At 45.8% G+C, this 57,671-nt stretch carries 54 protein-coding genes and 1 pseudogene (2 of these 55 running past the window's edge); 37 read left to right on the top strand and 18 right to left on the bottom strand.

Features of this window, described 5'->3' with window-relative positions; all coding sequences use genetic code 11:
- Positions 1-595, bottom strand: the 5' portion of a protein-coding gene (locus AB6D06_RS02705) for a UTRA domain-containing protein (RefSeq protein WP_004732583.1). The gene continues 134 nt to the left of window position 1, outside the view; only the first 595 of its 729 coding nucleotides appear in the window; its start codon is at positions 593-595; the stop codon falls past the left edge of the window.
- 211 nt (positions 596-806) lie between these two features.
- Here AB6D06_RS02705 and AB6D06_RS02700 point away from each other — a divergent pair, with 211 nt between their 5' ends.
- From AB6D06_RS02700 to AB6D06_RS02675, 6 genes are all read left to right on the top strand, one after another.
- Entirely contained in the window at positions 807-1,910 is a 1,104-nt protein-coding gene (locus AB6D06_RS02700; RefSeq protein ID WP_371690469.1) for an ABC transporter substrate-binding protein, read from the top strand.
- A 61-nt stretch (positions 1,911-1,971) separates the two neighbouring features.
- The gene (locus tag AB6D06_RS02695; RefSeq protein ID WP_372109912.1) at positions 1,972-2,892 is read left to right on the top strand and encodes an alkaline phosphatase family protein; all 921 of its coding nucleotides are present in this window, start codon (positions 1,972-1,974) and stop codon (positions 2,890-2,892) included.
- On the top strand, positions 2,889-3,782 hold the full coding sequence (locus AB6D06_RS02690) for an ABC transporter permease subunit (RefSeq protein WP_017061233.1): 894 nt from the start codon (positions 2,889-2,891) through the stop codon (positions 3,780-3,782). Before AB6D06_RS02695 ends, AB6D06_RS02690 begins: the two co-directional genes overlap by 4 nt.
- Positions 3,782-4,567, top strand: coding sequence for an ABC transporter permease (locus tag AB6D06_RS02685; protein WP_004732591.1), 786 nt, complete (start codon positions 3,782-3,784; stop codon positions 4,565-4,567). Before AB6D06_RS02690 ends, AB6D06_RS02685 begins: the two co-directional genes overlap by 1 nt.
- Positions 4,567-5,586, top strand: a complete 1,020-nt coding sequence (locus AB6D06_RS02680) for an ABC transporter ATP-binding protein (RefSeq protein ID WP_372109911.1) — start codon at positions 4,567-4,569, stop codon at positions 5,584-5,586. Before AB6D06_RS02685 ends, AB6D06_RS02680 begins: the two co-directional genes overlap by 1 nt.
- 1 nt (position 5,587) lies before the next feature.
- Entirely contained in the window at positions 5,588-6,247 is a 660-nt protein-coding gene (locus tag AB6D06_RS02675; RefSeq protein ID WP_372099557.1) for an HAD family hydrolase, read from the top strand.
- 75 nt (positions 6,248-6,322) lie between these two features.
- Here the strand turns inward: AB6D06_RS02675 and AB6D06_RS02670 are convergent, their stop codons facing one another.
- The 3 genes from AB6D06_RS02670 to AB6D06_RS02660 form a co-directional block, all read right to left on the bottom strand.
- On the bottom strand, positions 6,323-6,988 hold the full coding sequence (locus AB6D06_RS02670) for a response regulator (protein WP_136974564.1): 666 nt from the start codon (positions 6,986-6,988) through the stop codon (positions 6,323-6,325).
- Positions 6,985-8,355 (bottom strand): ATP-binding protein, encoded by a 1,371-nt coding sequence (locus AB6D06_RS02665; RefSeq protein ID WP_372109921.1) that lies wholly within the window; start codon positions 8,353-8,355, stop codon positions 6,985-6,987. The genes AB6D06_RS02670 and AB6D06_RS02665 overlap by 4 nt, the downstream gene beginning before the upstream one ends.
- 288 nt (positions 8,356-8,643) lie before the next feature.
- Positions 8,644-8,889, bottom strand: a complete 246-nt coding sequence (locus AB6D06_RS02660; protein WP_010432281.1) for a hypothetical protein — start codon at positions 8,887-8,889, stop codon at positions 8,644-8,646.
- 309 nt (positions 8,890-9,198) lie between these two features.
- Here AB6D06_RS02660 and AB6D06_RS02655 point away from each other — a divergent pair, with 309 nt between their 5' ends.
- From AB6D06_RS02655 to maiA, 5 genes are all read left to right on the top strand, one after another.
- A complete protein-coding gene (locus AB6D06_RS02655; protein ID WP_065584491.1) occupies positions 9,199-11,247 on the top strand; it encodes a DUF3466 family protein in 2,049 nt (682 codons plus the stop codon).
- A gap of 437 nt (positions 11,248-11,684) precedes the next feature.
- On the top strand, positions 11,685-12,758 hold the full coding sequence (gene hppD, locus AB6D06_RS02650) for a 4-hydroxyphenylpyruvate dioxygenase (protein WP_372099560.1): 1,074 nt from the start codon (positions 11,685-11,687) through the stop codon (positions 12,756-12,758).
- Positions 12,751-13,926: a homogentisate 1,2-dioxygenase gene (locus tag AB6D06_RS02645; RefSeq protein ID WP_108099852.1), complete on the top strand. Its 1,176-nt coding sequence runs from the start codon at positions 12,751-12,753 to the stop codon at positions 13,924-13,926. Before hppD ends, AB6D06_RS02645 begins: the two co-directional genes overlap by 8 nt.
- Positions 13,927-13,935: 9 nt before the next feature.
- Entirely contained in the window at positions 13,936-14,973 is a 1,038-nt protein-coding gene (locus AB6D06_RS02640) for a fumarylacetoacetate hydrolase family protein (RefSeq protein ID WP_017072323.1), read from the top strand.
- Positions 14,974-15,011: 38 nt separating this feature from the next.
- On the top strand, positions 15,012-15,701 hold the full coding sequence (gene maiA, locus AB6D06_RS02635; RefSeq protein WP_372109910.1) for a maleylacetoacetate isomerase: 690 nt from the start codon (positions 15,012-15,014) through the stop codon (positions 15,699-15,701).
- A gap of 253 nt (positions 15,702-15,954) precedes the next feature.
- Here the strand turns inward: maiA and AB6D06_RS02630 are convergent, their stop codons facing one another.
- From AB6D06_RS02630 to murQ, 4 genes are read right to left on the bottom strand one after another with little or no spacing between them, the layout of a single operon-like run.
- Positions 15,955-16,947, bottom strand: coding sequence for an OmpG family monomeric porin (locus AB6D06_RS02630; protein ID WP_017065119.1), 993 nt, complete (start codon positions 16,945-16,947; stop codon positions 15,955-15,957).
- A gap of 21 nt (positions 16,948-16,968) precedes the next feature.
- Positions 16,969-18,864: a glycoside hydrolase family 3 protein gene (locus AB6D06_RS02625; RefSeq protein WP_372109920.1), complete on the bottom strand. Its 1,896-nt coding sequence runs from the start codon at positions 18,862-18,864 to the stop codon at positions 16,969-16,971.
- Between the two features lie 12 nt (positions 18,865-18,876).
- Positions 18,877-20,328, bottom strand: a complete 1,452-nt coding sequence (gene murP / locus AB6D06_RS02620; RefSeq protein WP_017065117.1) for a PTS N-acetylmuramic acid transporter subunit IIBC — start codon at positions 20,326-20,328, stop codon at positions 18,877-18,879.
- 28 nt (positions 20,329-20,356) lie between these two features.
- Complete coding sequence (murQ, locus tag AB6D06_RS02615) at positions 20,357-21,259, bottom strand: N-acetylmuramic acid 6-phosphate etherase (protein ID WP_372109909.1); 903 nt, start codon at positions 21,257-21,259, stop codon at positions 20,357-20,359.
- A gap of 227 nt (positions 21,260-21,486) precedes the next feature.
- Between murQ and AB6D06_RS02610 the strand changes: the two genes are divergently transcribed.
- Positions 21,487-22,341: an SIS domain-containing protein gene (locus tag AB6D06_RS02610; RefSeq protein WP_017065115.1), complete on the top strand. Its 855-nt coding sequence runs from the start codon at positions 21,487-21,489 to the stop codon at positions 22,339-22,341.
- A 47-nt stretch (positions 22,342-22,388) separates the two neighbouring features.
- Here the strand turns inward: AB6D06_RS02610 and AB6D06_RS02605 are convergent, their stop codons facing one another.
- The gene (locus tag AB6D06_RS02605; protein WP_372109908.1) at positions 22,389-24,428 is read right to left on the bottom strand and encodes an acetoacetate--CoA ligase; all 2,040 of its coding nucleotides are present in this window, start codon (positions 24,426-24,428) and stop codon (positions 22,389-22,391) included.
- A gap of 199 nt (positions 24,429-24,627) precedes the next feature.
- On the opposite strand from AB6D06_RS02605, the gene phhA reads away from it, so the two are divergent.
- The 21 genes and pseudogenes from phhA (at position 24,628) to rlmJ (ending at position 48,156) form a co-directional block, all read left to right on the top strand.
- Positions 24,628-25,422 (top strand): phenylalanine 4-monooxygenase, encoded by a 795-nt coding sequence (gene phhA / locus AB6D06_RS02600; RefSeq protein WP_372109907.1) that lies wholly within the window; start codon positions 24,628-24,630, stop codon positions 25,420-25,422.
- Positions 25,412-25,750, top strand: coding sequence for a 4a-hydroxytetrahydrobiopterin dehydratase (locus AB6D06_RS02595; protein ID WP_017065112.1), 339 nt, complete (start codon positions 25,412-25,414; stop codon positions 25,748-25,750). Before phhA ends, AB6D06_RS02595 begins: the two co-directional genes overlap by 11 nt.
- A 141-nt stretch (positions 25,751-25,891) precedes the next feature.
- Positions 25,892-26,992 (top strand): Fic family protein, encoded by a 1,101-nt coding sequence (locus AB6D06_RS02590; protein ID WP_372109906.1) that lies wholly within the window; start codon positions 25,892-25,894, stop codon positions 26,990-26,992.
- 135 nt (positions 26,993-27,127) lie between these two features.
- Positions 27,128-27,634 carry a hypothetical protein gene (locus AB6D06_RS02585; protein WP_017066729.1) on the top strand — a complete coding sequence of 169 codons (507 nt, stop codon included), beginning with the start codon at positions 27,128-27,130 and terminating at the stop codon, positions 27,632-27,634.
- Positions 27,635-27,851: 217 nt separating this feature from the next.
- Positions 27,852-28,061 carry a DUF3283 family protein gene (locus AB6D06_RS02580; RefSeq protein ID WP_004732615.1) on the top strand — a complete coding sequence of 70 codons (210 nt, stop codon included), beginning with the start codon at positions 27,852-27,854 and terminating at the stop codon, positions 28,059-28,061.
- A 96-nt stretch (positions 28,062-28,157) separates the two neighbouring features.
- Positions 28,158-28,874 (top strand): YebC/PmpR family DNA-binding transcriptional regulator, encoded by a 717-nt coding sequence (locus tag AB6D06_RS02575; protein WP_010432326.1) that lies wholly within the window; start codon positions 28,158-28,160, stop codon positions 28,872-28,874.
- A gap of 161 nt (positions 28,875-29,035) precedes the next feature.
- Positions 29,036-29,200 (top strand): annotated as a pseudogene (locus AB6D06_RS02570) (LysR family transcriptional regulator); the annotation flags it as partial.
- A 12-nt stretch (positions 29,201-29,212) separates the two neighbouring features.
- Positions 29,213-30,088: an NAD(P)-dependent oxidoreductase gene (locus AB6D06_RS02565; RefSeq protein WP_102428112.1), complete on the top strand. Its 876-nt coding sequence runs from the start codon at positions 29,213-29,215 to the stop codon at positions 30,086-30,088.
- Between the two features lie 460 nt (positions 30,089-30,548).
- Positions 30,549-31,229: a hypothetical protein gene (locus AB6D06_RS02560; RefSeq protein ID WP_017065104.1), complete on the top strand. Its 681-nt coding sequence runs from the start codon at positions 30,549-30,551 to the stop codon at positions 31,227-31,229.
- A gap of 46 nt (positions 31,230-31,275) precedes the next feature.
- Positions 31,276-31,974 carry an ABC transporter ATP-binding protein gene (locus tag AB6D06_RS02555; RefSeq protein WP_372109905.1) on the top strand — a complete coding sequence of 233 codons (699 nt, stop codon included), beginning with the start codon at positions 31,276-31,278 and terminating at the stop codon, positions 31,972-31,974.
- Complete coding sequence (locus AB6D06_RS02550; protein WP_372109904.1) at positions 31,962-33,260, top strand: ABC transporter permease; 1,299 nt, start codon at positions 31,962-31,964, stop codon at positions 33,258-33,260. Before AB6D06_RS02555 ends, AB6D06_RS02550 begins: the two co-directional genes overlap by 13 nt.
- The gene (locus tag AB6D06_RS02545) at positions 33,253-34,029 is read left to right on the top strand and encodes an outer membrane lipoprotein-sorting protein (protein ID WP_372057698.1); all 777 of its coding nucleotides are present in this window, start codon (positions 33,253-33,255) and stop codon (positions 34,027-34,029) included. Before AB6D06_RS02550 ends, AB6D06_RS02545 begins: the two co-directional genes overlap by 8 nt.
- A 9-nt stretch (positions 34,030-34,038) precedes the next feature.
- A complete protein-coding gene (locus tag AB6D06_RS02540) occupies positions 34,039-35,331 on the top strand; it encodes a hypothetical protein (RefSeq protein WP_372109903.1) in 1,293 nt (430 codons plus the stop codon).
- Positions 35,331-36,365 (top strand): sensor histidine kinase, encoded by a 1,035-nt coding sequence (locus tag AB6D06_RS02535; RefSeq protein ID WP_372109902.1) that lies wholly within the window; start codon positions 35,331-35,333, stop codon positions 36,363-36,365. The genes AB6D06_RS02540 and AB6D06_RS02535 overlap by 1 nt, the downstream gene beginning before the upstream one ends.
- 72 nt (positions 36,366-36,437) lie before the next feature.
- Complete coding sequence (locus tag AB6D06_RS02530; protein WP_372109901.1) at positions 36,438-37,286, top strand: LytR/AlgR family response regulator transcription factor; 849 nt, start codon at positions 36,438-36,440, stop codon at positions 37,284-37,286.
- 175 nt (positions 37,287-37,461) lie between these two features.
- A complete protein-coding gene (locus tag AB6D06_RS02525) occupies positions 37,462-40,224 on the top strand; it encodes a M16 family metallopeptidase (RefSeq protein ID WP_372057702.1) in 2,763 nt (920 codons plus the stop codon).
- A gap of 297 nt (positions 40,225-40,521) precedes the next feature.
- Positions 40,522-43,290, top strand: a complete 2,769-nt coding sequence (locus tag AB6D06_RS02520; RefSeq protein ID WP_372109900.1) for a M16 family metallopeptidase — start codon at positions 40,522-40,524, stop codon at positions 43,288-43,290.
- A 285-nt stretch (positions 43,291-43,575) separates the two neighbouring features.
- Positions 43,576-44,040, top strand: coding sequence for a hypothetical protein (locus AB6D06_RS02515; protein WP_017072340.1), 465 nt, complete (start codon positions 43,576-43,578; stop codon positions 44,038-44,040).
- A gap of 272 nt (positions 44,041-44,312) precedes the next feature.
- Positions 44,313-46,112, top strand: a complete 1,800-nt coding sequence (gene secD / locus AB6D06_RS02510; protein WP_372109899.1) for a protein translocase subunit SecD — start codon at positions 44,313-44,315, stop codon at positions 46,110-46,112.
- Between the two features lie 2 nt (positions 46,113-46,114).
- Complete coding sequence (gene secF / locus AB6D06_RS02505; RefSeq protein ID WP_004732672.1) at positions 46,115-47,053, top strand: protein translocase subunit SecF; 939 nt, start codon at positions 46,115-46,117, stop codon at positions 47,051-47,053.
- 236 nt (positions 47,054-47,289) lie between these two features.
- Entirely contained in the window at positions 47,290-48,156 is an 867-nt protein-coding gene (gene rlmJ / locus AB6D06_RS02500) for a 23S rRNA (adenine(2030)-N(6))-methyltransferase RlmJ (protein ID WP_372099590.1), read from the top strand.
- Between the two features lie 307 nt (positions 48,157-48,463).
- Here rlmJ and AB6D06_RS02495 read toward each other — a convergent pair whose 3' ends face one another.
- From AB6D06_RS02495 to AB6D06_RS02485, 3 genes are all read right to left on the bottom strand, one after another.
- Positions 48,464-49,552, bottom strand: a complete 1,089-nt coding sequence (locus tag AB6D06_RS02495) for an alkene reductase (protein ID WP_372099592.1) — start codon at positions 49,550-49,552, stop codon at positions 48,464-48,466.
- Between the two features lie 84 nt (positions 49,553-49,636).
- A complete protein-coding gene (locus AB6D06_RS02490) occupies positions 49,637-50,845 on the bottom strand; it encodes an MFS transporter (protein ID WP_372099594.1) in 1,209 nt (402 codons plus the stop codon).
- 98 nt (positions 50,846-50,943) lie between these two features.
- Positions 50,944-51,627 carry an SDR family oxidoreductase gene (locus tag AB6D06_RS02485; RefSeq protein WP_102332307.1) on the bottom strand — a complete coding sequence of 228 codons (684 nt, stop codon included), beginning with the start codon at positions 51,625-51,627 and terminating at the stop codon, positions 50,944-50,946.
- Positions 51,628-51,800: 173 nt separating this feature from the next.
- On the opposite strand from AB6D06_RS02485, the gene AB6D06_RS02480 reads away from it, so the two are divergent.
- The 4 genes from AB6D06_RS02480 to AB6D06_RS02465 all read left to right on the top strand — a co-directional run bounded on the left by AB6D06_RS02480 (position 51,801) and on the right by AB6D06_RS02465 (position 54,246).
- Entirely contained in the window at positions 51,801-52,730 is a 930-nt protein-coding gene (locus AB6D06_RS02480; RefSeq protein WP_102332306.1) for a LysR family transcriptional regulator, read from the top strand.
- Positions 52,731-52,843: 113 nt separating this feature from the next.
- Positions 52,844-53,236 carry a GFA family protein gene (locus tag AB6D06_RS02475; RefSeq protein ID WP_017061270.1) on the top strand — a complete coding sequence of 131 codons (393 nt, stop codon included), beginning with the start codon at positions 52,844-52,846 and terminating at the stop codon, positions 53,234-53,236.
- 28 nt (positions 53,237-53,264) lie between these two features.
- Positions 53,265-53,732 (top strand): OsmC family protein, encoded by a 468-nt coding sequence (locus AB6D06_RS02470; RefSeq protein WP_017065091.1) that lies wholly within the window; start codon positions 53,265-53,267, stop codon positions 53,730-53,732.
- Positions 53,733-53,901: 169 nt separating this feature from the next.
- Positions 53,902-54,246, top strand: a complete 345-nt coding sequence (locus AB6D06_RS02465; RefSeq protein ID WP_017061272.1) for a ribosome recycling factor family protein — start codon at positions 53,902-53,904, stop codon at positions 54,244-54,246.
- A gap of 144 nt (positions 54,247-54,390) precedes the next feature.
- Here the strand turns inward: AB6D06_RS02465 and AB6D06_RS02460 are convergent, their stop codons facing one another.
- From AB6D06_RS02460 to AB6D06_RS02435, 6 genes are all read right to left on the bottom strand, one after another.
- Positions 54,391-54,630, bottom strand: a complete 240-nt coding sequence (locus AB6D06_RS02460; RefSeq protein WP_102332305.1) for an RNA-binding protein — start codon at positions 54,628-54,630, stop codon at positions 54,391-54,393.
- A 131-nt stretch (positions 54,631-54,761) separates the two neighbouring features.
- Positions 54,762-55,430 (bottom strand): SDR family NAD(P)-dependent oxidoreductase, encoded by a 669-nt coding sequence (locus tag AB6D06_RS02455; RefSeq protein WP_017065090.1) that lies wholly within the window; start codon positions 55,428-55,430, stop codon positions 54,762-54,764.
- Positions 55,431-55,725: 295 nt separating this feature from the next.
- Complete coding sequence (locus tag AB6D06_RS02450; protein WP_017061275.1) at positions 55,726-55,989, bottom strand: hypothetical protein; 264 nt, start codon at positions 55,987-55,989, stop codon at positions 55,726-55,728.
- Between the two features lie 246 nt (positions 55,990-56,235).
- Positions 56,236-56,778: a DUF3833 domain-containing protein gene (locus AB6D06_RS02445; RefSeq protein ID WP_017061276.1), complete on the bottom strand. Its 543-nt coding sequence runs from the start codon at positions 56,776-56,778 to the stop codon at positions 56,236-56,238.
- Positions 56,775-57,350, bottom strand: a complete 576-nt coding sequence (locus AB6D06_RS02440) for a chalcone isomerase family protein (protein ID WP_017061277.1) — start codon at positions 57,348-57,350, stop codon at positions 56,775-56,777. Before AB6D06_RS02440 ends, AB6D06_RS02445 begins: the two co-directional genes overlap by 4 nt.
- A 3-nt stretch (positions 57,351-57,353) precedes the next feature.
- Positions 57,354-57,671: the 3' portion of a DUF2878 domain-containing protein gene (locus AB6D06_RS02435; RefSeq protein WP_017061278.1), read on the bottom strand. The gene runs 204 nt beyond the window's last position; only the last 318 of its 522 coding nucleotides appear in the window; its start codon lies beyond the right edge, outside the window; the stop codon is at positions 57,354-57,356.

The raw sequence follows: 57,671 nt of genomic DNA, 5'->3' as shown, positions 1-57,671 counted from the left end.
GCGCCTTGGCGACATGAGCAGGGGCAGAAGTTGGAATTACATCAAAACGCGAGCGTTGGGTCTCGTAGCCGTATTTTTCTCGGTAGATGCCTGTCAGCGACATGGTGAGGTTTTCTGACAACACCTTCTCAAACAACGGCGCTTTTAAGACGTTTTCAACAAACAGCACCGCTCGGCCATCAATAAAGCGTAGTCGCTCAATCACGTGTATCGGCGTTATCTGTTCTATCTCTAATGCTTTGGCGTAATCGCCCGCGGCCATCTCTGTGCGGGTGCTCAGCAGCCTTGTTTCTGCAATACGATGTTGTTCGCGAATCATTTGATGAAAGTGAGAGCGAGACAGCGGGTTGTAGCGAATTCGTTCGGGTGACACATACCAGCCTCGACGCTCTTCTCTGTATATCAGACCTTCGGTTTCTAATGACACCAATGCATCTTTGAGCGTGATTCGTGTGGTGGAAAACAGCTCACTAAGGTTTCTTTCGGATGGCAGTTTTTGCCCTTCAATGAAGATACCTGATTGAAGCTGCTCTCGAATACTCGCCTTAATTCTTCCTAACTGTGTCCCTGATTGCCCGGTGCCCAATGTTCTCATTACTGATCTAGTCCATAAGTTCGTGTGCTTAATAAGGTAAACCATGGAGTTAACAGGAATGTGACAGTAAACAATGGCTTATTGTCATATGAGTGAAATATAACTGCCACGTAAATGCACTCGAACTGTCAAATAACTTACGGCAAACCGTCACATTCCGGCTATAGCATACAAAACGAACTTACTGACCTAGTCCAGAAGGATAGAGACAATGAAAACTTTGCTTAGCCGTTCAACTGTATCGCCAGCTAAATTAATCGGTTCACCTGCAAAATTAATCGGCGCAACGCTAATAACGGCAACACTTTCAATGCCAGCGATGGCGAAGGATGCTGATCTTGAGTCACTGATTGAAGCCGCTCAAAAAGAGGGTGCAGTTTACAGTGTGGGTATGCCAGACAGTTGGGCAAACTGGAAAGGCACATGGACTGACCTGAAAGCAAACTACGGTTTGAAGCATCAGGATACCGATATGAGCTCGGCTCAGGAGATCTCGAAATTTGAAGCAGAGAAGAAAAACGCAACCGCTGATATTGGTGATGTGGGTTTCGCATTTGCACGTGTGGCAGTGAAGAAAAACGTCACTCAGCCATACAAACCAACCACTTGGAATGACATTCCAGACTGGGCAAAAGACAAAGATGGTCACTGGGCTCTGGCTTACACTGGCACCATCTCTTTCATTTCCAACAACAACCTTGTTGAAGATGCGCCGAAAACTTGGAGTGACTTACTAGAAGGTGACTACAAAGTCACAGTCGGTGACGTAGGCGTAGCAGCGCAAGCAAACAACGCGATTTTAGCGGCTGCATTTGCTAATGGCGGTGACGAGTCGAACCTAAAACCAGCGATTAAATTCTTTGGTGAATTAGCGAAGCAAGGCCGTCTGTCTTACACCGACCCAAGCATCGCGAATCTTGAAAAAGGCGAAGTGGAAGTGGCAATCATGTGGGACTTCAACGCACTGAACTACCGCGACAAGATCGACCGTGAGCGCTTTACCGTCAGCATTCCACAAGATGGCTCAGTGATTTCTGGTTACACCACCATCATTAATAAATACGCACAAAACCCGAACGCGGCGAAGTTGGCTCGTGAATACATCTTCAGCGACCAAGGCCAAATCAACCTAGCAGAAGGTTACGCACGTCCAATCCGTAGCAACATTACGCTACCTCAATCAGTTCAAGACAAGCTGATCTCAAACGAGCAATACAGCAATGTTCACCCAGTGACTGACTTCTCAGCATGGGAAAAATCAGCACGTCGCCTGCCACGTCAATGGCAAGAAAGCGTATTGATTCACCAGCAATAACCCCGCTTAACACGCCACCTTCAGTAGGTGGCTTTTAGAAACAAGCAATAGAGAATAGACCATGAGCAATAAGGTTATCCTTGTTGTTCTAGATGGACTGAACTATCAGGTAGCCCGTGATTGCATGGGCTACCTGAACGGTCTTCTAGAGCAAAGTGATATGTATGAGAAACAGGGCGATTTGCAGACAAAACAGGGCGATTCGTACAATAACCAAGGCGATTTGCGTAATAAACAGAGCACTTCGCAGAGCACGCAAAAAAACAAGCTGCGCGCCACGCTTTACCCTGTGCAGTGTGAGCTGCCATCTATGTCACGTCCACTGTATGAGTGCATCCTGACCGGTGTTCGCCCTGTTGAGAGTGGCATCGTCAACAACCAAATCGTGCGTTTGTCGAATCACGAGTCGGTATTTAGCTTGGCGAAGTCGCAGAACAAAGTGACGGCAGCTGCGGCATATCATTGGGTGAGTGAGCTGTATAACCGAGCGCCGTTTGACGCTGTGCGTGACCGTTTTACCAACGATGAAAGCATGAACATTCAACACGGCTGTTTCTACCATTGGGACCACTACCCAGATGAAGCCTTGTTCTTGGATGCAGAGCACTTGCGCGTGACTCATCAGCCTGATTTTTTACTGATTCACCCAATGAACATTGACGACATGGGACACAAGAATGGGCTGGATTCTCGCCAGTACCGTAATAGTGCTCGTGGCGCGGATATTTACCTATCAAACTATCTTGAGAAATGGGTAGACGATGGTTATCAAGTGATCATCACCAGTGACCACGGCATGAACAATGACTTGTCTCACGGTGGCATTCTGCCTGAAGAGCGTGAAGTGCCATTCTTTGTGATTGGCGATAAGTTCACACACCAAGCCTGTTCAGTGAAACAGACCGATATCTGCGGCAGCGTCTGTCAGTTACTCAACCTTGAACACGATAAATCTTACACTCAGGAATTGTTGGCCTTATGAGCAGTTCTGTAATTACGCAGAGCGATGGCTCTGCGCTTCAACCCAAAACCAAATCTTTGTTTCAACGCTTCAAGCCCGCTTTGTGGCTTGCGCCTTTCGCGCTGTTTTTCTATCTGTTCCAACTGGCACCTATGGTTTGGGTGCTGATCAACAGCTTCTTCTACGACGATGAGCTCTCTCTCGAAAACTATTCTGAAATATTCGATTCTGCCTTCATGATGCAGGCCTTCGGTAACAGTTTATGGCTGTCGATTTGGTCGAGCATTGTTGGTTTAGCGATCGCGACTCTGCTCGTCTCATCATTGCGCCGCGTTGATTCTAAAATCCGCGATGCGGTGATTGCCTTCACCAATATGAGCAGCAACTTCTCAGGCGTGCCTCTGTCGTTCGCATTCATCATCATCTTGGGCACCAACGGTGCGATCACCTTATTGCTCAAGCAGTATGGATTACTGGGCGATTTTGACTTGTACGGCAAGTGGGGTTTGCTGGCGATTTACATCTACTTCCAGATCCCATTGGCGGTGTTGTTGCTCTATCCAGCGTTTGATGCTCTGAGTGACGACTGGCAAGCCGCTTCGGCACTGCTTGGCGCGAAAACTTGGCAGTACTGGACCAAAATAGCACTGCCTGTGTTGTCGCCTGCCTTGTTCGGCACCTTCATCATCTTGATTGCTAATGCGATTGGCGCCTATGCGAGTGTGTATGCGTTGACCTCGGGCAACTACAACGTGATTACGATTCGTATCGCGAGCTTGGTATCGGGCGACTTGTTCTTAGAACCAAACCTAGCTGCGGCAATTTCAGTGATTCTGATGGCGATGCTGGCCTTCATCACCGTGATTAACCAATGGCTGATCAGCAAAAGCTACGCAGGGAAGAGAAAGTAATGAACACCGTAAATACTCGCTTTCATAAAACGGTTGTCTATTCGATTGTCGGCATCATGATGATCCCGATCTTAGCGACCTTTATCTACTCGATCTCTTCTCGATGGGGCGCAACGATCCTGCCGGATGGCTTCACGTTAGATTGGTACATCAACTTGCTAACAGATCCTCGCTTCTTACAAGCCTTTGGTCGTTCACTGTTTATCTGTGTCGCGGCGCTGTCATTGAGTGTGGTGCTGGTTCTGCCTGCGATTTTCGTGGTGTTTTACTATTTCCCGAAACTCGACAAGGTGATGAATATCCTGATCTTATTGCCGTTCGCGGTGCCGCCTGTGGTGTCATCGGTTGGCTTGCTTCAACTGTATGCTGATAGTGAAATTTCCTTGATAGGCACACCGTGGATCTTGATTGGTACTTACTTCACCATCGCACTGCCATTCATGTACCGCGCGATTGCCAACAGCTTTGAAGCGATTAACTTGCATGACTTGATGGACGCGGCACACCTGCTCGGCGCAAGCACCACCAAGGCGTTCTTGTTGATTATTCTGCCAAACCTTAAGAAAGGCTTAATGGCGTCATTGTTCTTGTCGTTCTCGTTCCTATTGGGCGAGTTCGTGTTCGCCAACATCTTGGTGGGTACACGTTACGAGACGCTGCAAATCTACCTATACAACATGCGTCAAACCAGCGGCCACTTCACGTCAGCCCTAGTGATGACGTACTTCCTGTTTATTTTCTTACTGACTTGGTTGGCAAGTCGTTTCAGCCAGGGAACAAAATAATGAGCTATGTAAATGCGAAAAACCTCACCAAGAGCTTTGGTGACAATACAGTGTTTGAAGACATTGAATTTTCCATCGAGAAGGGTGAATTCATTACTCTGCTTGGCCCGAGCGGCTGTGGTAAATCGACTCTACTGCGCAGCTTGGCAGGCCTGAATCCTGTTGATGGTGGCGAGATCTGGGTCAACGGTGAAGAGATTACTCACCAAGTGCCACAACAGCGTGGCATCGGCATGGTGTTTCAATCTTATGCCCTGTTCCCGAACATGACGGTTGAAGGAAATATTGCGTTTGGCCTGAAAATGAAAAAGCTTGCTGCTGACGAGGTTAAGCGTGAAGTCGCGAAAGTGATTGGGCTGGTGGACTTAACGGGCAAAGAGAAGTTCTACCCGCATCAGTTATCGGGCGGTCAACGCCAGCGTGTGGCCTTGGCAAGAGCTTTGGTGGTCAAGCCGCGTATTTTGTTATTAGATGAGCCGCTTTCGGCGTTGGATGCGAAGATCCGAAAGCACCTACGCCAACAGATCCGAGATATTCAAAAAGAGATGAACCTGACCACGATCTTCGTGACCCACGATCAAGAAGAAGCGATGATCATGTCTGACCGTATTTTCTTGATGAACAAAGGCGAGATCGTACAAGCAGGTACACCCGAAGAGATCTACACTCAACCAGCCAATGAATTTGTGGCTGGGTTCATGGGGCACTACAATTTGGTGCAAGCGAACAAGGCTAAGCAGTTGTTCGATATTGAAACCGAGTGGAAGGTGGCGATTCGACCTGAATCTATCTACGTTAAAGAGCAAGGCCGACAGTATGGCGAACACATCTCTGCGCCGAAAACGGGCACGATTCGCAACCATCAGCTCTTGGGCAACGTGATTCGCTACCAAGTCGACGTTGATGAGTGTGAACTGACGGTCGACTTGCTTAACCGCTCCTCTGAGCGACTGTTGGCAAACGGCAGCCAACTTGAACTCCTGTTTAACCTTAACGAAATTCAACCTGTGAGAGCCTAAGATGTTCAAACCTTTGTATGTATTTGATATGGACGAAACGCTGATCAATGCCGATGCAGCGATGCTTTGGAATGAGTTCTTGGTTGAAAAGGGCATTGCTACTGCGCCTAACTTTATCGAAGAAGATAAGCGCTTAATGGGCCTGTATTCGGAAGGCAAACTGAACATGGAAGATTACCTAGCATTCTCCATGCTGCCTTTAGCCGACATGCCAACAGAGCAAGTGACTGCGTTGGTGGAAGAGTGTGTTGAACAGCATATTTTGCCTAAACAGTTCAAGCAGTCGAAACCTTTGATTGAGCAGCTTGAGAATGATGATATTGATATGCTGATCATCTCTGCCAGCGTGACTTTCTTAGTGGAAGCTGTGGGCCGTAAGATTGGTATTGAGAACGCACTCGGTATTGATTTGATTGAAAGCCAAGGCCGCTTCACGTCTCAGATCTCAGGTGTACCAAGCTACCGTGAAGGTAAAGTAACGCGTTTAAAAGAGTGGTTAGACAATCAAGAAACCAACTACTCAGATATCCACTTTTATACGGATTCAATCAACGACTTACCTTTGTGTGAACACGCTGATTTTGCTTATTTGGTGAACCCGTGTCCGCGTTTGAAAGCGTTAGCAGATCAACCGAATTGGTCGATTCTCAACTGGGATTAACGCTGATCCCATCTTTGAATTATGTTCGCTTTAGAACGAAAAAAGCCGCTGATGAAAGCGGCTTTTTGATTCGTATTATTCTATTTCTAGTTTGTAACCTATCCCGTAAATGGATTTGATGTAGTCACATTTTTCATTTATCGAGACCATTTTTTTGCGTAAGTTTTTGATATGGCTATCGATAGTGCGATCACTGACCACTCTTCTATCGTCGTAGATTTTATCAATCAATTGATCGCGACTATAAATGCGGCCAACATTTTGATAGAGAAGGTGCAAAAGCCGAAACTCAGCTGGCGTTAAACTTAGCTTAATACCACATAGGACAGCGGTCATACTCAATTCATCAATATCAATGGCGTTCGTTGGTGACGTGGCTTGGGGCTTGTTGGAACGGCGCAAAATATTTTTCACCCTCACAACCACTTCTCTCGGGCTGTACGGCTTACATATATAATCATCTGCACCCAGTTCAAGCCCAACGAGTCGATCAATCTCTTCGACCTTGGCTGTCGCCATAACCACTGGGATGTCACTGAACGTTCTCAGCTCTCGATAAATATCCAACCCGTCTCGATTGGGTAGCATGAGGTCGAGAATAATGAGTTTAGGCGATGCTTGCTTTACCCAGTCAATGACAAGGTTACCATCGATAATATGATGACTTTCAAGGCCAGAGTGCTCTAAGTACTCACACAGTACACTTGCTAATGCAGGCTCATCTTCGACGACTAAAATCACGATTTTATTTCCTTTGGTAACGCTATGATGATTCGTAGTCCACCCAATTCTGAGTGGTCGGCAGTAATGTGTCCTTGGTGCGCTTCAACGATATTTTTACAGATAGATAAGCCAAGCCCAGAACCGCCACTTGATCGACTGCGCGATTTATCAACGCGGTAAAGCCTCTCAAATAAACGTGGAAGTGATGCATCAGGTACACCTGGATCACTGTCTTCAACGTTGATAAGAATACTATCACTAATGTCGGTAACATCTATCGATACATACCCATTATCGCCAGTGTATCGCGCGCTATTTTCTAACAGATTCACAAACAGTTGTGTCAGTAATCTCTCATCACACGAGGTAAACAGTGGCGCCGAATGGTCATAGTGCTTTGTTAATGTGATGTTTTTTTGTTCTAAACGGATCGAGTTTTGAACGATCACAGAATCAATCAGTTTATGTATATCAACGTTGTTTTTAACATTGAGGTTAAATCCGATGTCATACAGGGAGAGTTGGTGAAGATCCTCAACGAGTTGACCTAGTGTGATGATTTGTTGATGTAACGAGTCGATGTATTTTGGTTCAGGAGATCGGATACCGTCTTGTAGCGCTTCTAGTTCACTTCTAAGCACGGTGATAGGCGTTCTAAGTTCATGTGAAATATCTGATAACCACTGTTCTCTAAGTGTTTTCTGTTTTCTTAGTGTCTCGACAACACCGTTGAATATTCCGATGAGATCGGACAATTCATCATTGCCGCTTTTTTTAATGTAGAAATCGAGATCGCCATTTTCGATAGATTTGGCACCTTTCGACAAAGCACGCAATGGTTTCAAAAATCGCCTAACAAGAAACAAAGAGATAAGGAATGAAAGCAACACGGTAATCGATGCGATAGTGCTTACATGCGTCGTTTGTTGTTTGAAAAAGCTTTCTGCTAAAGGCCCTGATATTTCATCCATCTGGACGATGGAGATATACCCAATAACTTGATCATCCAGTGTTATTTCGACTAGTGCTTGATGCTGACCATCTTCAAGGTGATGTAGGTTTTCAGGCGGTCCAATTATGGCTCGCCCGTCTTGATCTAAAATGTTGAGTCGTTGCCAAATAGGTTGAAGGCCTGGCGCTTCCGGCTCTCTTAATGGTGGTGGCGATGGGTGTCTGTCACGAGGATGTGGTCGTGAGGGGCCGCTAATGCTACTGGCGATTAAATGTGGTTCACGCTCTAGCCGCCTCCACTTTTCGGAAGGTGAGTAATATTGCTTTAAGTTATTGGCGAGTTCTTGAGCTAGGGCAATCTCATTATTATTTGTGAAATCTTGGAGCCCTCTTTGAAAACTGGAGTTAATAAAATAGGTCAGTACAAAGAGCATGGTCACGCACACCATTAGTATTGAAACAAACAGTTTGGTGAAAATTGATATGCGCACGTTCTCTCCAGAAATTAAAGTGAATTAAGACGATAGAGTGAGTTAAGACAATAAAATGAGATAAACCAATATTAGCCCTCGATCGTGTGGGAAATATGGACATTGATTTCTTTATTCATCTTAGGCCATGTATAAGCACTCTTTTGTTAGAAATGAATAGCGAGCTGACAGGGTGCTATACCCCATCAGCTCGCATTGAATTATCACTATTTTAGGATAACCCTCTAACCATTATTGACGTCTTGGTGGTGGTGGCGGAACTTCCTCTTCCGATAGACCACCGCTTCCATCTGCGTCTAGTTTATCAAAGTCATCGGCGAGTGGACCTCTGAGCTCTTCTAATTGTAACTCGCCATCACCGTTTGCATCCATTTCTTCAAAACTTGGCATTTCTCTTGGACCTTCACGGCTTTCAGCACACGCTTGAAGCGCGAATGTCGATGTCAGTAAAAGTAATGCTGTCGTGATTTTTTTCATAATTTAATTCCTATTCGTAACCAAATATAAGTGTATTTCTTTGACGCAAATAGGTTAGCGATCAAATTAGCAGAGAAAATGGATAAATCTAGGAGATGAAAGTTAGCGTTTAACTTTAATAGGGCATCAGTTCATCAGTTCATCAGCCCATCAAGTCAGGTTGTTTAAACCTCCATTGTTTCTACATAGTTTCCACATTTTCTATTTTTATCCTAGTCCATTATTGAACTCATGAATTTAATGCCTTTAGCAATAAAGGCAGAAAGCTATCGTTGGTATTGAAATGGATTATTTTTTAGGAGCCGTAGAATGAAGGCAATGGTAAAAAAATCAGTCGTTGTCTCTTCTACGTTGTTGGTTGCTTCTTATAGTAACGCTGCGCTTTATAGGGTGGTTTTGGAGGAATCACCAGTAGAAACTGAATCGGTGTATGGGGTCGCAGTTGAACCAGAGCTTGGTACAACGGATTGCTTTAGTACCAGTTGTGGTGACACCGACTACGCATTCGCAGGGGAAGCTCAAAATGCAGAACCAGGTTTTTCCTTTAAAGAGGAGGTCCCCTTTGGTATCGATAACACGTTCTACTATTTGGATTATGACGATATCTATAGCTACTGCACGAGCGAACTTGGCTACGCGACTTGTGAAGCTTGGAGTTCTTTATTGTGGTATGGCGATGATGATGCGGGCATTGGAGGCTTGAAAAATGAGCGTGATGCGTATTACGGGCTGAGCTATCAGACCAATTCCACGGCTTTTTATGATTCTTCTTCGCTAAGCGAGATCCCAGATGTTGGCAGCAACCCACCTGATGTGAGCAGTTATAGTTATTCCTTTGTTGATGGAACAGAGGAGAAGGTCATCACTAAAGTTGACGAGAATGGTTTTGTTCTTGGTAACACCAGCAGTGGTTACTACAGTTATAACAACCAATATATTCAGTTGTATAGGCAGCGTGGTTACTACGATACAGGCACTGAATTTACGGTTCTCCAACCTGAAGCCGATACCAGCATTACGATCAGCGATGCTGACGGCGAAGCGAATATAATCTCCCAAATGGGAAGAACGATGGCTTTTGACTCTTTCAGTTATGGAGGGGAAAGCTATGTGGTCGGAAGCGCGTCCGTTGCGACTTTTTATTACAGTGATGGATACAAAGATTATGACTCTCCGTACACATCCGACAGTGATGCTGAGGATCTAGATAATTGTATCGATGAAGATATTGAGCCTGCTTTATATCCAGAGTGTCAGAACTTTGCTTTTGCTAATCGAGCTTTTGTCTGGAATATAACCGATGCGAATGGTCCCAATGATGATGGAAACCGTTTTGCAGTATCCGATTGGGAAACCAGTTCGACCTATTACTCTTACAACGATGATGAAGCTTCAGCACAAGCGAGTGTGAGGGCTGCAACGATTTCGTCTAGAGGGACATATAGCTCTTATCCTGTTTTAGTTGGTTACAATACGGAACTAGATGATTCAGATAACTTTCTTATGCAGGCTGCTGTGTTTAGGCCAAGCAGTACGTCAAATTTCAGCGTTTCGGAAAATGCTTGGACGACTACATTTATCGCTAATGCGACGGTAGAAGTGAGTGATTCATACATTCACAGTAATTCTGTCGCAACAGACATTAATGAAAACATGATGGTTATTGGTTATGCAAAAAGAGATGGTGATTATCCGTCGGATCGTGTGTCTGATAATCGTATGTTCGTCGCTGATGCGAATGACACAACGCCAACAGCCACATTCTTCGCAAGTTTAGGTGAAGACATTTTCTTTGACAGTGCAGAGGGAAAAGCAAGTGAGATCAACAGCTACAATGAAATCGTTGGCTATGTTGACGCCGAAACTCACGCTGAAGTAGACGGACATGAAAGAAGGCATCGCGGCTTCATTTTCCCTTATAACGACACTGGTACCGATGCTGATAGACGTGCAAGATATAATGATCAAGCTTGGTGGTTAGACGACCTAACTAACGGTGGTGACGACAGTGATGCCAACAACCACTTTAGAATATTGGACGCAACCGACATTAATGACGCGGGTGTTATCTCAGGGACGGCAATACAATGTTTTGCGAGTGAAAGTAGCTCCTCTTCTATGGCTTATGATTCAACCGCGCACTTTGCATATTGTAATGATGGAGTAGGTGACGAGAGGGTGGTGGCTGTGAAACTTATCCCGATATCTGGAGCAACAAGTGAAGACATTGCTGAAAGAAGTGATGATAGCGCTGAAGATGTTGAACGTAGTGGTGCCGGTACCGGGTTATTGGTGCTTATCAGTTTGATGTCCGTGCTTTCAGTTCGCTTGAAAAAATCTCGTTCTGTGATTGCCTAAATTGATGACGTGCTCACGAGAGAAACAACCTCTATTTGACCGTCAACCATTAAAGTAATGGGTTAGGTTTGATACTTCGTTCCATAAGAATACCGCTGGGATATGAAGCTTTTTAAAAGAGCATCACCTGTTTTGTGATGCTCTTTTTACGTTCAACATACACTTATCTCTTTCTGCTTTAGCCAAAAAAATCACTTGTAACAATTAAGTAACATCTCTTGCTTTGCTGTAAATCAAACCACCACTCTTCAATCCCTTGATAGCACTCACTTTCCTGTTGTGAGGGTTTGTGTGTAATAATTATTTTACAATTTGACGGGTTTTTAGCGTTATTGCCCATTTCCTTCGATGCATTCCAATCTTTCCGCTTGTGGGCCAAATTTAATTAAGGACAAAAAACACGTAATACAAAACCAATAGGTACAAGGAGAAAGTTCATGGTGGAGTCATACAACCCGCTTGGCACGGATGGATTCGAGTTTGTTGAATACACGGCCGTTGACCACAAGGGAATTGAGCAACTTAAAGCACTGTTTGTGTCACTTGGTTTTGCTGAGGTCGCCAAGCATCGCTCAAAAGAGGCTTGGCTGTATCGACAAGGTGACATCAACTTCATCGTTAATGAACAACCGCACAGCCAAGCGGAAGCGTTCGCTAAAGTGCATGGGCCATCGGTCTGTGGCATGGCTTTTCGTGTCAACGAAGCGACAGCTGCAATGGAACAAGCGTTTAAGGGCGGCGGTGAAGAGTACAAAACAGAAATAGGGCCGATGGAGCTGAGTATTCCTGCCATTTACGGCATCGGTGAAAGCCTGCTCTATTTTGTGGATCGTTATGGCAAGCAGAGCATCTATGACGTCGATTTCCGATTCTATGACGATGCGGAACAGCGCATGGCCGAAGCCAATGTTGGCTTGTATGAAATCGACCATCTCACGCACAACGTGAAACAAGGCAATATGGATGTATGGTCTGGGTTTTATGAGCGCATCGGTAACTTCCGCGAGATTCGCTACTTCGACATTGAAGGCAAGCTGACAGGCCTTGTGAGCAGAGCCATGACCTCGCCATGTGGCAAAATCCGTATCCCTATCAATGAGTCTTCCGACGACAAATCACAAATTGAAGAGTTCATTCGTGAATACAACGGCGAAGGTATCCAACACATCGCACTCGCCACCGATGATATCTACAAAACCGTGAAGACTCTGCGTGATCGCGGCATGGACTTTATGCCAACACCAGACACCTACTACGAGAAAGTTGATGATCGTGTGAAAGGCCACGGTGAAGATACCGATCTGCTGCGCGACCTACGCGTTCTGATTGATGGCGCGCCGACCAAAGACGGCATCTTGCTGCAAATTTTCACGCAGACAGTAATCGGGCCTGTGTTCTTTGAAATCATTCAGCGTAAAGGCAACGAAGGCTTTGGCGAAGGCAACTTCAAGGCGCTGTTTGAATCGATTGAAGAGGACCAGATTCGTCGAGGAGTATTAGACGATGCATAAATGGATCTCGTTTCCTCATCGGGAGGGGGTGTGCTCTAAACAAGCGCATGCCGACTTCCCCGAAGAGGCAATTTATGAGCGAGAGGCGGGCCGAAGTGGATTCTTCGGCCCTGCCGCTCATTTTCATCACCAACATGCCCCAACAGGTTGGTCGGAGTGGGAGGGCGATCTGCGCCCTCGCGCTTTTGATTTTACGCTGGTGGAAAAAGCCAGCCAGATAACCCCTTGGGCGGTGCCACATCTTTTGCACAATGCGGACTGCAAAATCCGCGTGTGGCGCATGGATGAGAAGATGGATTTCTTAGTGCGTAACTCCGACGGTGATGAGCTGCTGTTCATTCACCAAGGCAGCGCCGATCTCTATTGTGACTATGGTCATCTAGCGGTGAGTGAAGGGGATTACGTGATGATCCCGCGCTCGACCAACTGGCGTTTAGAGCCAAGCGAGCCGATGTTCATCTTGATGATTGAGAACACAGACGCGGCTTACTCCCTGCCAGAGAAAGGCATGGTCGGTAATCACGCGGTGTTTGATCCGGCGGTGCTCGACATACCTTCTATCAATGAGCAATTCCGCGCTCAGTATTCAGAAAATCAAACTCAGGTTCAGGTGAAACGCCACGACAAAGTCAGTGTGATCACCTATCCGTTCAATCCATTGGATGCAATTGGTTGGCATGGCGACTTAGCGGTGGTGAAAGTGAATTGGCGCGATATCAGACCGCTGATGTCACATCGTTACCACTTGCCACCGTCTGCGCATACGACCTTTGTTGGCGCAGGCTTTGTAGTGTGTACCTTTGTGCCACGCCCGATTGAGAGCGATCCAGGTGCGTTGAAAGTGCCGTTCTATCACAACAATGACGACTACGATGAAGTGCTGTTCTATCACGCTGGTGACTTCTTCAGCCGCGATAACATTGAAGCGGGCATGGTGACCTTCCACCCTGCAGGCTTCACGCATGGGCCTCACCCAAAAGCCTTTAAGGCAGGGCAAGCGTATAAGAAAAAGTTCACTGATGAAGTCGCGGTGATGATCGATACTCGCCATGCACTGCAGTTCTCTGATGAACTCGATAGCGTTGAGAACAAAGAATATGTCTACAGTTGGCAAGACACTGGTTTGCAAGAGACAGGTTCTCAAACCATGGCTGACGATAAGAAGTAAGGGACAAGGATGAAATTAGCAACCAAGAAAAATGGCACTCGCGACGGTCTATTGATGGTCGTAAGTAAAGATCTTAAACAATGTGTAGCTGCCACCGAAATTTTCCATGCGATGCATCTAGCGCCAACCATGCAGGTAGCATTGGATAACTGGGACAGCGTGGCTTCTCAGTTACAAGAGTTATACACCTCGTTAAATAACGGGCATGTGACTGGCAGTGAAGTGTTTGCATCTCAGTATTGTGAATCACCTCTGCCACGCGCATATCAATGGGCGGATGGCAGTGCTTATGTAAACCATGTTGAACTGGTGCGTAAGGCGCGTGGTGCTGAAATGCCAGAAAGCTTCTGGGTTGATCCATTAATGTATCAAGGCGGCTCAGATGCGTTTATCGGCCCTTGTGACAATATCGAATTTGCCAGCGACGGGTGGGGCATCGATTTCGAAGGTGAGGTTGCGATTGTGACCGGTGATGTACCGATGGGCGCTAGCGCTAAACAAGCGCACGACTCGATTCGCTTGCTGATGTTGGTGAACGATGTGTCGCTGCGCGGTTTGATTCCGGCGGAGCTTGCTAAGGGTTTTGGCTTCTTCCAGTCTAAACCGTCTTCTGCGTTCTCTCCGGTTGCGGTAACACCTGATGAGCTTGGCGAGCAATGGAAAGGCAGTAAGGTACATTTACCGTTGATATCGACCTACAACGACCAGCCTTTTGGTTGTCCGAATGCCGGTGTAGATATGACCTTCAATTTTGCAGAGTTGGTTGTGCATGCAGCTAAAACTCGACCATTATCGGCAGGCGCGATCATAGGTTCAGGCACGGTATCGAATAAGCAAGGCACTGACCACGGCACCTCAATTGCCGAGGGCGGCGTGGGCTATTCATGCATTGCCGAGGTGCGCATGATTGAGACGATTCGCGATGGCAAACCTTCGACTCAATTCATGTCGTTTGGCGACTCGATTCGCCTAGAGATGTTTGATACGGCGGGTGATTCCATTTTTGGTGCGATTGACCAAAAAGTTAGCCAATATCGAGCGTTATAGCCCATATTATAAAGATTCAGCTCGAGCGAGATCATTGTATGAATCAGAACATGACACTTTACGGTTATTGGCGCTCTTCGGCCGCCTATCGGGTGCGTATTGGATTGAACCTAAAGCAACTCGACTATGAGTCTAAATCGGTGCATTTGGTGCGTAATGGCGGCGAGCAGCATGATCCACAATATCGTGAGCTCAACGCCAGTGAGTTAGTGCCTGTGCTGGTGGATGGTGAAGTTAAACTCAATCAGTCGCTGACTATTTTGCAATACTTGGATGAAAGATATTTATGTGAGAGCAGCCCAGACTCCTTGTTGATTCCCGAGCAAACACCATTGCGCTATCAAGCGTTGGCAATGGCTCAGGATATTGCGATAGAAATTCACCCTCTGAACAACCTGCGCGTGTTGCAGTATTTGGAGCGGGAATTGTCGTGCGAGCAAGAGGCGAGAATGGACTGGCTTCATCATTGGATGAACCAAGGTTTCCGTGCTCTAGAAGAGAAACTGGCAAAGCACAGAAAAGCACACGGTGATTCGGTGTATAGCCTCACCGATTCACCATGCATTGTCGATATCTGCTTGGTGCCACAGGTGTATAACGCGCTGCGCTTTGGCGTTGATATGTCGCCGTTTCCGCTGATTAACTCAATTGTCGAAGCGTGCAATCAGTTACCTGCTTTTATTGAGGCGATGCCAGAGAATCAAGCGGATGCGAATGATTCCATGTAGATTCACTGATGTAAACGCAAATACTTTTCCCTTACGCTACCAAAACCGTTTTTGGACTATTCTGTTCTAGCCTGATTGCTCATTTAGCAATATACGAATATCTTCACGTATTGGAAAGTCGCTTGATTGAGTGTGCAGTTTTATTGGTGCAGATTAGTATCAATGAAACGGGAGAAGTCATGATCATTAGTATACCAACCGGAGAACGCGCCTCCGGTTGGTATGTTGTTACATCGAAAATATAATCAAGCTGTTACCACTTATACTTCCAACCCGCTTGAGCTAGATAGAATTTCTGGCTGTTGTCTGAACCACTGGTTAGGCCCGCAGACTTAGACTCATCCCACTTGGTTTCTTCGTAAGCCATACCTACCCACAACGTTGATTTAGGGCTCAGTTTATAGTCGATATTCAAACCTAAACGCAGCCCGTCGTCTGTCTCATTGACGACGTTGTAGTTGTTTGACGCATCATAGATTTTCTCGTTGATGAAGTAGCGGAAATAAGGCATCACGCTCCATTTGTCATTAATTTTAGTTGGGAAGTACCCACGAATCTGGTTTTGTTCCCAGTTCTTGTTTTGGTCGTTATCCCAAGTCCAATCGGTGTATAGGTAGACTTTTGCTGTGAAACTATCACTGTGTTTATACGCAAAACCATGCTCCGCTTCCCACTCGTAATCGTTCTCTCCTACGAAGCGATCATAGTAGTAAAACGCATCCCAGTAAGAGAATGAGAGTTTATCGGTGATCTTAAACTCACCACTAGGCATTATCCAGTACAGGTTGTTGCTGCCACGAGCATCTGTTCCCGGTGCAGAGTCGTTAGATTCTTTTCGGTATGTAGCGTTCAGATTAAAGACCACATCATCGTTGCGAACTAAGTTACGAGTCGCACCAATCTGAGTACGGTTTCGTTGAAACGAGTTATCTGTGTTATTTAGATCCTCAGTGATCGAACGGCGCGCCACTTTATGTTCAAGAAAATAGCTCCATTTGGAGTTAGGGCTATTAATGAATAGCTGTGCGACTGGGGTGAGTTTGTCTATCACTGCATTGCCATCAGGGTCTCTGTGCCCTTCAAACTTTTCCATTTCCATGTAAATGTTCGACGCAACGTTCCACTCAGAGGTAAAGTTTTGGGTTAGCTCTTCCGTTTCAACTTTTACGGCGTTGTCTTCAGTCGCAAGCGCGAGACTAGGTAGAAGCAGTGCTAGTAGGGTAGCTCCAGACTTTTTATTTATCATTTTTATTATTCCTAGGACGAATTATTGGTAGTTCACTGAATGGCCGAATGGGTAAATAACGTCACCGTTGTCATTTTTTACATCTACTGGAAGAGTTCCTGTTGGTGCGTTCAGAGGCAGTCCCGTTTGAGGGTTTAAAAACAAGGTGCGAATACCAGAGCTAATGTTTGCTTCAAGTGAATTGCGGTCATTGTTGGTCACGTCGAACCCTGTGATACCGTAAATAGCGATGTTCGCTTGTACACCGTCTACATGGGCAATGTCGTAAGGATTACGCGTTGAAATCATCACCAGTTTTTTGCCTTCAGCGTTCGCGATATCTACGATTTTCTGAGCATTTGCCGCGTGGCCCATTAGGTTGTATGTCGACATGATAATCAGATCGGATTTTACAATGGTGCTACGAAGCTCATTTTCATTTAAGTTATCTTCCATTAATGCCGCTTTCTGCTCGCTAATGAACATTGGGTGATTACCTGTCTCTTGTTTCACAACGTTCAGGTACTTGGTTACAAGTGCATTGCGGCTATCTTCATCAGAAATAACTAGGATATTGCTGGCTTCACTTGGATCGACAGGCAATACATTATTTTGGTTTTCAATAAGCGTGATTGATGCATCAGCGACCTTTTTCTCTTCAAGTTTGTTCGCTTCAGAGCCTACTGAGTCGATGGCAAACTGTTTGTCTGTGGTTTGGTAAACCAGACCCATTTGAAGCTTTTTCTTTATAACGCGAGTTGCGGCTTCTTTCATACGCTCAAGGAACTCTGGATTGGTTTCCATTTTGTCTTCTAGGTAGACAAATAGGCTTTCCAACTGTTTGATTTCATCTCGGTTGGTAATTTGAAGCGGCATCAAAGCAATATCAGCACCGGCGTAAAGTGAAGCGTGAACTGCGTAGTTGCGATCAAAGTTGTCAGCGATGGCCCCCATATCGAGCGCATCGGTCACAATTAGCCCATCAAAGCCAATTTTGTCACGTAAAACCCCAGTCAAAATAGGTTTGGAGAACGTTGCAGGGATTAGCATTTCTTTGTCACTTAAGGTCGCTTGGATCATAGTGTCATCCACGCTTGGTAGCGTCACGTGCGCTGACATTATGGAATCGGTACCGTGCTCAATCGCGTACTTAAATGGAGCGAGGTCGATCGCTTCCCACTCTTCTCGTGAGTAGCTGACTTCTGGTAAATCGTAGTGTGAATCGACGCTCACGTTGCCATGCCCAGGAAAGTGCTTCAGTGCACTGATCACGCCAGCTTCATGAATACCATCCATGTAGGCGGTAGACATTTCATTGATCACATCAACATTGCTGCTGTACGAGCGCACACCAATGATCGGGTTGTTCTGGTTCACATTGACATCAACCACAGGGCCGAAGTTGTAGTTAATGCCTAAAGCGGACAGCTCTGAGCCGTGAATCTTGCCAGCAACGTAAGCATTGTTCGCGTCACCAGAGGCAGCTAGCGCCATGTTTCCTGGCATCTCTGTGCCATTCTGCAATCGAGTGACGTAACCGCCTTCTTGGTCAGTCGCGATGAGAAGAGGTAGGTTACTGCTCGCCTCTTGCAAGGCATCAGTGAACTCGACGATTTGATTCGAATTCACTAGATTTTGGCGAAATAGAATTACACCGCCGATATGGTAGTCGGTGATCATCGAGCTTATGTCATGGTTAATTCGAGTTACAGGGATCTCTTCATCGGTGTATGGTTCTTTGCCCCACGAGCGAAAATCCATCATCAATGTTTGACCGATTAACTCTCTGTTATTCATCGTACTTACGACGCTTTCAGCGTATTTTTCTGGTTGTTGCTGGTACTGCTCTAGGTCTTGATTACTGAATTTATTCATGCCACTCGAACAACCCACAACAGACAATACTGCTGTACTCAAAATGATCTTATTCAATTTCATCACTGCTTTTACCTAAGTTAAATCAACGTTTTTGGAACCAAACATGTACGTAGCAAAGAAACCCACGACATACGAAATAAGAAGACCAATAACAAACACCGCCATCCCTGCAAAAATACCGCTGTTAGAAGTCATTAATGGCACAGCGACGATACCCGATGGGCCAAACACTGTATTTAAACCGACTGGCATCCCTAAGTAAGAGACCAATCCAATAAAGAACCCGCCTGCTGCACCGCCAATACAAGCGGTAACAAACGGTTTTACTCGTGGAAGTGTGACGCCGTAAATCAGCGGTTCACCTATACCCAACAAACCAGGCACAATAGCCCCTTTGACTTGAGTGCGAAGAAGAGAGTCTTTTTGGGCTTTGAAGTACAACGCCATTGACGCGCCGACCTGACCGCCACCCGCCATCGCCAAGATTGGGAACAGAGAGTTAAAGCCTTGCGCTTCCATAAGTGCAAAATAGACAGGAACAAACCCTTGGTGAATACCAAACACGACAGAGATAAGAAATAGGCCAGCCAGTAAAGCGGCACCAAATGGGTTGTCGTTTAAGTTAAGGAATAACCAAGACATGCCTTTGAACAACTCGCCACCAATCGGCATGATCAACAAGTAGGTGACCGCGCCCATAATGAGAAGCGTGACGACAGACGTTAGGATCATATCGAGGTCATCGGGCATGTATTTTCGAACCAGTTTCTCTACGTAAGCACCGGTGATTGCCGCGAGTAATACCCCAATGATGTTGCCACGCGGGTCGATAGAGAATCCGAAAAACTCATTCATCCCTGAGTAGACGCCGGACGTGGCGGTTGGGTCATATCCCAAGACGAACAGTGAAGCCAGAATCGCCCCGTTAACGCCAGAGCCGCCAAAGGCTTGCTGGGCGTTATAGCCAATCAGAATGCTCAAAAAGGCAAAAAGGCCGGTACCAAATACTTTCATGTAGGCAACAAGGTCTAACAGCGACTTGCTTGGTTCTTGATCGATAATGTAGGTCTGCTCAAGTAAGGTTGCAAAACCAAGCAACAGACCCGCCGCGATAAAGCCAGGGATTAAGGGGGTAAAGATGGTAGCGAACTTACTAAGAAATCGCTGTACTCCACTGGTTTGCTTGCTCTTCATTTGCTTTTTTTGTTCAGCCGCAACCGTAGACAAATCTTCCTCTGCATTAGTTTGTTTTACGGTCGCTTCAGGCTGCTCAAGCATCAAGCTGTTCATCAGCTCAGAAGCTTGTTGCGCTTTACCTGGCCCAAGAATGATCTGAAGTTGTTCGTCACTCTCAACCACACCCAGAACGCCTGGGGTTTTCTTGATGGTATCCAGAGACGCTTGATTGATGTCTACGAGGGCTAAACGTAAGCGGGTCATGCAGTTCCCACATTTACGAATGTTGCCACTGCCGCCAACGGCCAACAGTAAAGCTTCAATCATGGTAGGCGTTATTTTTGCCATTTGAATTACCTTTTATAACTGAATTTAATTATTCGTCGGCGAGTGCAGTTCGGATGAAACCACCGCTTTTATTGAGTCGTGCACAGGCTTCTTCGGCGCTGATGCCAGCCAAAATCATGAGAATTGCGGTTTTGCAGTTGTTATTACAAGCGTTAAGCGCATATTCAGCGTGTTTGCTGTCAACTCCGGTTGCTTCAATAACAATGTTGATTTGACGTTGGACGAGTTTGGCGTTGGTCGCCTCTACATCAACCATCAAATTTCCAAACACTTTCCCACTGCGGATCATGGCGCCGCTGGTCAACATATTGAGAACCAATTTCTGAGCGGTACCGGCCTTCATTCTTGATGACCCAGTCACCACTTCAGGGCCGACAACTGGAGTAATCGCAATGTCTTCGGAATTTGCCATTGGAGCTCCGGGGTTACATGAAATTGACACAGTGGTCGCTCCGATGAATCGAGCATAGGTGAGGCCACCCAACACATATGGAGTTCGACCGCTCGCGGCTATTCCGACGACTACGTCTGACTCTGTTAGCGCCAACGATTTTAAATCTGCTTGTGCGAGCGCAGGATCATCTTCCGCGTTCTCTACAGCTTTTAAGATGGCTTGGTGCCCGCCAGCAATAACGCCAATGACTTGTTCAGGGCTCGTGCCATAAGTCGGTGGGCATTCGCTTGCATCTAAAATGCCTAAGCGCCCAGAAGTGCCAGCGCCGATGTAGATTAATCGGCCACCTTTTGCAAAAGCACTTGTGATCGCGTCAACGGCTTTTGCAATGTGAGGAAGGACTTCTTCTACGGCTAACGCAACACGTTGGTCTTCTTTGTTGATGACGGCTAGCATGTCAATTGTTGATAGCTTATCAATGTCTGCGCTTGCAGGATTGCGGCTCTCTGTAACCAAACGGTTCAAATCGATCTTCATTACTTGTTCTCTTACCCAATACAAACTGAGGGCGATACTAAAGAATAAAATATTCCGTTTGAGTGATAAAAATCACAGTTAGAGTTATTCTGAAGTGGTGATTTAGGTGGAATAATTGTGATAAATTTATACTAAATCCCAGGCATTCCGACTTAAGTGGCGGTTTGAACTGAATATTCATTATTATTCATTAGGAATATTTTATTCTAAAATAATCGAGGTGAAATGTGTCAGTCGTGAATAAAATTGTCAGCCGTCGTACTCAGCTCTCTGCCAATGCGAGAAAAATTGCGGATTGGATAACATCAAATGTGGAACAGGCAGCCTCATTGACAAGCCAAGAACTGGCGCAAGCGACCAACGTGAGTCAATCAAGTATCGTGAAATTTACGCAGCGAATTGGTTTTAAAGGCTACAGTGAATTCAAGTTAGCGCTGACGGAGGATATAGGTCGAAAGCACGCCATTCAAACCACCCCACTGCACAGTAATATTCTGGCCGATGACCCATTCAGCGTTATTTCTCAAAAGCTTGTGCAAGAAAAAACCGATGCGATGATCCAGACAACCAATGCGCTGTCACTTGATACCTGCACGGAAGCTATTCGACTGTTAGATGGTGCCAATAGAGTGCAAGTCGTGGGTATTGGAGGCTCAGCACTCACGGCAAAAGAGTTTAGCTTTAAATTGCTGAAATTAGGCATTACCGCTTTAGCAGAACAAGACAGTCACGTTCAGATAGCGATAGCCCGTACGCTTACCCCGCAAGATGTCCAAGTTGTTATTTCGTTTTCAGGGGAAAGAAAAGATGTGTTAATCGCCGCAGAAACAGCAAAGGAGCAAGGTGTTAAGGTCATCGCTCTTACCTCCGCTCGTAAAAGTAAACTTCGAAGCATCGCGGATTTATCCTTTGATACGATTGCTGATGAAAGCCAATACCGAAGTTCATCGATAGCATCCCGAACAGCTCAAAACATTATTACTGATTTGCTGTTCATTGCATTAGTGAAGCAAAGAGATGAATCAGCAAGACAGCTTATTGATGACATCAACTCAGATATTCGTCAGGTTTCGCATAGATAACTGGTTACTTTACTTTCTTCTAGCTTGGATTTTTTGAGATAGGAACACTAAAGCGAAACAACACTCTTTATCTCTTCCAAAACCTCGGCGTTAGCGATAGCCCCGAGGTTTTCTACATTTTTGCCATTGATCACCTGTTTCACAGCCAACTCCACCAGTTTGCCAGAGCGTGTTTTTGGCACGTCGCTGATCGCAAATATCTGGCTTGGCACGTGTCTTGGCGAACAAGAGGATTTGAGTTTGCTTTTGATGGCTGTCAGTAACTTTTCATCTAAACTCACACCTTGCTGCAGCTGAACAAACAGCCATACCTGTTCATTGCGGTCGATGTTTTTACCGACTGCTATCGAATCGATGATGCCGTCAATGGTGTTCACTTGCTGATAGATTTCGGCCGTACCAATTCGCACGCCACCGGGGTTGAGTGTGGTGTCGCCTCGCCCGTAGAACAGGTAGCCGCCATGTTCGCTCTGTGCGACTTCATCACCGTGATGCCACACATTGTCGAACCTATCCCAATAGGTGCTGTGATAGCGCTCTCCGGTGTCATTCCAAAAGCCAGCGGGGAAGTTGGGTAGGGAGTTGGTGCATACTAATTCGCCACGTTCGTGATCGACCTTTTGACCAGACGAATTGAACACCTTGATGTCGACGCCGAGCCCGGCCTGTTGGCACTCACCGCGATACACAGGCGAGATTGGGTTACCCAAAACAAAGCAGCCACAAATATCCGTGCCGCCAGAAATCGACGCTAAATGCAGGTCTTGCTTGATGTGCTTGTAAACGTAATCGAACTGCTCTGGGTAAAGCACAGAACCCGTCGAGCACAGTGTTCTTAATTGAGGCAGAGAGTGGCTGTCGATTGGTGAGAGTTCGGCTTTCTCAATCGCTTCTATGTACTTGGCTGAGGTGCCAAATGTCGATACGTCAGCACGCTGCGCTAAATCCCATAGAACGTTAGGTTGCGGGTAAACCGGGCTACCATCAAAGATAACCAAACAAGCACCGCTGGCGAGCGCAGATACGTGCCAGTTCCACATCATCCAACCACAAGTGGTGTAGTAGAACACGCGATCTCTTGGTTTAATATCGCAATGAAGCTGATGCTCTTTTAGGTGGTTGATGGTAGTGCCACCGACAGAATGCACTATACATTTGGGTTTGCCTGTGGTGCCGGAAGAGTAGAGTACAAACAACGGTTCATTGAAGCCGACACGAGTAAATCGAAGAGGTTTTGTCTGATAGTGATTAATGATGCTGTGCCAGCTTAGAATCGACACATCATGTTCAACTTTTTTCTTCTCTAAATCGCTCTTCTCTAAGTCATTACTCGGTTTCAAATAACCGATCTCACACACCTGTTTTAATTCGTTTAAGTGTTCGATGATTTCACGGTTCTTGCCCGCCATATCGAACGTTTTGCCATTGAAGGTGTAACCGTCACAGGTGAACAGCACCTTAGGTTTCACCTGTCCGAATCGCTCAATCACACTCTCTACTCCAAAATCAGGCGAGGTCGATGTCCAAATCGCGCCTAAGCTGGTGGCGGCTAGCATTGCGACCACGGTTTGTGGCAGATAAGGGGTATAAGCGGCAACTACATCACCTTGCTCCACGCCACAATCCAGGAGCCACTGTTGAACACTAGAGACTTCCTCACACAAGGTTTTCCATGTGTAGCTTTGCTGCTCGCCACGTTCATTTTCAAACCAAATCGCAAGCTCGTTTGGCAACGTTTTTGCTGAATGCAGCAAGTTTTCTGCGTAGTTAACTTGAGCATTCGGAAACCACACCGCATCCCGATTCGATTTAGGCTGCTGCCAGCGGCTCCCACCTTGAGCTTTGATGGTCTCGCTTTCTGCCTTGTTTATAGAGTCTTGTGAGCCGACTACTCCACAAAACTGCCACACGTTTTGCCAAAACGATTCCGGCTGAACTACAGACCATTGGTGGAGTTCGGCATAGTTTTTTACGTCCCTATCTAGGTTTAACCAAGACTGTTCAAGGCTATCGATGAATCGGGTTAAGTTGGCATTGGCGATACGCTGCTCGCTTGGCTGCCAAATGGGCTTATTGCTTTCGTGCATTCCTTTACCTTTAACAAAAAGTTAACGTTTTCAGTCTGGTATTTAGGTTTTACAAAGTCAAAAGTTCAGCAAAATAAGCGCTTGGTGGAATTGTGTAAATAAAATGTTACACGATCGCTTGTTTCGAAAAATCGCGCAAATTGGCGCTTATAAGGAGTGGAGATAGGCTTAAAGTGAGACATTCGAAAGGAGGTGTGTAATGACTCAATATCATTCTAAGCCCGTGAGCCAAGAGGGATGGGTTGAGTGGAGCCTCGAAGAAGATGCCATTTGGCACGACTTGGTGAAAAGGCAACTGGACGTCATTAGTGACCGCGCTTGCGATGCCTATTTGCACGGTCTGACCTTGCTGGATCTACCATTAGACAGAGTTCCCCAGCTGCCAGAGATAAATAAAGTGCTAATGGAAACAACCGGTTGGCAAGTTCAGCCTGTGCCTGCATTGATCGATTTCGACCGATTCTTTGATTTGCTCGCCAATAAGAAATTCCCAGTTGCGACATTTCTGAGAACGCGAGACGAGTTCGATTACTTACAAGAACCTGATTTCTTTCATGAAATTTTCGGCCATTGTGCCATGCTCACTAATGCCGATTTCGCGGCTTTCACTGAGCATTATGGAAAACTAGGCCAAGCCGCCACATCTAAACAGCGCGCTTATCTTGCCCGTTTGTATTGGTTTACGGTTGAGTTCGGTTTAGTAAAAGAAGGCCAACAACTGAAAATCTATGGCGGTGGCATTCTTTCGTCTCCAGCGGAAACTATGTATGCGTTGGGAGGGGATTTGGCCGTTCGCGAGCGGTTCGATCTGCAAACGGTTTTAAGAACGCCTTATCGTATCGACATCATGCAGCCGAAATATTACGTGATCGACGAGCTATCTGAGCTCTTTAAAATCAGTCAGGAAAACCTATTAAAGCAAGCTGATCTCGCCATCGATGCGGGGTTACTACCACCACTTTTTGAACCCAAGGAACCAACACATGTTGAATGAACAAAAATGCGAAGCCTGCAGTATCGACGCGATTGCCCTAAGTGAAGATGAACAACAATCTTTACTGTTGGAGTTGTCAGACTGGCAGATCATCGAAAGAGACGGCATCCCGCAGCTTGAGAAGGTGTTCAAGTTTAAGAACTACAAGCAAGCATGGGCATTCAGCAACATAGTGTCAGAACTGGCAGAAGAAGAGTTCCACCATCCTTCGATCTTATTGGAGTGGGGCAAAGTCACCGTCACTTGGTGGAGCCACTCAATCAAAGGCCTGCACAAAAATGACTTCATCTGCGCCTCACGCTGCGATGTGTTCGCGGTGAGTGAATAGTTTTGTAGGTTAGGAGTTACTCTTGCAACCTCTGTGATGCGATTAACTCATTATTCGGCTCATAATGTGAGTTGAATAATTGCCTTAAACAGCTCATAGTATGAGTTGAATAAGTGATACTTTCGCATCATGGGGTGTAATATGTGGATTTGGCAGCAAGATAATTGGCCAAACTTTGTTTGGGATAATCAGAAAATAGGCGTGAGGTTAAGAGAAGTACGGCTTAATCAGGGCATTCTATTGGGCAAGATTACCTCACAGTCGGCAGATCAATCCCAAACCATGCTCGACACCTTATTAGCGAACATAGTCCATTCCTGTGCGATTGAGGGAGAAAAGCTTAATGCTTTCTCGGTCCGGTCTTCTTTAGCCAATAAACTCGGTGTCAGTGAAGATCGACCTTTTCCAACGACAGAACAAACCGATGGCCTAGCTGAAATTATGTTGGATGCGGTGCAGAACCTAACAGAGCCACTAGCGCTTGATAGGATCTTACATTGGCACGATAGACTGTTTCCTCAAGGCTACACCATGTTTAACCCTGTAGTTGGAGGTCAGCTACGAGGTGACGCTCCGATGCAAGTGGTATCAGGAAGAATTGACCGCCCAACCGTGCACTTTGAAGCGCCTAGCCGAGACATTCTTGATGCTGAGCTAGATACATTTATCAAATGGTTTAATGATTCACTTACCGACGCCACACTCGATCCTCTATTGCGAGCCGCAATCACTCACCTTTGGTTTATCACCTTACACCCGTTAGATGATGGTAATGGTCGTATTACTCGATTGTTGACCGACTTGGCGTTAGCACAGGCCGAGCAGCAGTCGGTACGCTTCTATGCGATGTCGGTGGGAATTCTCGCTAACCGCAAGCATTACTACGAGATATTGGAGCGAACCCAGAAAGGGGGACTCGATATTAGCGAATGGTTGATGTGGTTCTTAGATACGTTAGACGAGACGTTTACAGGGGTTTTCGCTGAGGTCGACCAAACTGTATATAAGACCAACTATTGGCGCAGCATCGACCAAACCAAGCTTACAGCAGAGCAAGTAAAAGTGCTGAATAGGATGCTCGATGGTGATTTTTCAGAAGGTATCAATGCCAGCCAATATCAGAAAGTAGCAAAGGTGAGTAGTGCCACAGCAACACGTCATTTGAACGCTTTGATTGAGCATGGCTGCTTAGTTAAATCTGGTTCTGGTGGTAGAAGCACGCGCTATCTGTTGCCGGAGTAGGGCTCACTTCAATTTATATACTTAAAGGTGCTGAGAATGTTGGCAGTTCTTTAGCCACAGAAGGTTGTTAAACGAGCCAACTTATAGGTTAAATCTCGCTCCTTCTTTTTACTACTATTAAAATGTGCAAATACAATGACAAATGAAGAAATACAATTATATAACGATATAGTTAAGTCTGGGTTTCCTGTATTAGGGACATTATGTGGTGGTTTAGTTGGTGCAGCATCAACTTATCTTTTAACAAAGTTGAATAACGACAATGACGAAAAGAAAGACGCTCAAAAGCTGCGGAATGATCTGTTAATGAAAACTGCAAATGATGTAGCAGAATTTGAGCATTTAATGGCGATTTATACGACTACATTAGCGAATTATCTAAGAGATCAAGTCGATGACGGCTCTTTGAAAACAGCTTACCTAAATTCATTCAATAGTAATCTAACTTTGCGTAAGGCTAGAATGAATCTCCATATTCTCGGAATGGAAGCATCGTTAGAGTTATTAGAAGGGTATGTTGAGGCTACAAGAGAAGTGCTAGCTTATGGAAAGCGGTTAGATATAAAAAGAGCTATTGAACTAAATCAGAAGATATCTAAGGGTCCAATTTTATTCTATCAATCATTATCGATCGATCCTTAACGCCTTTTTGTTGTTTAGTAAGCTAACTTTCAAAACTCTGCTTTTCACTTTTTAGTTGCTCTTCACCAAACGCACTTTCCCAAACTAGCTTGACCTGCATCAGTGACTTGCTTGGTTTCGGGTCTCATAAACCCTTTCTGTTACTCATAGTATTGGTTTTATGAGGCTGCTCTATGATATATTTCTCGGCCAAGTGTATTACAGACGAAGGCTAGCAATGTCTATCAACCTTTCACTCCTTCCACCCAGCGAGAAAAATAAAATCGAACTGGATAAGCAAGCATCGTTTCTTGTATGGAAACTGAAGCAAGCGAAATGTGGCCCTGAAGCCATTGTTGAAGAAGCAATGAAGCTAGGTGACCCAGAAGAAAAGGCTTGGTTTGATCAGTCTGTAGAAAAATACAAACGGGTAATGGGTGTCGCATAAACGCAGACAAACCTTGCCCAGCAGTGCTGTAGAATTGAAATGACACAGTAATTTGCTAGAATTTGCACCGTTAATTGAATCAGAGAGAAGATCCCGATGGGAAGAAGTTTTGAAGTGCGCAAGGCCTCAATGGCGAAAACTGCAGGCGCAAAAATTAAAGTTTATTCTAAATACGGTAAAGAGATTTACGTACTGGCTAAGAACGGCAGCTCTGACCCAGACATGAACCTACCTCTTAAGCACCTGATTGCTAAAGCGAAGAAAGACCAAGTACCAGCACACGTTATCGAAAAAGCGATCGATAAAGCGAACGGCGGCGGCGGTGAAGACTTCCAACCAGCTCGCTACGAAGGTTTTGGCCCAGGTGGCACAAGCGTAATCGTTGACTGTCTAACTGACAACGGCAACCGTACTTTCCAAGACGTTCGCCAATGTTTCGTTAAGACTGGCGCGAAAATCGGTGTTGAAGGTACTGTTTCTCACATGTTCGCTCACCAAGCTGTATTCCAGTTCAAAGGCGAAGATGACGAGATCATCCTAGAAACGCTTATGATGGAAGACGTAGACGTGACTGACGTTGAGCTAGAAGACGGTGTAATCACTGTATTCGCTCCAACGACTGAGTTCTTCAAAACGAAGACTGCACTAAACACAGCGTTCCCAGAGCTAACGCTAGACGTTGAGGAAATCACTTTCGTTCCTCAAACGACTACACCAGTAGCTGAAGAAGATTCTGAGAAGTTCCAGAAGTTCTTAGACATGCTTGACGACTGTGATGACGTTCAGCAGGTTTACCACAACGCTGAGCTGTAATCTTTACAGTAACAACAGTTATTAAAAAACCGAGCCTAGTGCTCGGTTTTTTTATGAACGTTATACCTGATTTTCCTTGATCATCGTTCCATAATGTACGGCTGACAAAGCGTTCTCTGGTCGCGATTTATCGCTGAACTTCATTATATTGTTCGTCTTATCCCGACATGAATTTGATTTAAGTACTCCCTGAGTATCATCGGGGTGATCGCCAAGCGTATTTAGTGTACAAAGAAAGAAAATATCAGCCAAAGGCTTTGACCCTGCTTATTGATGCATTGATTGAGAGTGTTCGATCTTTTCATAGCGATGGTTTGGTCAAATAAAAGGAGAAAGAAATGAAAGTAAGTTTTATCGGGCTAGGCGTTATGGGTTTCCCAATGGCAGGCCATCTAGTCAAAGCCGGTTTTGAAGTAACGGTATTTAACCGCACTCACAGCAAAGCGCTAGGCTGGGCTGATAAACACCAAGGTAAAGCGGCTGAATCTGTGGCTGAGTGTGTAGCGGAAGCTGACGTGGTATTGGTTTGTGTGGGTAACGATGACGACGTACGCAGCATGACAACCAGCGAAACAGGCGCATTGGCAGCGATGAAGCCAAACGCGATTCTTGTCGATCACACTACAACGTCTGCAGTTCTGTCTGAAGAGCTTGAAGTGGCAGCGAAGCAAGCCGGTATTCGCTTTATGGATGCACCTGTATCTGGTGGCCAAGCGGGCGCAGAAAATGGCGTGCTAACCATCATGTGTGGTGGCGAACAAGCGCTTTTCAACGACCTTCAACCTGTGTTCGAAGCTTACGGTAAGTCGTCAGTTCTTATGGGTAAAGTCGGCCAAGGCCAACGCGCGAAAATGGTTAACCAGATCTGCATTGCAGGAGTGTTGAATGGCTTATCTGAAGGCTTAGTGCTTGCTGAAAAATCAGGTTTGGATATCCCAACTCTGGTTGATTGCCTTAAAAACGGCGCTGCTGGCTCATGGCAGATGGAAAACCGTGCTACCACAATGGCACAAGACAAGTTCGATTTTGGCTTTGCAATTGATTGGATGATCAAAGACTTAGGTTTCTGTCTAGATGAAGCTGAGCGCCAAGGCATCCAGCTTCCACTGACTGAAAAGACCAACAACGCCTACAAGGCACTGTCTGCCGAAGGACAAGGCCGCATGGATACATCAGTATTGATGAAAGCCGTGGTTGAAGAGACAAAGAAGTAGAAAGATCGAAGTAATAGGAACTTCGTTTAGATAACTAAAAATAGCCGCTGATTAGCGGCTATTTTTTTGGTTTGAGCTCTGCCGAGTGCGTTAATCCAAAATAAATCCCCTCCTAGCCTCCCCTTGATTCATATGTAGATCCCTTGCTGATCGTGGAGAGGGGAGGAATAGAACATCGATCGTTAAAAGTGTCGATATATGTTCAGTGCTAAAGAAAGTTCTCCCCCTCTGCTAAAGATCTAGAGATATTGATGAACCCAGATTGAGGGGGAGTTAGAGGGGGAGGTAACTATGGCTAATTATGCGAATAGTGTTCGTCTAGTTCCTATAAGGTTGAGACCGCACTCACACCGCCTCTCAACCATTCACTCCTTATAATTACCATTCGTCGCATTGGTAAAACTGCACGACAAATTCTAGTTAACCTTTCAACGTCAACATTTGAAAGGGATTAGAAATCATGACTACTTCACACTCATTTAATTCAGGCTCTACAACTTCTGTGCTTAAGCGTTCATTGCTGATTGCTCTTGTTTCGTTTGCACCGTCGTTAGCTTTAGCGAACCCGAGTTCAGACGTGCTCGATATCTACAACCAAGCGGCGCAAGGCAATGAAGACTTGGTTGAGGTGGCTTATGAACGCCTTAATGACACGCTGCAACAAGACGGCGCTACGCCACTGACTTTAGTTTATTTAGGAAGCACAGAAACCCTGATGGGGCGTGATGCGTTCTTACCTTGGAACAAGATGAAGTATGTGGAGAGAGGCTTATCAACCATTGATAAATCACTGGTGCTGCTGAAAGACGAAGACCAACCAATTCATGAACAACCCCGTGTTCAAGGGCTGCCAGATTCTTACCTAACTCGCGCAATGGCCGCCGTTACTTACACCTCTCTGCCAGACATGTTTAATCATTTCGATCGTGGTTATGACCTGTTCCTCTCGCTATTGGCTGAAGATGCTTTCCAGCAACAGCATTTCGCTGTGACATCGTGGATTTACCGTTATGCGATTGAGGCATCGATTCGTGCTGAAGACCTAACGCAAGCACAAGCGTGGCTAGAGCAAATGGAAACGGCCGATGCCGACAACATCGAAACGATGACTGCGAAGGCCCTAATAGCGAAAGCGAAATAAAGGGCATGGAAGCTAAACAGTTGGTTAGTAATCAGAGGAAAACGGGATGATTGAATTTAAAGATATCGGCAAAGCATATGTCACAGGCGGTCAACGTGTTGATGCATTAAACGGGGTCGATGGCCATATCCAGCGCGGTGAAATGGTGGCGTTGTGTGGCCCGTCGGGTTCTGGAAAAAGCACACTTTTGAATATTCTTGGTTTTTTGGATATGAGCTATCGAGGACAGATCAATATTGATGGCCAACCGTATCCGACAGAGCAAATCGCCGCTGCACGCTTTCGCCGTCAGTCGTTGGGTTTTGTATTTCAGCGCTTCAATCTGGTTCCAGTGATGACGGCACTTGAGAACGTGGCCTACCCATTGATGTTGAACCAATGTTCGAAACAAGAACAGCAGACCAGAGCACAAGAGATGTTGGAGCGTGTTGGGCTAGGCGAATATGTACATCATCGCCCAGACAATCTTTCAGGCGGCCAGCAGCAACGTGTCGCGATAGCCAGAGCGCTAATCCACAACCCAAGCTTAGTCATTGCCGATGAGCCGACCGCTAGCTTAGACAGTCACACCGCCAACCTTGTGATCGACATTATGAAAGAGCTCGGCCATGAAATGGGCACCACCTTTATTGTCGCAACGCATGACCCAAGAATGGCGCAGCGTTGTGACCGAGTCATTGAACTTATCGATGGTCAACTGGCACTACAAGCCACAGCAATGGAGGCAATCTCATGGGCAAGTTAACACAAAGAATGAGCACTTTTTTGCTTCCTACCTCGGTGCGTTTGGCGTGGCTTAATTTATTGAGAAACGGTCGCCGTAGTCTGCTTTCGGTATTGATCATCGCAATTGCCGTATTTGCGCTGACCTCGGCTGGAGGTTTTGGGCTTTATACCTATGAATCTCTGCGTGAATCGACCGCGCGCGATACTGGTCATCTTACTTTGAGTACGCCGGGATATTTTGAGCAAGATGAAGACATGCCGCTGAGCAATGGTCTAGACAATGTTCAAGCCCTAACCAAGAGCATTATTGGCGACAGCAATGTGCGTGGGGTGCAGCCGCGAGTCTATTTTAGTGGTTTGGTGTCTAACGGAAGCAAGTCGAGCATCTTTATGGGAACAGGCGTTAATGAGCGCGAGTTCGACATGAAAGGACCTTTCCTTGACGTGCGCAGCGGTCAAACTCTCTCTGATGTGAAATCTCCCAGATACGACAGCCAAGAGCCACAAGTGATGCTGGGAACCGACCTTGCTCGCAACCTCAAAGTTGCGGTTGATGATTGGGTGACACTGCTCGCCACCACCAGTGACGGCGCATTGAACGCTTTTGATTTTAAGGTGCAGGGTATTTACTCGACAGGAGTGCCTGAGCTGGATAAGCGTCAGTTATACGTACACATCACCACTGCCCAAGAGCTTTTAGCGTCAGACAAAGTCAGTACCTTGTCGGTGTTCTTATTTGAGACAAGCAAGACCTCGACCGTTCAACAGCGTATCCAAACAGCTTTAGATCGAAATAGTGCGAGCCAAAGCGATCAAGGCACAGAGATCGAGATCACCCCGTGGCAAGATCGCGCGTTTTTCTACACCAAGGTTAAAGATCTTTACGACCGGATCTTCGGCATCATGGGCGCAGTTATGGCATTAGTGGTGTTCGTGTCGCTGTTTAATACTATGACCATGTCGGTGACGGAACGCACTCGAGAAATTGGCACCTTGTCAGCACTCGGCAGTTACCCCTCTGAAATCGTGGCAGGCTTCTTAAAAGAGGCGGGATTGTTGGCTGTGATTGGCAGCGCGATTGGCGCTTTAGTGAGTGGCTTAGTGTCGGTGTTATTGCTAGTGGTTGATATCCAAATGCCACCACCTCCCGGCAGAACCGAGGGTTACCCACTCAATATTTACTTCTCATTGGAATTGGTTGGTTACGCCACCTTGGGTGTACTGACGATCTGTTTGCTAGCCGCTTATTTCTCTGCTCGCAAAGGCGTAAATAAGCCAATCACGGAGGCGCTGGTTTATGTATAAATTTACTCGTTCACTCACTATTTTAGGTTCTGCGTTGGCTCTAGCATCGGCACCAAGCTGGGCTATCGATTCACAGCAAGTTACCGAGATGATTGCTAAGGCAGACAGCTACCGTTTGAACAGCGAACAGGCATCAAAAGTGGTTTCTCTGGTCGCGCTATATCAAGACGAGCAACTAGACAAAACCCGCGAATACAACGTCTACACAAGACCAAACCGAGAGTCGCTGGTCGTGTTCAAGTCGGCGGTCGAGGCGGGTCAAAAGATGCTGATGATAGAGGACAACTATTGGTTACTGATGCCGAAATCGCGCCGACCTATCCGAATCACACCAATGCAGAAACTCTTGGGTGAAGCTTCGGTAGGGGACATCTCAACGCTGACGTGGAGCGAAGATTACCAAGGTGAATGGGTTGCCGAGCAACAGGTTGAGATGCCGACTGGCGAGACACTCGATACCCATCACCTAAAGCTCGCGGCGAAAACCAAGGGTGCCAGCTATCAATCGATAGATCTGTGGTTAACGGCAGACCGAGCGTTTCCAATTAAAGCGGATCTGTATCTGCGTTCAGGAAAGCTGGCGAAACAAGCGTGGTTTGCTGAAGGCGTGCGTGATGGACTGCCAACAGTGATGTCGATGACCCTGCTCGATAAGATTCAACCAAGAAAGAAAACCGTGATTGAGTACCGCGAAGTGAGTGAACAAAGCTTGGCGGATAAATATTACAACCCTGCTTACTTATCACGTAATAGCGTGTCTGGTCTGTAGGTGAGCGTCATGAAAGCTTCCAATTGCCGATTCCACATCAAGTCTTCAATCGCTACTTTACTTGCCTTGTCTTGTGTGAGTAACACGATTCAAGCGGATGACCTGAGCTTGGCGTGGGACTGGCAACTGAGTGCAGAAGCCGTTGAATCGAGAGAGTCGCCATTTAGCCCTTTTGCATCTGATAATCGTCAGTCACTCAATGGTTTGTTGGATCTTGAAGTTGGATATGGCAATTGGCTTGGCCTGTTTGCCGTGAAAGCCAATGATATTTTGACTAATACTCCTCAAGACCAAGACGCGAGCTTTGAATCGGAATTCATTGCGCGCGAGCTGTTTTGGCAAGGTGGTGTTGAACTGTCTAATTCAGCGTTCGGTGATCACTACCTTGATGTGACACTCGGTAAGGTTCGCCTAGATTGGGGTGTTGGTTATGGCTACCGACCGTTAGACATTATCAAGCCTTACCGACAAAACCCTGTTGGCATTGTCGCAGAAGAGGGCGCCGGTGTGGCTTCAGCGTCACTGTTCGATATGACGGGCGAATGGACACTGCTTTACAGCGATTCGTCATGGACTTCCCAAGACGTAAATGAATTCGAAAAGCAGAATCAGCAACAAGGCTTTGGGATACGTCGTTACAATCTGGTTGGCGACCACGAATATCAGTGGGTCGCTTATTACGACGATGTACGCCATGGCTTACTTGGGGCGAGTTTAGTGTCGGTGTTGAATCTCGCTTGGGAGTTTCATGGCTCGGTGGTTTATCAGCGACAAAGCCTTGGCTACAGTCAGCCGGATTCAATGCTTAAACCGGTTTATCTTGAAGAGCAGGGCGAGGCTTATCAAGCGTTAGCAGGATTAACATGGGCCAATGACACGGGCCATAATGTGGTGCTGGAATACTGGTTTGATAGCCGTGCTTGGAGTCATTCTGAGTGGCAAAGCGCGATAGAAAGTGCAGAGTCTTTGTCGGTTAATCCGATGACATCTTCGTTGGTAGGTTCTTATGCGCAAGGCTATCAACACGCCAATTTGGTTCAACACAACCTCATGTTTCACTGGTCTTTGGACTCGACACATGGCTGGCTTGAAGATATCACGCCAACATTTGATGTCATGCTGTCTCCACAAGACGGTGGCTTTATTGCTACGCAGTGGCTCAATTATCAGGCTTTCGATAATGGCGATTCATCGTTGGAATTGGAACTTGCTGCACGCTTTCTAGGCGGTAAAAGTGATTCTGCTTACGCCAACTTACCGGATAGTCATATGATTCTTTTAAATATCAAAGGACGATTTTAATGGACACTTCTTCAAACAGTCGCTTTTCATGGATTAAAAGCTTCGCGTTCACTACGCTATTTTGCGTTCTTATTGCAATTACAACCAATACGATTTGGGGAGGCGGGTTTACGCTTAACTTGGCCATCAGCTTCGGCTTTGGCTACAGCGCAGTTGGCTCTTCGTTTGTGTTGGTTGAACTATTCAAAAGGAAATCAAAGGCATTTGATGTAGGGGTATCAATGGTGATTGCAATGACCCTTGGTACCTTGAATGCACACTATTGGTTGAACGGCTTTTTCGGCTCTAACCTTTCCGATCTTAAGTCTGTGATTCTGCTTGGTGTGATCTTTTGTTCCGTTTGTTATTACTATTTCTACACAAGAGAGCAGCAGCTACGTGCCGATAATGAATTAGAGGTGGCGAAGCGTCGCCAATCTGATCAAGAAAAGGTCGTTGTACTTAGCCAGTTAAAACAGCTGCAAAGCCAAATTGAGCCGCACTTCCTGTTCAACACGCTTGCGACCATCAATGTATTGATTGAGAGTGACAGCGCGAAAGCCAAGTTGATGCTCGAAAAACTGACTGACTTATTGCGTGTAACTCTGAAAAACAGCCGCACTGAACAATCGACCATCGCACAAGAGGTCGACTTGTTAGACGCTTATCTTAATATCCAAAAGATACGCTTGGGTGAGCGCTTAACGTTCTCGATTGAAACACACGAGATTAGCGATTTGCAGGTGATTCCACCGTTCTTGATTCAACCTTTGGTCGAGAATGCACTCACGCACGGCATCGAGCCCAAAGCCGCTGGTGGCCAAGTGAATATTCGTATTACTCAACAAGCACAGCAGCTAAAAATTGAAGTGGCTGATAATGGCGCTGGGTTGAAAACGCCTTCTACGAATACGGGTCACGGTGTTGGATTAAGCAATATTCGTCAGCGAATCGAAACCCTTTATGGTGATAAGGCGAGTCTAACGATTACTGAACCTGCTGAGGGCGGGGTAGCATCGACGATCTTGTTGCCGTTGACTGACGCAGCAGCTTAAAATGACAGACCCTAAAGCACAGAAAAGTGACGGCAAATAGACGATTTACAGTGTGAATTTAAAGGATTAACCATGAATAACCCAGCAATACAGCCGAGCGTAACAGCTATTATCGCAGACGATGAAGCACTATTAAGGCACCATCTCGACAAGAGTTTGGCTGAGGTTTGGCCGGAGCTAGAAATCGTCAGCAAGGCACAAAATGGTTTAGAGGCGATGCAGAGTATTCAGCAGCTTAAGCCCGACGTGGCTTTTCTCGATATTCGTATGCCGGAACTGGATGGTATCTCTCTGGCGAAACAACTCAACAAGTTAGATTCACCGCCATTGATTGTGTTTATCACGGCTTATGACGAATACGCGGTCAAAGCTTTTGATCACAATGCGATGGACTACCTGCTTAAGCCAATCAATGAAGAGCGTTTACTGGCCACATGTCAGAAAGTGCAAGCGCGTCTGTCGAGCAATCAAACACAAACAGGTACCACGCCAGAACAGCTCGATATCACGGCGTTAATGGCTCAGCTTCAACAACTATCCCAGTCGACGTCACAGCAAACGCAGCCTCCTTATCTATCGGAGAAAAAGTATCTCACATGGCTCAAAGCCAGTGTAGGGGAAGACATTCACCTAATCGCCGTCGATGATGTCGCTTACTTCAAAGCAGAAGACAAGTACGTGTCTATATTTAAGAAGGGTCAAGGGGGATCGCTAGAGGAGTATATTCTTCGCGTGTCACTAAAAGAGTTGATAGCGCAACTCAATCCTGATGAGTTTTGGCAAATCCACCGTTCAGTGGTAGTGAAAGTTTCCGCCATTGATAAGGTGAAGAAAGGGCTCTCAGGTCAGATGTCGGCGTATGTGTCAGGGGAAAAGCTACCGATCAGCCGTGCCTCGCAAGCGTTGTTTAAGGGTATGTAGCGTACGAGCAAAAGGCGCGACATATCACCTTTATAATTGATTCATGTAATTTATAAATTAAACACTTTCATATTTATATCGAGTGACTCTAAAATTTTAGTCGTTTGATTTAATGGCGAATTATTACACTTTGGCGATCGGATATATTGAAGCAAAGCCCTTCAAAGAGATCGTTATGAAAGCATACTATTTAGTCGTCGTATTGAGCTCCACATTGCTAGGTTGCAGCTCTACTCCTCATCAACAAACGTTATTGAAATCCGATCCATATTGGGTCACAGGTGAATTAGATAACGGTTTAACCTACCACGTTTACCCTGACCGAGAACAACCAGTATCGGTACGCTTACTTGTGCATGCCGGCTCTTTTCAAGAGAGCGATCAACAAAAAGGTTATGCCCATTTTGTTGAGCACATGGCGTTTAATGGCAGCAACAATTTTTCAGGGAATGATGTAGTAGAGTTATTTGAGCAATCTGGTGCTAGCTTTGGCGCTGACTTAAATGCTTATACCTCTTATCAAGAAACCCTCTATAAGTTAGATCTACCCGACAACAAGAATCTAGATAAAGCGTTGGCATGGTTTAGAGATATTGGCGATGGTTTACTGCTGTCCGGCGCTGAGATCGAAAAAGAGAAAGGGGTGATATTAGGAGAATTTCGACACACACGAGTTGAAAATAAGCCTCTCTCATTTAAATTCTACGATCATATGGTTGAAGGCACGAATTACCAAACCAACGATCCCATTGGCAATAAAGAATCCGTTTCTAATGCGAATGTTCAAGAGTTAAATAACTATTACCAAACCTGGTATCAACCTCAGTTAGCCGAGGTGATTGTCTCTGGTGATATCACTCTGGCAGAAGTGATCCCTTTGATTGAAGAAACTTTCTCTGATTGGCAAAGAGGCACAACACCGGTTCCCGTGAAGAACACGTCAGCGGATTACAATACTCAAGATTTTGTGGCGTATGGAGCTGGGAGCGAACCACCGAGCATCGGGATAGTGATTGAGCGTGGGCAAAGAGTGACACAGAGCCATGAGCAACAACATCAGCTTTGGCTAGATGATATTGCTCAACAACTCATCCAACAAAGGTTGAATTCAGATTTTGTTGACGCTGCATTGCCAGTGCAATGGGTTGCTTCGACTCCCTATTTCTTAGAGTACCAAAGGTATTCCATTACTACGGTTGGCTTTCCTATCGATAGTCGAGAGCAAAGCCAGCAGCAGTTTATTTCTACTCTCGCCTCATTGCGTGATTATGGTGTGAGCGAATATGAATTCACGAGTGTGATACAGCAATACCAAGCTAACCTTGATGACATTCAAGCTAACTGGGAGAGAATGGACGCAGTAGCTCATGCTGACGGTAAGTCGACGGCGCTGGTGATTAACCAAACGGTTCAATCACAGCTTGATTATAAGTCGAGCTTGAAAGAGTTTCTTTCGAGTACGGATCTAGAAGCCGTAAATGATAATTTAGATGATTTACTTTCTAGTCCATATATTTTGGGATTAGGTTTATCGTCTAAAGAAGACTTGCAGGCAATGAATAACGAGCTAAAAGATGTCAGAAAAGCCTATAAAAAGACAGGTAACAGACCATTGCTCGTTACTGCAAGCTCGGCGTTTAGTGTACCAGCGTCTCAAGGTGAAATTGTAAAACAAGTTCAGGTGAGTGACGATCCTAATTTGAAGCAATGGACACTAAGCAACGGCATTGAAGTTTTGTATCTCCGTAACTCTGAGGCTGGTAATAGTGTTGGGGTTTACTATGCAAGTGAGGGGGGAAAAGCGGCGCTGAGTCCTTCGCTGTTTCCTGCTGTAGAGATTGCTCTGCCAGCTTCGATTCGTAGTGGTGTTGGTAAATTTAGTGGTTCGGAGTTCACCGCTCACTTGAGACGCGAAGACATTGAAATCTACCCCTTTATCAACTTTACTCATCATGGTTTAGAAATAAGCGCCAAGAAAAAGACGCTTGCAGAGGGTTTAGCTGCGCTCCATACCATTGTAACCGAACCTAAAATAGACAGTGCCCAGCTTGAGGCTGTGAAGTCTGAATTTGCTCAAGATCGTACAGCATATTTAGAAACACCAGTTGGTCAGTTTATTCAGATGGTTAATCGCAATAGCTATCAAACAAGCAGCCGTCACATGATGCTTGAAAGTGACGATATTAAAGCTGTCACGTCGCAAGATATACTAGACGTACAGCATCAACTCTTTCAAAAATTAAGAGACAATACATTGGTTATTGTTGCTGATATTAACCCCGCTGAAATTAAGCCTCTTGTGCGTCAATACGTTGCATCGTTGCCATTAGAAGCCGCTGTGTCTCCTGATTATCAGGTGGCTTATAGTCCTGATTCGAAAGAACGAATGGATATATCCGTCAATAATGAAGACAGCAGTCAGTATTTATTGCGTGTGATTTCCCAGCAAGCTCGGGATCAAACCGCAAAAGATGTGTTTATGGACGATATGCTTCAGCGCGTGTTGTCGAGCCGTTTAACGGCTTATGTTCGTGAAGAGTTAGGTTTGGATTATGCGCCTTATGTGTACTCGGTTGCACAAGACAGTGAGCCGAGTTATGACTGGTTAATCGGCTCTTTAACGGCTCCAGAAAACTCAGATAAAATTGAACAGGCGATTGATAAGGTCATTGCTGAAGCGGCAAAAGGGATTTCTGAAGATGAGACTCGGACGGCCGCTAAGCAGCTTGTAGCGGACCTTACTCCACTTAAATATAAGCCTACCGAACAAGCTTGGTTTATTTCTCGTTATTTGATTCATGACTATGGTTTTGAGGTGTTGTTCGACCTGCAGGGGACGGCAGACTCAATTTCTAGTCAAGACATGACAGAGTATGCGAAAGAAATTTTTGGTGATAACAGCTATCAGCTGAAGAATTTGTTAAGCCCACAAGGTTAGGTCTAGTTAGGTGAGTGGTTTTCTTGAAAGCCGCTTCTACTTTTTATATGTGGATTCACTTACAAGCCAAATGTTCAAGCATTTGGCTTTTTTTTATTGCACTGACAAGCGAGTCTAAAATCGATGTATTAGGCTCTTATCAAAACACCACTTTAAATGAGCACAGCGATCTTACATAACGATTGGTGATTTATAAAATAAAGATCCAGATCACAAAGATATTCATCAGGTTCAATATTAAATAATAATCGTTAGCTCAATCTGTATATTGTCGATGAATGACATTAAGAGGTTGTTATGAAAACATATTATTTAGCGACGGCTCTATGCCTCACCTTAGTTGGCTGTAGCACAACATCAAAAACTACCGAAACGCCAATCCAGCCGGATCCGGCATGGACTTCAGGCCAACTAGAAAATGGCCTTACTTATCATGTTTATCCAGATCATGAAGAATCCGTATCTGTTCGTTTAGTCGTGCACGCCGGTTCGATTCAAGAGACTTCTCAACAAGAAGGCTACGCGCACTTTTTGGAACACATGGCATTCAATGGCAGTAAGAATTTCTCTCAAAATGATGTGATTCGTCTATTCGAAGACGCAGGCGCTAGCTTTGGTGCTGATATTAATGCCTACACTTCTTATGAAGAGACGGTCTACCAGTTAGATTTGCCAGATAACATCCAATTGCAGTCTGCTTTGACGTGGATGCGTGACATTGGTGATGGCCTGGATCTATCAAGTTCAGAAGTCGAAAAAGAAAAAGGCGTGGTTCTTGGTGAGTTCCGTATGGCTCGCCTCGATGATAAGTCATTCGGAGATATATATTATGATTACTTCGTTGAAGGCGGCCCGTACGAATCGCAAGATGCATTAGGGACTAAATCGTCGATCGTGAATGCTACTCCTCAAGGCATCACCAACTTTTATCAGACTTGGTATCAACCTCAAATAGTTGAGCTGGTCGTTTCTGGTGATGTGGACATCAAAACTGTGATTCCACTTATTGAAGAAAAGTTTTCTAGCTGGGAGCGTGGCGATACGCCGAGACCAGAGAAACAGAAAACGACCTCATTCAATGAAGATGATTATGTTGAGTACGCAGGAAGAGAAGCGCCAAGCATCACTCTGACGTTTAACCGCGGTTCAAATATAGTTGAAAATCATGCTCAGCAGAATCAACGCAGGTTAGATGAAACCGCTCAGCAATTGATTCAACGACGATTAGAAGCGGTGTTCAATGATGCCGCGTTCCCGACTCAATGGATTGCATCTGATAGTTATCGAATGGGCGCTTTTTACTATTCGTCAATAAGTGTTGGGTTTCCGGCTGGAGACCGTGAAGTTATCCAACAAGATCTGCTTTCTACATTGGCATCATTGCGTGATTTTGGTGTTTCGGAAACGGATATTGCTGGCGAACTGTACTACTACCAAGACTTGCTGGATAACATCGAGCATAACTGGGATAAAATGGACAGTGTTGAACACGCGAATTACAAAGTGAGTGCGTTAGTCACAGATCGAATCGTCCAATCACAGAAAGATTATCAAGCAAGCTTGGAAGCTTTCATCGCTAACTTGAGCCTTGAAGTGATTAACGACAACATCAAGAATCTACTTTCTGATGATTACTTTATTGTTATTGGGATGGATGACTCCGAAGACAGAACCGCGATCATCAACTCTCTCGATAGTTTAAAAGCCACGTATAGCGAGGCGGGAGTTGCGCCGCTTGCGATTGGAACAGCCAGCGCTTTTGCTGTACCTAGCTCGCAAGGCGAGGTTGTACTTGCTGAACAAATGTCTATTGACCCATACATCCAAAAGTGGACGTTAAGCAATGGCATCGACATGTGGTACCTGCGTGATTATGAGGCAGGTGATGATGTTGGGGTGATGTACATGAGCCTCGGCGGAAAAGCCGCTTTGGATCCGAGCTTGTACCCAGCTGTTGAGGTTGCGTTACCTACCTTCGCTCGAAGTGGTGTCGGTGAGTTTACGGGCTCTGAGCTTTTAGCGTACTTTGATCGTGAAAATATTAGCGCCGATTCTTTCATTGGTAATACTCGTCATGGTATTGAATTTAATATCAATAAAGACGGACTTAAAGATACGTTTGCTGCGCTTTATACCTTCATAACTGCGCCTAAAATTGTTCCCGAGCAGTTAGAGGCAGTGAAACAGGAGTTTGTACAAGGTCAAGAATCTTTCTTGAGCAGCCCTGTCGGTCAGTTTGAGCGCGCAAGAAACCAGAATATCTATCGTCAAGACAGTGGCCACCTCTTTGTTGATAAAGAACGTGTTGAAGCGGTTTCTGTGGAAGACGTCGCTAATCTTCATCAGCAATTGTTTGGTCAAATGAGGCATAACCAATTGGTGATCGTGGGTGACATCGACCCAAGTGAATTAAAGCCTTTGGTTGAGCAATACTTGGCTTCGATTCCATTAGAAAAAGCTGAGGTTCCTGAATTTAAGGTGGCTTACAAGCAGCCATCTGAATCACGCATTGATTTAGCGATCAACAATGTGAATAGTGCAGAGTACATCCTACGAGTTATCTCTGAGCCTAGCGTTGAAGTTAAAATGTCGGCAAAAGATGTTTTCATGGAAGACTTGCTGCAGCGCTTGCTGGCGACTCGTTTAGATACCTATATTCGTGAAGAGTTGAGCTTAGATTACTCGCCATATGCGTATTCAGCATCCGCAGATAGTGAGCTGAGTGGTGAGTGGGTTATCGGGGCGATGGTAGCGCCGGAGAACGTTGACCAAGTTGAAGTGGCGATCGATAAAGTGATTGCAGACCTTTTACAAGGCGTCTCTGAAAAGGAAATGCACGCAGTCGTGAAACAGTTTGAAGCGGACTTCACGCCTCTCGAGACGAGCTCTATTGACCAAGCATGGTATCTGTCTCGTTATTTACTTCATGGTTACGATATCGAAGCTTTGTCTCAAGTTGAGCGAGTGGCGAGGTCGATTACTGCGGAAGACATGAATCAACTTGTCCAACGCATCTTTGGTGAAGATAGCCGTAAGGTTAAGAACATCATGCGTCCTAAAGCCTAAAGCCTAAAGCTTGAAACCAACAGAAAGAGACAACTCAAAGCCAAGCGAGCACCGCTTGGCTTTCTTGTTTTCCCACCATTCATAACGTCTATGCCTCACCTGTTGTTAAGCCGTTTTAGATCTATGTAAATCTAAATTTTGAGATCGCTTAATCGGTTGCATCGTATCATTTTCTAAAAAAATGTTTTAAATCAAGACAGCGTTTCATTTGTATTGTAGATTGACGATCTACGAGAATGTTGTTTGGATATTAGATTGCTTAAACTGGGTACCCGATTAGTCTTAATGTTGTTTTTACTGAGCTTTGGCTTAGTGAATTCTAACGGCTATTCGTTTCCTTCTAAGCCATTTCAAATATACTCGGCTCAAGAGCAATCTTCACAGAATGATCTTTGTAAACAAGCTGATACGGATAATCCGTCGAGCTACTTAGAGTGCGATAAGGCTCAGTTTGGCACCGTGCCTTCTGGTGACAGTTCTAACTATCACGACACCGAATCAAGCCTTCAAGCAGCAAACTTCAGACGTATGCTCAGTAACGAGCAAGAAAGCGTGGCCGATCTTGAGCCTGCTTATCATCTACTGATTGACTTCTCTCCCCCCTCAATACTGGCTTCCCTGCTCTTCAACACGCCGTTGTTGGATTCCAAGCTGCACTGGACCAGTATTGTGAGTTCTCCGTCCTCCCGGCTTTCTGGGTGGAAAGAGGGCAACATCCAATACTCGCATTTCCGAGAACTTCTTAGCTAATCGTTTGACCCTAAATTGGTCGTATCGATGGTCGCCTCGTGCCCATTGAGCTCGCCAGTTAACCAAGACAAACATAGCGACATCAGCTTTAGCATCACTATCTTTCAATCAGCTTGTTCTGGTTTCAGCTATCGATCGTGTTCGCAAAACATTAGTTATACCAATCGTAGTAAATAACTGGTCACCCTCGCTGGTTAAAATGCTCGATCACTGCGTTTTTCCTACGCTATTTTCGAGCACTTATTTACTGTGATTGGTAAAAAGAAGAGATCTTGACTGTGAAAAAACGCATTCCAAGAAAACAAATCAACCACTACTCAAAGTGGAAATACGTGGTGCTTATCGCCACTATCATCGTTATGGTTCTGAGTGCTTTACCTTCTTGGTATGGCGAGAACGCCTCGGTTCAAATTAGCAACCGTTCTGAACAGACGATCGACGCCACTCAAATTACTCAATATCTCGCGAGCGAAGGCATCCAAGCGACATCAGCCTTTCAAAAAGACAAACGCTTAGTTGTGATCTTAGAAGATGCAGAGCAGCAAGCGAAAGCCAAAGAAGTACTTAATGAGCGCCTACTAGACAGCGCAACCGTTGCTTTAGCGATGGAGCCAGCTGCACCAAAATGGCTGACTGACATGGGCTTCGCACCGATTCAATTAGGCCTTGATTTACGCGGTGGCGTGCAGTTCTTGCTAGAAGTGGATATGGCACCGGTTTATCACGCGCAAGCTCAAGCGGTGGTCGACGAGATCACGAGCGAAGTGCGTTATGCCCGCGGTAAAGTGGTGAACAACCAAGTTCAGTTTGATTTCCGTACCGACGCCGATTTCGAAAAAGCCCAGAAGCTGATTCGTCAAGAGTTCCCACAATGGCTACGTAACCGATCAGACAAGTCGCTAACGTTAACTCAGTCTGAAGAAGAACAAAGAACGCTACGCAACCTTACGGTTCAACAAAACCTGCAAATCATGCGCAGCCGTATTGAAGAGCTAGGCATCACTGAGGCATCGATTCAACGCCAAGGTGAAAGCCGTATCCGTATCGAATTACCGGGTGTACAAGACCCTGCAGCTGCGAAAGACGTGATTGGTGCTACGGCTTCATTAGCGTTCTACTCTGTGTACGACAACGCAACGCGCAATACTCAAACTCTGAAAGATTCAGATGGTAATCGCGTAGTGGTTGCTCGCAAAGCAGTGCTGAGCGGTGAACACATTATCGATGCACGCAGTGGCATTGGTGAAATGGGCAGTGCAGAAGTAAACATCACGCTTGATTCTTCTGGTGGTAAGAAAATGTCTGAGTTTTCTCGCCATAACATCGGCAAGCCAATGGCGACCGTTTACAGCGAATACAGCCGTGACAGAGCCGGTAACAGCGAAAAAACCAGTGAAGTGATCAGTGTGGCGAACATCCAATCTCAACTGGGTAGCCGTTTCAGAATCACTGGCGCAAGCAGTTTGGCAGACGCACAAGAGCTTGCGTTACTGTTGCGTGCGGGGTCATTGACTGCGCCTGTGACCATCATTGAAGAACGTACTATTGGCCCATCTTTGGGTGCTGAAAATGTAACCAACGGCTTTGCTGCTTTGGCACTTGGTCTTGGCCTTACGCTAACGTTTATGGCGCTATGGTACCGCCGCTTAGGTTGGGTCGCGAACTGTGCATTGGTGGTTAACATGACCACATTATTTGGTTTGATTGCGCTGCTACCGGGTGCGGTGTTAACTCTGCCGGGTATTGCGGGTCTAGTACTGACCGTTGGTATGGCGGTGGACACCAACGTGCTTATCTTCGAGCGTATTCGAGACAAGATGAAAGAAGGGCGCAGCTTTGCTAGCTCTATCGACCGTGGTTTCGATAGCGCATTCTCGTCAATTTTCGATGCTAACGTCACTACCATGATCGTTGCTGTGGCTCTATATACCATTGGTAATGGACCGATTCAGGGCTTCGCTCTGACACTGGGCTTAGGTCTTCTAACCAGTATGTTTACGGGCATTTTTGCTTCACGAGCAATCATCAATTTGGTTTGGGGGCGTGACCAACGCCACGATGTAAGGATTTAAGCATGAGTACTTCAAAAATGACTATTTCAGACCGCTATTTTTCAAATAGCAATATGACTCGCCTTCGTAAGGTGATGTCTGTGATTTCTATTGTGCTGTTCATGAGCTCTGTGATGCTGGTGGCAGTGAAAGGTTTTAACTGGGGTTTGGACTTTACTGGCGGTGTGGTTGCCGAGGTTCAACTCTCTGATCAAGTAACCAAAGATGCGTTAAAAACCAAGCTCGACACGGCTTTCCAACAAGACGTTCAAGTGGTCGGTATGGCAGAGCAGGATCGCTGGACGATTCGTTACAGCCAACTGACAGACGCCCCACAACCAAACTTAGTGGATGCTTTGTCATCGGTAAGTGATCAAGTAAAAGTGCTTAACAGCAGCGTGGTTGGGCCTCAAGTGGGTCAAGACATGGTTGACCAAGGTGGCTTGGCGGTATTGGTGTGTTTCCTAATGATCATGCTGTACCTGAGTGTTCGTTTTGAATGGCGTTTAGCACTCGGCGCCCTTGCCGCGATCATCTATGACGTGACGCTTATCTTGGGTCTGTTCGCTTTTACTCAGTTCGAGTTCAACCTGACTGTGTTAGCGGCTGTGTTGGCGATTTTGGGTTACTCGTTGAATGACTCGATCATCATTGCCGACCGTGTTCGTGAAATGCTGCGTGGCAATCCAAATGGTGATACTGATAACCTGCTTAACGAATCGGTTAAAGCGACCTTCTCACGCACCATGGTGACTTCAGGTACAACGCTAATCACCGTATCTGCGCTTTGGCTACTTGGGGGTGCTGCGCTGCAAGGATTCGCAATTGCATTGGTGGTGGGTATTGTTAGCGGTACGTGGTCTTCCGTTTCGGTAGGTATCACACTGCCTAAGCTACTTGGCCTACAGCCTTGTCACTACCAAGTGAAAGCGCCAGTAGAAGTTGAGGGTGAGTACCCTTAGTCAAGCTTAGCTAGCTTATGCACGGTAGGCCGATTTACTTACGCTATTAACCTAAATCAATAATAAAAGCCCTTGAACTCACTTAACCCCCTAAGTAAGTTCAGGGGCTTTATTTTTATATAAGAGTCAACTGGTTAGAGAAAAGCGAGCCTATTTCAAAAAACGATGGATTGAGCAGGCAAGCCCTCATGATATGAAGTATGTTTAGATGACGTTAGTAGAAATGAGGCAAGGGAATGGAATATCGACATCAATGTCATGTAGGCGACCATGGTGATGCACTGAAGCATCCAGTATTGAGTGCACTTGTTCAGTCATTAATGCAGCAGCATTCACGCCTCAACGTTATCGACACGCACTCAGGTACAGGGTGTTATGACCTAACTACCGCACCAAGTAATCACGCCGGTGAGTTTGCTGAAGGGGTCGGGTACTTGTGGCGCAATAAGGCTTATCTTCCTCCGGCATTCGCTTCTTTTATGTCGGTACTGGAGTACTACAATCCGAATCAACTTATCTCTTTGTATCCGGGTTCTGCCGCCATCACTTACCAACAAGGTCGCAGCCAAGATAGTTTCTATTTTTCAGACATTCAGCAAGATGAAGCTGATTTACTGCAAACCAATATTGATAAGTTACAATGTAACCTGGATATTTCAAGCAAGCTTACGATTAGCGCAGGTGATGGGCTTAAAGCGTTACCTGATGACGTAGCTAAACATGACAATCACCATCTGATTGTTATCGACCCACCCTATGAAACCGATTCAGAATATCTCGCGGTGATTGATGCCTTAGTTAAGGCGTATCAGCAATCTGAGAAGGTATCTGCACTAATTTGGTACCCGCTCTACACGGATGACAAGAGCTCACTGATTTTGAACCACTGTGTGACCGCAGTGAAAGATGGTTTGCTGCCAAGTCCGATTAAGTCGGAGCTTCGCCTTCGAGATCCTAAGGGTGATGATCGCCTGATCGGTAGTGGTTTACTGTTGTTCAATCCACCACAAGGCATTGCTGGAACGGTCGCGGATACGCTTGATTATTTACACAACCAACTCGCGACAAATGGTGAAGGGTATTGGCAAATGAGAAGTCTATAAATCTGATTTCTATGGATTTTATGATGATTTTCTAGACGTCGTTCACTAAATCACTGTTATTTATGTGGTTTAAATTGACCAAACGCTAACTTTTATCGATTGATTAATTGCAGTGAATCATTTAAAAATAGAATATCAATGCGCACAAGTGCATAATGGCTCATAAGTTAAATAATTAATCTTAAGATTAAACTAGATTGTGGTTTACCCCCTAAACTGCATAAGGCTCGCACTAGTCATGCGAGCCTTTCTTTTGCCTGTCGGAAATGTTTCTAGTGGTTAGAAACCATCATCTCCTCCAAATTCACTACAACGCTGGATAATCGATGTAGCCTTTTTCGTTGCCGCCGAACAGAGTCGCGCCATCAAGATCGGATAGTTCGCTGCCGTTTTGTAGGCGTGAAACGAGATCTGGGTTAGCAACGAATGGGCGACCAAATGCGACGAGATCGGCGTAGCCCTTACTCAATACTTCTTCGGCGCGTTGTGGTGTGTAGCTGCCAGCAACGATGATGGTGTTAGAAAACAACTCTCTTAGTTCGACACGGAAGCTTTCAGGTATCACTGGCGCGTCATCCCAATCGGCTTCTGATAGGTGCAGATAAGCGATATTACGAGCTTGCAGTTCCTTTGACGCTTCTAAAATCGTTGGCACGATGTCTGGACAGTTCATGTCTTTGAAGGTGATGAATGGGGCCAAACGTACGCCCACTTTGTCAGCACCAATCGCTTCAATTACCGCATCCACGACTTCAATTAGAAAGCGAAGTCGGTTCTCACGACTGCCACCATAGTTGTCGGTGCGCTTATTTGAATTGGTTCTTAGGAATTGATCGATGAGGTAGCCATTACCACCGTGGATTTCCACTCCGTTGAACCCTGCCTCGACAGCTTTTTTCGCTGAGTTAGCAAAATCTTGAACAACACGATCGATGTCTGTTTGGGTCATCTCTCTTGGTTGGATGCAATCCACCATGTTGCCGTTACCATTTTCATCAGAGATCCAAACCTGCGTTTCTATGGGTGCCAGTGCAGAAGGTGCAATCGGCAACTCGCCATTTTGAAAGGTAGGGTGTGATACTCGGCCTACGTGCCATAGTTGGCAGAATATCGCGGCACCTTGCTCTTTTGCTGCTGTTGTTACTGATTTCCAACCTTCGATTTGCGCATCGGTATAGACGCCGGGTGTGAATGAGTAACCTTGGGAATCATCTGAAATTTGTGTGGCTTCAGTGATGATAAGCCCTGCACTTGCTCGTTGTTGGTAATAAGTCGCCATCATGTCGTTTGGCACGTTTCCAGGTTGGCTAGTGCGAGCGCGTGTCATGGGTGCCATAACCACACGGTTTTGCAGCTCTAGGCCTTTCAGTTCTGATGTTTCGAATAACTTGTTCATGATCTCTACCTTTATGAATTTTTAGTGCTGTGCCAATTCCAGTTTGATAATGAATTGGCACTTTGAAGTTACGGAGTTCTTAAATTATTTAGCTTCTTTGGGTGCAAATATTGAGTTGCTTTGTGGTTTCTCTTTTCGGTTAGCTTTAGCGATTAAGAACAAGCCGACGATAGGAACCACAACGGCTGCGAACGGAATCATTCCTGCGCCTAGTTGGCTGTCGAGTACCATGCCGCCAAGGAATCCACCAAAGGCATTGGCTAAGTTAAACGCTGAGATATTCGCAGTTGCTGCTAGCTCTTGCCCTTCGCCACCGTGGTTCATTACTCGAAGTTGCATGGCAGGGACGTTCGCAAATGATGCAATACCAAAGACAAATGCGGCTGCAACGAAGAGGATTTTGTTGTCTACCACAAGGCCAACTACCACCAATGACACGATCATTGCGATAGCCCAAAACATTGAAGCTTTGCCTAGGTTTTTATCTGAAGAGCGTCCGCCCAAGGTGTTACCGATGATTAAGCCAACACCCACAATCACTAAGATCCAAGTCACTGATTCTTGACTGTAACCTGTGATGTGCATGGCGATTGGCGCAAGGTAGCCGTAAAGCGTCATGAAGCCAGACCAAGCAAAAGCGGTGATTGCTAAGCTGATCAGTAACATTGGATTTTTGAATGCTAGAAGCTGAGTTTTGATGTCTTTCGCTTCACTGTGACCGGTCGATTTAATCGAAGTCAGAATGGCAAGCATCGCGATAGTGCCAAGTGCTGCCACGGTAAAGAAAGTAGTGTGCCAGCCGAATTGCAAGCTGACCCATGTACCAGCTGGAACGCCAAGAACGTTAGCGAGTGTTAAGCCTGCGAACATTTGGCCAACGGCACGACCTGCCATTTTTTCAGACACTAAGTTGGTTGCAACAACCGCACCGATACCATAAAAAGGGCCTTGCACTAAGCCTGCGATAACACGGCTGGCAAGTAGAAGTGGGTAGCTAGGAGCAAGGGCTGATAAGACATTACCGATGATGAACAGTGCCATTAAGCCAATCAGCACCATCTTCTTGTTAAAGCGAGCAAGGTAGATGGTTAAGATCGGGCCGCCGATAACGATAGCCAACGCGTAAGCACTGATAAGGTAGCCAGCTTGACCTTCGGTGATCGAAAGGGATGTGGCAATTTGTGGAAGGATGCCTGCAATAACAAACTCAGCGGTGCCGATGGCAAAAGCTGCGAGTGTCAGTATCCAAACTTGGAATGGGATCTTTTCTTTATGGATCGCTTCTGATTTCATAGTGAAGTACCTGTGTTAATTCTTGTTTGTTAGGACGTGAGATACACGCCCTAACGATTGTTCTTTATGTCTTTGCTTCTTTGCTTCTTTGCGGAGTGTTAGCCGAGTAGAGCGCCGCCATCGATATCGATGATTGACCCTGTGACGTATGGGTTATTAATTACGAACAGGTAACCCATGGCTATCTCTGAAGGCTCGCCAACCTTGCCTGCGGGTAGGTTGTTTTTGGCGTTGTCGTACATGCTTGTACGAGCGGAATCGTCCATGTTTTTGTAGGCTTCCGTCATGGTTAAACCCGGGCTAACGGCATTGACTCGAATAGGTGATAGCTCTTTCGCCAGTATTTTGGTTACGCTTTCTAGTGCGGCGTTGATGGCGGTTTTTACGTAAGTACCAGCAACAACTTTGCGTGACAACATGCCAGTTGTGAACGTGATAGACCCGTTTGGTGTCATGTAACGAGCGGCATGTTTGGCTACGTTTAAGCTGCCCCAAAACTTAGTGTCAAAAGCTGTCTTGGCGTCTGCGGTTGCTACGTCTGTTACTTTTCCTGCGGGAGCGGATGAGCCAGCCGTTACGATTAAGTGGTCAAACACGCCAATCGATTCAAAGTATTCACAAATTGATTTTTCATTGCTGATATCAAGTCCTGTATGTCGGCTAGCGATGTGCACTGTGTTGTTTTCGTTTCTCAATTTCATCGCGAGTGCCTTGCCGATACCTGATGTGCCACCAATGATGACGAAAGTGTGTTTCTCTTGTTTAGTCGATTCGTTAGTCATGCTCTGAATTCCTGCGTTGTTCTGTTGATGTTTGCCATTATATTTATTCGACTAAATTTGATAATTGGTTAAAATATAAATTCATTATTCGGTTAACCTGAATAGTGTGACTGAGTATTCAAATCGAGCATTAAGATCGAGAAGTAAGACAAAGAGGTGGAAGCGAGAATCGTATGGATAAGTTTTCAGATATGGCGATGTTCGTCAGTATTGTTAAGCATCACGGGTTAGCTGCGGCTGGGCGAGAGTTAGGGCTTTCTCCTGCGACCATGACAGCAAGGCTTCAAGCGCTTGAAGAACGATATGGTGTGAAGTTGTTGAATCGAAGCACACGTCATGTGTCTTTGACAGACTCAGGGGAGCTGTATCACAAGGCGTGTTTGGATATTTTAGACAACGTCAGTGAGGCCGAAAACCTGATTCAAAATGGTGTAAAAGAAGTCAAAGGCTCGTTAAAAATCGCCGCGCCAAAAGACATCGGAAAACAGTACATTCTTCCTATTCTCTCGGAATTTTGTCAGCAGTATCCGGACGTTATTCCTTACCTGTATTTGAACGATAACCTCTCGAATATTGCTGAATCTGGCATGGATATCGTGGTCCGTTATGGTGAACTGGTTGACAGCAGTTTGATATCCAGACGCTTATCGCCAAGCCGACGTGTGTTGTGCGCTTCTCCTGAATATCTTGCTAAACATGGAACACCGTTAACACCACAAGATTTGGTCGAACACGACTGTTTAGCCATGCTGCGTAGCAATGAAGAGCTCAAGACATGGCACTTCCAAGACAATGATATGAAGAAGTCGGTGACGGTTGTGCCGAAGCGATTTTCAGATGATGGTGAAGTGATTCGGTACTGGGCATTAAAAGGTGAGGGCATTGCGCTTAAATCGGTGTTGGATGTGCAAGACGACATCAATAACCAACGCCTTGTTACTCTGCTGAATGGTTACATGAAAAACTTCAATACCGCGATGTCGGTGTCGAGTGCCGACTTGAATGTGGTGTACATCAGCAAGAAATATCAGCCGAAGCGTATCCGATTGTTTCTTGATTTCTTGTTTGAGCGGTTTGGCGATTTGGTTGAAAAGTCTAGTTAGATTAGCCGAGAAGCAGCGCATGACAGATCTCTCGAACTCAACACCCGGGTACGGACAGAGAACATTGAACTGGTTATGATACGACCAACATAAGGATGTGATTGGAGAGAAAAATGAAAGTCGTCGGAGATACGGTTATCCAACCTTTTCACAAGGCAACCTGCCATTGCGGTGCGGTTGAACTAGAGTTCAGCTTACCTAACGGGATAGAAAAACCACGCCGCTGTGATTGCTCTATCTGTCGTCGCAGGGGAGCGATTGTGGGCTCTGTTGCACTGGACGGCATCAAGATCCTCAAAGGTGCGGAGCATCTCAAGCTTTATCAATTCAATACCAACACCGCAAAGCATTATTTCTGCTCAAACTGCGGCATCTATACCCATCATCAACGCCGTTCTAGCCCAAATGAATACGGTTTTAACATCGGCTGTTTGGAAGGGGTAAACCCTTTTGATATTGGTGATGTGGTGACCAACGATGGTGTCAATCATCCAGCTGATCGTTAATTTATTGAGCATAAAAAAGGAAGGAATTATGTCTGAATACGGAGCGATCATTCGCTGGAAAAAAGCAGAAGATGAAGTCTTTAGCGACAATCAATACAGTCGAGGTCATACGTGGGAGTTCGATGGTGGTGTCACTGTGCCTGCTTCGTCCTCTCCACATGTTGTGCCACTGCCGTTTTCGGTGGAAGCGAATGTTGATCCAGAAGAAGCGTTTATCGCGGCACTTTCTAGCTGCCATATGCTGACGTTTTTGGGCATTGCCGCAAAGCAGAAGTACGTGATCGACTCCTATGTCGATGATGCGATTGGTGTGCTGGAAGAAGATGAATCTGGCCGCTCATCGGTCACTAAGGTGACTCTGCGCCCTAAAATTGTGTTTTTAGGTACCAAAAAGCCCACCGCCAAGCAGCTCGACAAACTGCACCACTTGGCGCACAAAAATTGCTTTATCGCGAACTCGGTAAAAACGGACATTGTGGTAGAAACTAAAGCGTAAACCACACACGTTAACATCCAAAAACCGCGAGGTTGCTTAGTGCATCACTGGCGGTTTTTTTGTGTCTGTGTAATCCTACGTACGGTTTTAATTGAGTGACAGTTAGAAAGTTTTGAGAGATAGGTAGAGAGCTCTTGAATGGTAGGAATAGATTGATTAGCAGAGAGTTATGTTTAGCGTCCCATTGAATAGTTTTGTACATCGTGTGAGTGATAAAAGCCAAGTGATGGTGAATGCTGCGGAATGTGGATGTCAGTTGAAACGAGTTCGTCGTTCGCGTAATTGGCTGTTGGTCGCTCAAGAGTATCAACTCGTTGAATTTAAAACGATGTTAACCCATGAAAAAGACGGTTGGATAGCAATTGCAATCGACAAAGTGCTGCCTAAACCCGTGGTGTGTTTGGCATCTCTGTTGGCCGCTACACCTTCAATGACTGTGGCTCAGCTGGTGATGGAATCTGGATGTTCAATGGCCGAAGCAAGACGTGCTATTGATGAACATGAAGGTCTGTAGGCGTATTCAAATCGTGTGAAAAGAGAATTGCGAGCAGCAAAAAGCCCGTAACGATATTGCGCTGGAAAACGTCATATCGTTACGGGCTTTATCATCTGTGCTGCTGTTAAGCTAAGCCATGCGGCTTATGAAGCATTGAATCGATTAAGAGTTCGCTACTTTTACACGAATCGTGTTTTTGCCAAGCTTTGACAAGTTCAGCTTGTTTAGTGCCGCTTTAGCTTCTTCTTGCTCTGGTATTTCAACAAAAGCGAAGCCTTTTGAGTCGCCAGTTTCTTGGTCTAAAACTAGGCTGCACTCTTTTACTGAGCCAAACTCAGAAAATAGCACACGGATGTCTTGCTCAGAGGTAGAGCGCGATAGGTTACGAACTAGAAGTTTCATAATAAACCTTGAATATGAATTTACGCCGAGCATTGTCGCACACTTTCATGCTCACCCTCACAAATAATTACTCTAATCATTTCTTTGGTAATGTGTCGCTCTATTTACCGATTAAGCGAGCTGTTTACCTGCTAGCCGCGGTTTATCGTGATATCTGACACGAATCCATGCTCTGTGCTGGTCAACGCCTGTTGTAGCATCTGAGCGGCTTCTTGCGCGGTCATAAAGCTCGAGGTATCCATGCCTTTACCGCTTGTATTCCAAAACTCGGTCGCCATTCCTCCAGGGTAAACCGCCACGATTTTCATCGGGTGACCTTTTAGCTCTAACCTTACCGATTCGATAAAGCCTTTCACGGCCCATTTTGCCGCGCAGTAGGTGGACTCTTCCGCTTTAGCACCTTGTGCCGCCGTCGACATCACCACAGCGATGGTGACCGATTGATCTTTGTAGCGCTGTACAAGCTCGCGAATCAAAAAGATCGAAGACTCAATATTGTTCTTCAGCATGTCGCTGATGATGGTTGGATCTTGCTGTTCTATCTTACCGAAGTACCCACTGCCAGCGCTGTGGATCACCAGTTTCGGCATTTCAGGTAACGCATCCAATAACTCGCTCACTGAGTGCGGGTCACAGAGATCACACGCTTGGCTAATGGTATTCGCAGGTAGGCCCTGCGCCACTTCTGCTAAACGTTGTGCATTGCGACCTGTAATGGCTACGCGCTGAGCGTCGGCGTTAGCATATTGTTTCGCGAGAGCTGCGCCTAAACCGCTGCTTGATCCGGTAATTAAAATCATACTGTCTTCAATTTGTAGAGTTGATTCGAGATAGTAAGGGGCTAGGCTAAGATTTTCTGAGATCTATGGCTAAAGTTGATCGATAGCCTGGTTGATAGGTTGATAGGTTGATAGGTTGATAGGTTGATAGGTTAATAGCTTGGGTGATCGGTCGAGCGGTAAGGCTGAGCTAAGAGAGTGGGGGAAAGCCGTTAAGAATCGACGGGTTTAGCAAGAAATAACAGCGTTAAAAAACAACGAACTAACAAGTAAAAGCGCCGGCATAGAGCCAGCGCTTTTGAGTAATCATAAGTGATTATTCGTCGTCGAACTGTTTGATCGTGAACGCGTCTTCGATTCGGTTAAGCTCTTCTTGTTCTTTCACTCGCTTCTCTTCTTGCAGAGTCGCTCTCGTTTCGTTGAAACGTTTTTTCTCTGACTTAGTCAGGAATTTTACAGCTTTTTTGTTGGTCAGTGCGTAAGCAACTACGTCTTCACCTTTTTCTCTGCGGTCGTTTACGCGTTGTGAGAAACGTTCATTGTCGCGAGCTTTACGCTCCGCTGAGGTCAACTTGCTCATGCTTTAAAGCCTTTTCAATTATTCATGGTAGGGAATCTACGCTTAGCGAAACAAATGGGGACTGCTTAGTGTCAGTCTAGTCCATTTGTATGCTGGTGGCGCATCTTAGCACAATGGCTTGAGCATGCAGGTATGCTATTCGAGGGATCAAACAAAACAGCCCACAATTTTCGTTGTGGGCTGTTTTGTTACGTACTGGAGATGTAGTCATCGATTTGAAACTAAGAATCAGAAACGGCAGCTAAATCAAATCTTCTCTATGTATAAGATGACCTCTCCGACTTTAAAGCCAAACTTAGACATCTCAGTCTTGTTGAATAAGCGCTTGTCGTCCATCAAGAACATCCAATCATCGAGCACCACTTCATAGGTGCTGCCGTCTACTTCAATTTCTAGATCATATTTCCAATACAGCGCTGAACCTTGGGTCTCACCATAAGCGGTTCCGACGACATCGTTGGCAGTCCCAGAATAGGTGTTTTCGCCGGTTTTTATCAGATTCCAAACGCGAGTTGAGCGCTCGCCATCAGCAAAAGAGAACCACTCTTTTATTTCTCCATTGTCACCGTCCCAAGTTGCGATAAGCTTGGCATCAAAGCGGCGCAGTAGGTTACCAGAGCGGTCGAGCACCATGCCGTAGGCCATTAATTCGCCATTAAAAAAGGTTTCAAGCTTGAGCTCTGGCGTAGTGTCGACATGGTCTTCTAAACTTGCAGAGCCACAGCCCACTAGCCAAGTGAGTGAAAAAAATGCCAGAGCAAATTTTATTATTGTTGTTTTTGGATTCATTTGTTCAAACCTAAAAGTTGTTTACGAAGACCGGGTTCAGAGGTGTTTTCAGACAACCAAATCGCTAGAAAGGCTTCACCAAATTGCTTGTCTTGGATGGTGCCGATCGGTTGTTCATCGAAATAAAAACGACTTACGTTATCTTCAGCGACACGAATCGTGAGTGTGCTTCCTTCTTCCACGTTCGGCCACATCGCGTACAAGGGTTTCAACCATCGTTGAATGTTGCTGTCAGAGTAGCCAAGCTTGTTCCACTGATCTTCGGTAGCGTCTACGAGGTCTTTGCTATCGATAGAGCGGTAATACTCAAGCTTCAAAGCTCGTTCGGAGTTGGTTGGAGTTGCGTAGAATTCTGCCGAGTAGAGAGTCCAAAACAGGTAACTCATTTCACCCTCACCACGTTTGTTCAGATCATCGACAGCAGAGGCTCTAGCGTGTCCGGCAAATAACAGCGCAGCAAAGATTAACGGGAGAGTAATAAAGCTTAGAAGTGTGTTTTTTGCTTGCTGATGAGCGCGAACAATACCTCGCTCAGGTTTGAACGTTTGTGTCGGGTTGCGTGGATAAGCCATAAGTCACCTCGTTATTGCCATTTTAGGTTGTATTAAGTTGGAGTAGGCGGCCACCAGTAAGGGCAACAAAATCCCCCAACTTATTGCAAGGGCAGCAACTACCGATGCATCTGGCCAAGTAGTAAGAAGAGCACCTGCTTTGATGCCTCCCCAATAACTACTAGTACCTGCTACGAACCCTATGACAAACAAGATCACTTTCGAGCATTTTAAAAGCCAATTTAGGCTGTGGTTAAAACTGATTAAGAACATGATCCACAGGCAGACAAGCCACACCGGGAACCACGATTGATTCGCAATTTCAGAGTCGACGGCAAACAC

Origin of the sequence: Vibrio sp. 10N.239.311.G01 (genome assembly GCF_041465805.1) — a bacterium.
GTDB lineage: Bacteria > Pseudomonadota > Gammaproteobacteria > Enterobacterales > Vibrionaceae > Vibrio > Vibrio crassostreae_C.
This window is presented reverse-complemented; position numbering and strand designations above follow the sequence as displayed.

Excerpts from the sequence above, each read along its gene's own strand:
- AB6D06_RS02700 (WP_371690469.1), top strand. The coding sequence starts at position 807 with ATGAAAACTTTGCTTAGCCGTTCAACTGTATCGCCAGCTAAATTAATC.
- AB6D06_RS02695 (WP_372109912.1), top strand. The coding sequence starts at position 1,972 with ATGAGCAATAAGGTTATCCTTGTTGTTCTAGATGGACTGAACTATCAG.
- AB6D06_RS02690 (WP_017061233.1), top strand. The coding sequence starts at position 2,889 with ATGAGCAGTTCTGTAATTACGCAGAGCGATGGCTCTGCGCTTCAACCC.
- AB6D06_RS02685 (WP_004732591.1), top strand. The coding sequence starts at position 3,782 with ATGAACACCGTAAATACTCGCTTTCATAAAACGGTTGTCTATTCGATT.
- AB6D06_RS02680 (WP_372109911.1), top strand. The coding sequence starts at position 4,567 with ATGAGCTATGTAAATGCGAAAAACCTCACCAAGAGCTTTGGTGACAAT.
- AB6D06_RS02675 (WP_372099557.1), top strand. The coding sequence starts at position 5,588 with ATGTTCAAACCTTTGTATGTATTTGATATGGACGAAACGCTGATCAAT.
- AB6D06_RS02665 (WP_372109921.1), bottom strand. The coding sequence starts at position 8,355 with ATGCTCTTTGTACTGACCTATTTTATTAACTCCAGTTTTCAAAGAGGG.
- AB6D06_RS02660 (WP_010432281.1), bottom strand. The coding sequence starts at position 8,889 with ATGAAAAAAATCACGACAGCATTACTTTTACTGACATCGACATTCGCG.
- AB6D06_RS02655 (WP_065584491.1), top strand. The coding sequence starts at position 9,199 with ATGAAGGCAATGGTAAAAAAATCAGTCGTTGTCTCTTCTACGTTGTTG.
- hppD (WP_372099560.1), top strand. The coding sequence starts at position 11,685 with ATGGTGGAGTCATACAACCCGCTTGGCACGGATGGATTCGAGTTTGTT.
- AB6D06_RS02645 (WP_108099852.1), top strand. The coding sequence starts at position 12,751 with ATGCATAAATGGATCTCGTTTCCTCATCGGGAGGGGGTGTGCTCTAAA.
- AB6D06_RS02640 (WP_017072323.1), top strand. The coding sequence starts at position 13,936 with ATGAAATTAGCAACCAAGAAAAATGGCACTCGCGACGGTCTATTGATG.
- maiA (WP_372109910.1), top strand. The coding sequence starts at position 15,012 with ATGAATCAGAACATGACACTTTACGGTTATTGGCGCTCTTCGGCCGCC.
- AB6D06_RS02630 (WP_017065119.1), bottom strand. The coding sequence starts at position 16,947 with ATGATAAATAAAAAGTCTGGAGCTACCCTACTAGCACTGCTTCTACCT.
- AB6D06_RS02625 (WP_372109920.1), bottom strand. The coding sequence starts at position 18,864 with ATGAAATTGAATAAGATCATTTTGAGTACAGCAGTATTGTCTGTTGTG.
- murP (WP_017065117.1), bottom strand. The coding sequence starts at position 20,328 with ATGGCAAAAATAACGCCTACCATGATTGAAGCTTTACTGTTGGCCGTT.
- murQ (WP_372109909.1), bottom strand. The coding sequence starts at position 21,259 with ATGAAGATCGATTTGAACCGTTTGGTTACAGAGAGCCGCAATCCTGCA.
- AB6D06_RS02605 (WP_372109908.1), bottom strand. The coding sequence starts at position 24,428 with ATGCACGAAAGCAATAAGCCCATTTGGCAGCCAAGCGAGCAGCGTATC.
- phhA (WP_372109907.1), top strand. The coding sequence starts at position 24,628 with ATGACTCAATATCATTCTAAGCCCGTGAGCCAAGAGGGATGGGTTGAG.
- AB6D06_RS02595 (WP_017065112.1), top strand. The coding sequence starts at position 25,412 with ATGTTGAATGAACAAAAATGCGAAGCCTGCAGTATCGACGCGATTGCC.
- AB6D06_RS02590 (WP_372109906.1), top strand. The coding sequence starts at position 25,892 with ATGTGGATTTGGCAGCAAGATAATTGGCCAAACTTTGTTTGGGATAAT.
- AB6D06_RS02585 (WP_017066729.1), top strand. The coding sequence starts at position 27,128 with ATGACAAATGAAGAAATACAATTATATAACGATATAGTTAAGTCTGGG.
- AB6D06_RS02580 (WP_004732615.1), top strand. The coding sequence starts at position 27,852 with ATGTCTATCAACCTTTCACTCCTTCCACCCAGCGAGAAAAATAAAATC.
- AB6D06_RS02575 (WP_010432326.1), top strand. The coding sequence starts at position 28,158 with ATGGGAAGAAGTTTTGAAGTGCGCAAGGCCTCAATGGCGAAAACTGCA.
- AB6D06_RS02565 (WP_102428112.1), top strand. The coding sequence starts at position 29,213 with ATGAAAGTAAGTTTTATCGGGCTAGGCGTTATGGGTTTCCCAATGGCA.
- AB6D06_RS02560 (WP_017065104.1), top strand. The coding sequence starts at position 30,549 with ATGACTACTTCACACTCATTTAATTCAGGCTCTACAACTTCTGTGCTT.
- AB6D06_RS02555 (WP_372109905.1), top strand. The coding sequence starts at position 31,276 with ATGATTGAATTTAAAGATATCGGCAAAGCATATGTCACAGGCGGTCAA.
- AB6D06_RS02550 (WP_372109904.1), top strand. The coding sequence starts at position 31,962 with ATGGGCAAGTTAACACAAAGAATGAGCACTTTTTTGCTTCCTACCTCG.
- AB6D06_RS02545 (WP_372057698.1), top strand. The coding sequence starts at position 33,253 with ATGTATAAATTTACTCGTTCACTCACTATTTTAGGTTCTGCGTTGGCT.
- AB6D06_RS02540 (WP_372109903.1), top strand. The coding sequence starts at position 34,039 with ATGAAAGCTTCCAATTGCCGATTCCACATCAAGTCTTCAATCGCTACT.
- AB6D06_RS02535 (WP_372109902.1), top strand. The coding sequence starts at position 35,331 with ATGGACACTTCTTCAAACAGTCGCTTTTCATGGATTAAAAGCTTCGCG.
- AB6D06_RS02530 (WP_372109901.1), top strand. The coding sequence starts at position 36,438 with ATGAATAACCCAGCAATACAGCCGAGCGTAACAGCTATTATCGCAGAC.
- AB6D06_RS02525 (WP_372057702.1), top strand. The coding sequence starts at position 37,462 with ATGAAAGCATACTATTTAGTCGTCGTATTGAGCTCCACATTGCTAGGT.
- AB6D06_RS02520 (WP_372109900.1), top strand. The coding sequence starts at position 40,522 with ATGAAAACATATTATTTAGCGACGGCTCTATGCCTCACCTTAGTTGGC.
- AB6D06_RS02515 (WP_017072340.1), top strand. The coding sequence starts at position 43,576 with ATGTTGTTTTTACTGAGCTTTGGCTTAGTGAATTCTAACGGCTATTCG.
- secF (WP_004732672.1), top strand. The coding sequence starts at position 46,115 with ATGAGTACTTCAAAAATGACTATTTCAGACCGCTATTTTTCAAATAGC.
- rlmJ (WP_372099590.1), top strand. The coding sequence starts at position 47,290 with ATGGAATATCGACATCAATGTCATGTAGGCGACCATGGTGATGCACTG.
- AB6D06_RS02495 (WP_372099592.1), bottom strand. The coding sequence starts at position 49,552 with ATGAACAAGTTATTCGAAACATCAGAACTGAAAGGCCTAGAGCTGCAA.
- AB6D06_RS02490 (WP_372099594.1), bottom strand. The coding sequence starts at position 50,845 with ATGAAATCAGAAGCGATCCATAAAGAAAAGATCCCATTCCAAGTTTGG.
- AB6D06_RS02485 (WP_102332307.1), bottom strand. The coding sequence starts at position 51,627 with ATGACTAACGAATCGACTAAACAAGAGAAACACACTTTCGTCATCATT.
- AB6D06_RS02480 (WP_102332306.1), top strand. The coding sequence starts at position 51,801 with ATGGATAAGTTTTCAGATATGGCGATGTTCGTCAGTATTGTTAAGCAT.
- AB6D06_RS02475 (WP_017061270.1), top strand. The coding sequence starts at position 52,844 with ATGAAAGTCGTCGGAGATACGGTTATCCAACCTTTTCACAAGGCAACC.
- AB6D06_RS02470 (WP_017065091.1), top strand. The coding sequence starts at position 53,265 with ATGTCTGAATACGGAGCGATCATTCGCTGGAAAAAAGCAGAAGATGAA.
- AB6D06_RS02465 (WP_017061272.1), top strand. The coding sequence starts at position 53,902 with ATGTTTAGCGTCCCATTGAATAGTTTTGTACATCGTGTGAGTGATAAA.
- AB6D06_RS02460 (WP_102332305.1), bottom strand. The coding sequence starts at position 54,630 with ATGAAACTTCTAGTTCGTAACCTATCGCGCTCTACCTCTGAGCAAGAC.
- AB6D06_RS02455 (WP_017065090.1), bottom strand. The coding sequence starts at position 55,430 with ATGATTTTAATTACCGGATCAAGCAGCGGTTTAGGCGCAGCTCTCGCG.
- AB6D06_RS02450 (WP_017061275.1), bottom strand. The coding sequence starts at position 55,989 with ATGAGCAAGTTGACCTCAGCGGAGCGTAAAGCTCGCGACAATGAACGT.
- AB6D06_RS02445 (WP_017061276.1), bottom strand. The coding sequence starts at position 56,778 with ATGAATCCAAAAACAACAATAATAAAATTTGCTCTGGCATTTTTTTCA.
- AB6D06_RS02440 (WP_017061277.1), bottom strand. The coding sequence starts at position 57,350 with ATGGCTTATCCACGCAACCCGACACAAACGTTCAAACCTGAGCGAGGT.